Raw genomic sequence first — 57,531 nt, forward strand, 5'->3', positions numbered from 1 at the left:
GCGGCAGGCTCACTGGGCGGACTTCTGTAATGCGGTAACCAACCCGCGGATATCAGCATGATCCACCGTCGAGATTTACTGCTACGTCGCCTTCAGGAAATTCAGATGACATGAGACCCAAAAAGCCGAAAACCGATCCCTATTGACAAGCGGAGTCATATCAACGGTCATCCGCAATTTCACCCTCCAACACGGGGTGGGCGCAAAACCCCGTCTTCAGGCCGGTGGGTATTCGCACCCTTAACTCACGGCTGGCGCAGCCGACATGGCATTGCTGCGGCGTCCTGAGCCCCGCAGTGAAGCGAGCATCGTGGGTGTCTCGTAGTTACGCCTGTACCCCGCGCGGGCTCCAAACCGAAAATGCCGTATGGGACTTGCCATCGGCGGATACTGCCTCGGGGATGAGCTGTTCGCAAGGAGGCTCCCCGACGTACGATGCCAGATCTTTCCGATCTGGTGGAGGGCCGTCACGCATGGAAGATATACGTCGTAGTCCAGAATAATATGGGCGCGAGCTCGACCGCGAGCGGCCCATCAACAGAGTTTGTGGCCTCTGCGATCAAACGGTCAAGTCGACGGCGGCCGTGTATATGCCACTGCATGCTCGCGCGCACGTGCGATCTCCAGGGTCTCCTGGTGAAATCTCCCGAGCGACTGGCGATGCGTGACGCTGACAATCGCCCGGTTCGGCAGTCGTTCGGTGAGCAGGTAATACAGATGCGCTTCGTTCTCACTGTCGAGCGCACTCGTCGCTTCATCGAGGAACACGTAGTCAGGCTTGTGCATCAGCACGCGTGCGGCCGCTAGCCACTGCTGTTCGCCGGGAGAAAGAATGCGCCACCAGGAGTTGGACTCATGCAGTCGATCGACATAGCCCTCAAGCCGACACAGACGCAGCGCCTCGCGGCATGCTTCGTCGCTGAAGCTGGCGCTTGCTGCGGGGTAGGTAAGCACAGTCTTCAAGGTGCCAGCCGGCAGGTAGCTCTGCTGAGGAACGAACATCATGCGCGCGTTCACAGGTGCGTCGATCGAGCCGTTTCCGAATGGCCAGAGACCAGCCAGCGCGCGCAGAAGGGTGCTTTTGCCCGAGCCGGACGGCCCATGCACGAGCCAGCGCGAACCGGGCTTGACAGCAATGTCACGCACACTCGCGAGCGTCTCGCCGTTGGGCAGCGCAAGCGTGAGCTTGTGCGTCGTGAGCTTGCTCTCGTCGACGTAGTGCAGGTTGATGCCACTATGCCCGGTTGCGGGCGACACGGATTCTTTCAGATGAGGTAGCTGCATGACGCGCCTGAACTCGCACAGACGGTTGACCGTTGCGCGCCATTGGGCGAGCGTGTCGTAATTGTTGATGAACCACGAAAGCGATTCGCTAACCGTACTGAATGCATCGGAGATTTGCATCAGTGTGCCGAAACTGAACACACCCGCGAAATAGCGGGGCGATGCCACGACGATCGGAAAGATGTCGGCGATCTGACCGTAGAAGTTGAATACGAAGCTGTAGCGCCGCGTGTACTTCATCACGCGCCACCAGTTGTCACGGATCCGGCCGAACAGGTCCTGGGCGGCCAATTCCTCGGCCTTCATACCGTCGTAGAAAGCAATCTGCTCTGCGTTTTCGCGTACACGGATCAGGCCGAAGCGGAAATCCGCTTCAACGCGCTGCATCTGGTAGTTGATCGACACAAGCGGATGCGCGACCTTGTTTGTCAGAAGTGAGCCGGCAATCGCATAGACGATGGCTGCCCAGAGCATGTAGCCAGGAATCTGAACGGGCGTGCCCCCCATCATGACTGCCAGCGCGCCCCCAGTACTCCACAGGACGGTCGAGAACCAGGCGAGTGTCTCGAGCGTCGAGAGCAGGTCGAGTGTGAGCGTAAGTGTGGTGGTGGCGAATGACTCGAGGTCGACAGCGATCCGCTGATCAGGATTGTCGGTGAGGCGGTCGCGCTCGATGCGATAGAAGGTTTTGCCGCCCAGCCATTCCTGCAGATAGCGCGTGGTCAGCCACTGGCGCCATCGGAAGCCAAGCATCTGGCGCAGATAGCGGTTGTAGACGGAAATCGCGACGAACGCAAAAGTGAGCGCGCTGTATATCAGCATCAACTGCGGAAATTCGTGCACATTTCTGTTTTCCAGAGCGTTGTAGAAGTCGCGGTTCCACGTGTTCAGCCTGGCGTTGATGCCGACCAGAAGCAGGTCCATGGCGATGATCGTGATCAGCAGGCCCCACGCGGTTCTGCGCTCCTCTGAAACCCAGTACGGTCTGATCAGGCTCCAGGCTGAGATACTGTCTGGCTGCCGGGTTGCAGGACCAGAAGATGGATTGTTCATGAGCGCCCCTTGACGCACAGTGAATGCGGACCGGGTGCACGGGTAGTTCCCGGGTTTTGGCGTGCACGGCGCTCCGGCGGCAGCGTTTGCGAGTGCGCTTTCGAACCAGGTCAGGTGGATCCGGCGGACATGAAATGATTGTAGGGCGCGACCAGTCAGACCGCCCGCTCACCGTGCCGATGGGCTGTCCTTGGGCGACTGGCGCCTGAGGCGGCCGTGCGAGACCGCTCTGCAAAGCGCAGGCAGCCGTTTTGCGAAAGGAAAGTCGCACGTGGTGACGAGAAACAGTTCATAGTTTCAAGTCCCGATTTCGGCGGAAGCAGGCGCGTGCCACCGCCGTCCGGGATGCCATCTGTTTTCGTCCGCCATCGTTTCTCTCCAGTCGGGGCACCACGTCCTTATGTCGAGGATGACCAAACATGCGATGAGCCGCCGGCACCTGCTGACCCTGATCGGCAAGAATCTGGGCGCTGCCGCCATGATGCAGGGCATGGGTACGCTCGGGTTCGCCGCTGCTTCGACTTACGCAGGGCAGGTCAGACTTGACGGTGCACCCAAAGGCACCCGAATTCTCGTGCTGGGCGCGGGCATGGCAGGCCTCGTCGCGGCCTTCGAATTGCGGAACGCGGGCTACCAGGTGCAGGTGCTCGAGTACAACAACCGCGCGGGTGGGCGGGCCTGGACTGTGAGGGGCGGTGATCGCTATACAGAACTCGGCGGTGCCACCCAGGACTGTACGTTCGCTGACGGCCTTTATCTGAACCCGGGGCCATGGCGAATTCCGTATCACCACCAGGGCGTACTCGACTATGCAAGACGCCTGAAGGTCCCGCTCGAGCCGTTCATCCAGGTGAACTACAACGCGTACCTGCATTCGACGGAGGCTTTTGGTGGCAAGCCGCAACGATTCCGGGCAGTGCAGACCGACTATCAAGGCTATATCGCTGAATTACTTTCCAGGGCAGTCCGCAAAGACGCACTCGACGACGCGCTGTCAGCCGAAGATGCGCATCTGCTACTCGAGTCCCTGCGCCAATGGGGGGCGCTCGATCGGGATGGTCGCTATCAGGTGGGCCGGCGAAGCAGTGGACGCCGCGGTTTCTCGGCAGCGCCCGGCGGTGGGTTGGCGCCCCGGGCCGTGCCGTCGGATCTGCTCCCGCGCGATGCATTGCTGGCATCGCGCTTGTGGGAATGGCTCTCGACCGGAAACGAGCAGGACTTCCAGAGCACCATTTTCCAGCCCGTCGGCGGCATGGACAGGATTGCCCATGCGCTACATGAGCAGGTGGCGAGCGCCGTCGTGCTCAACGCCAGAGTCACGGCCATCCTGCAGGATGAGCAAGGTGTCACAGTACGCTATACCGATACGACCACCCGGACCGAACGGACCGCTCACGCCGATTGGGTGGTATGCACTATCCCGCTCTCGATTCTGAGTCAGATTGACATTGCGGTCGGCCCGGCCATGCGCGCCGCGATCGATGCGGTGCCCTACGAGACATCGGTGAAAATCGGCTTGCAGTTCGGACGGCGATTCTGGGAGGAAGACGAACAGATCTACGGCGGCATCACCTATACCGACCTGCCAATCTCGACGATCGGCTATCCGGCGACGGGTTACGGGTCAAGCGGTCCTGCGGTGCTGCTTGGCGCCTACATGTGGGGGCCCGCGAGCTACGAGATGGGTGCGCTGTCCCCTGCCGAACGGATCGCGGTGGCATTGAGCCAGGGCAGCCAGATTCATCCGCAGTACGCACGCGAGTACCAGAGCGGCTTCGCGATGAGCTGGAGCCGGTCACCGTTCACGAATGGCTGCTTCGCCGCATGGACGGATGCATTGAGAAAGGCGCATTACACGAATCTCTGCCAGATCGACGGACGGATCGTCCTGGCCGGAGAGCACGCTTCGCATATCCCGGCGTGGCAGGAAGGCGCCGTGCTGTCGTCACTGGATGCGATCACCCGGTTGCATCGGAGAATCGTGAATGGATAGGCCGACGCTGATTCTCAGCGTGATGCTGAGCGCTTTGCTGATGGGCGGTGCGAAGGTGTCGGCTCAGGTCATGGCACAGGACGAGCCACGCGCTTTCACGATCTCGCCGGGTTATCACTTCACCGAAACAGGCGGCGAAGCGCTTTACAACGCCAGCTGCGCGGGATGCCATATGCCGGACGGGAAAGGGGCACAGGGCGCGGGTCACTATCCGGCGCTCGCTGACAACCCGTCACTCGAGGCAGCACCCTACGTCATCGTCAACGTGCTCAACGGCAGAAAGGCGATGCCACCGTTTGGCGACGTGATGAGTGACGATCAGGTTGCCGCTGTCGTCAACTACACGAGAACGCATTTCGGCAATCAGTTTTCCGGAACTGTTACACCGAGCCAGGTGAAAAGTTTGCGCTGAACTGACGTGGCGTGGTTGTCGATGCGCGGCCTCATAGACGCTCGCAGAATCAATGCGCTCTACGCCTTGAATCGCTGAAAATCCAGCAGGCAATCAGCAGCACCCTGTTGCTCAGCCAGCAACCTGCGCACGTTCTTCCGTTGCGCGCACACCTGCTCCCCGACTAGCGATTGGCATGGCTTCTGCTTAATCGGTAAAGAACGAGGCCCGATCACGGGCCACCCATCAAGCCGATACCTGGAGCCCCTATGACCGCATTGAATCTCGCCAGCACGGTGGCCGTTGCGCCCGTTCTCTCTCCCGGTACGGATTACGAGCGTCTCGCTTCACGTTTTCGACCCATCTTCGCCCGCATTGCAGAGGGCGTGCTCGAGCGTGAGCGCGATCGCAGCCTGCCTTATGAGCAGATCGAATGGCTTAAAGCCGCCGGGTTCGGCGCGGTTCGCGTGCCAGTCGAGCACGGCGGGGCGGGGGCTTCGCTGCCGCAACTGATTCAGCTATTGATCGAACTGGCCGAGGCAGATTCGAATCTGCCGCAGGCGCTGCGCGGCCACTTCGCATTCGTCGAGGACCGGCTCAACGCCGAGCCCGGCCCGGCGCGCGACGTCTGGTTCAGGCGATTTGTCGACGGCGAACTGGTCGGCAACGCCTGGACCGAGATCGGCAGCGTGGCGATCGGCGATGTGATCACGCGCGTGTCGCGTGATGGCGCACGCTGGGTCGTCAACGGAGAGAAGTACTACAGCACGGGCAGCATCTTCGCCGACTGGATTGACGTGTTTGCGCGCCGCGACGACACGGGAGAAGACGTGATCGCGGCCGTGCGCGCAAGGCAGCCCGGCGTGACGCATCACGACGACTGGGACGGGTTCGGCCAGCGTACGACGGGCAGCGGTACGACCACGTTTGCGGCCGCCGAGGTGGACGAGATCGACATCATCGATTTTTCGACGCGCTTTAAATACCAGACCGCGTTCTACCAACTGGTGCTGCTGGCCGTGCTCGCGGGCACGGGCCGCGCCGCGCTGCGCGACATCTCGCAGGAGGTGCGTTCGCGCCGGCGCATCTTTAGTCACGGCAATGCGCCTTCGTTCGCGCAGGATCCGCAGGTACAGCAGGTCGTGGGCCAGGTCTCGTCGCTCGTGTTCGCGGCCGAGGCCACAGCCGTGCGCGCGGCGCAGGCTTCGCAGCGCGCGTACGAAGCGCGTTTCGGCGGCGACGCGCAGGCCGAGCACGAGGCGAATGTCGATGCCGAACTCGATTCCGCGCGCGGCCAGAGCGCGATCGCCGATCTCGTGCTGCGTGCGACCACGCTACTGTTCAACGCGCTCGGTGCATCGGGTACGAGCGAGCAGAAACGACTTGATCGCCACTGGCGCAACGCGCGCACGGCAGCCTCGCACAACCCGATCGTGTTCAAGGAGCGTATCGTCGGCGACCGCGAAATCAACGGGACCGAGCCGCCGTATGTCTGGGCGATCGGCGCCGGTCCCGCGCCGGAGCAGAAGGTGGCGTGAGTGCGAAAGTGCGGTGTCGTCGAGCGCACGGCACCGCTATTTGAGGGCTGCGATCTCCTTCGTGCGGATCAGCCGTGCACGCAGCACGTTGCGGCTGATGCCGAGGAGTCTCGCGGCCTGAATCTGGTTTCGGTGGCTGTACTCGAACGCCGTGCGCATGATCATGTCCTCGATCTGTTCGAAGAGATTCTCGTGTTCACCGTTGAACAGTTCGAGCAGCGCGGATTCGAGCGCGTGGTGAGGGCCGCTCGGCGCGGGTGTGCAAGCCACGGCCGTGATGCCGGACGAGAAAAGATGCAGGTCGCTATCCTGCAGGGTGTCGTGGCGGCTCACGAGCAGGGCGTGATGAATCACGTTCTCCAGCTCGCGAATGTTGCCCGGCCAGCTATACGCGAGCAGCTTCTGCTCGGCGCGCGGCGAGATCGTGCCCGGCCCGTAACCGAGCCGGCCGCGATAGTCCTCGATGAAGTAGCGGGCGAGCGGAAGGATGTCGCCGGTGCGCTCGCGCAGCGTCGGAATGGCGAGCTGCACGACGTTGAGCCGGTAGAACAGGTCGCTGCGGAAATGCCCGGCCGCCACCGCGTGCTGCAGGTGGACGTTCGTCGCCGCCACCACGCGCACGTCGATCGGAATACCGTGCCGGGAACCAAGCCGCACGACCTCGCGCTCCTGCAGCACGCGCAGCAGCTTGACCTGCATCGACAGCGGCAGGTCGCCGATCTCGTCGAGGAAGAGCGTGCCGCCGTTGGCCGCCTCGAACCAGCCCGGCTTGGCGTTGAACGCGCCGGTGAAGGCGCCTTTCTCGTGCCCGAACAGCTCGCTTTCGACCAGCGTTTCAGAAAACGCGCCGCAGTTGACCGCGACAAACGGCTTGTCGCGCCGCCCGCTCAGGCTGTGGACGTGGCGCGCGATCAGTTCCTTGCCCGTGCCGGTCTCGCCGATGATCAGGATATTCGCGTCGCTTGGCGCGACCAGCTGGATCCGCTCAAGCAGTTCGATCGAGCGGGGATCAACGAAGACCTGCGCGCGTGCGCGGATCGAGGTGGTCAGCGAATGCCTGTGCGGCAACGTCAGGACGGAGACATCACCGTTGGCTTCGGCATCGTCTGACCATGCATGGGGGAGCGGTTGGTTCATGAGTAGAAGCTCGGCGAAGGATAGGTTCGTTTGAGCGCCCATTCGCCGATTTCGCGGATCTTGTAGGCGAGCGGATCGTGCAGCGTATGGGTGCGCAGGTTGCGCCAGTGGCGGTCGAGCCGGAGTTCTCCGTGGGTCGCGCGGGCGCCGGCGACATCGAACATGCGCGTACAGATGTCGAGGCCCGTTTGCGCGGCCGCCACTTTTGCGCTGGCAATCGCCAGCGCTACCTCGCCGCGTTCGGTTGCCGTGAGACGGGCGTCGCGCGACCATGCACGGTCGAACCCGGCGGCGGCCCGGTCCGCGAGCGCGCGCGCGGCTTCCAGCCCGAGCCAGAACTCGCCGTACTGGCTCAGGATGTACGGATCCTCGCCGGTGCTCGCGACCTTCGCGGCGGGCCAGGGCCGCGCCTCGTTCAGCGTGTAGTGCCGTGCATCCTCAAACGCGGCCTCGGCGATGCCGAGATAGATGTTCGTCAGGATCAGTTGGGCAATGAGCGGCCTCAGGCACGCGAACGGAGACGATAGCGGTCCTGGGTTCGAAAGGATTTCGTGATGCTCGACGCGGACCTTTTCGAACGTCACCGAACCGCTGTCGGTCTGGCGTTGGCCGAAATTATTCCAGTCGTCCGCGATCGCAATGCCGCTTCGCTGGGTTGGCACCGCGGCCACGAGAAACGCGCGCGTGTCGGCGTGGCGCGCGGAGACGATCAGCATTTCCGAGTCGAGCGCGCCAGAGCAGAAGCTCTTTTGCCCGCTGAATTCGAGCCACGCTCCGCGCGGATGCGCCAGCGTGCGTTCGTCGAGCGGATTGAGCGCATTGCCCCAGAACCACCGGTGCCGCGAGGTCTGTTCGAACAGCGCCTGCCATTGCTCACGCGAGCCGAACAGGCGGGCCGTGGCCAGCATCAGGTGATGGAATCCGAACACGTGCGCGAGTGAACTGTCGGCGCGCGCGAGCACGCGCACGACGTCGAGCGTCGTGTGCCAGTCCGCACCGAGCCCGCCATGAACGGTCGGGATGCTCAGTGCGAGCAGGCCGCTCGCACGCAGCGCGTCGCGTTCCGCCTTCGGTGTGCCGCCGCGCGCGTCGCGCTCCGCTGCGGTCCGCGCAAAGCGTTCGGCAAGACGCCGGGCGACGCTCAATGGCGACTCGTCCTGCGGGATCGGCCGGATGTCCTCCGGCGTGTCGGCCAGCGGCAACGATAAGGAAATGGATGCCATTGCAGTGAGATCGGGTGAAGCAGCACTGCACGCGCATGCATGCTGCAGGATCAGCACAGTGTTCAAGGTTTTGGCACTCAAGAGAAGCAAGGATTTCTCATAACCTAATCAGGCTGCTGCGCTGGCAGCATCGAGACGCAAAGCCATGCGTCTTAAGTACTTCCATTCATGTGACGAACCGGCGCTGCTGCGTGGGAAGCAGCGAAGAAGCAGCGTTGTTGCCGGTGCGTCATCACATGTCGGCATATCGATCCGAGCGCCGCCTGGATGTGCTTATCAGGTGCATTTCCCCTTCTGGAAAGCCGCTCGACGACGAAAACTGCTGCTATGTCAGCCGTTCTGCCGTGAGTGGCCAGTTCTCGAGATTTGGCACAGTCCTTGCCTTTAGCTCATGACGGGACCGGTCAGGCACGTCCCGATTCACAAAGGAATCCTCATGAGCAAGAAACACAAGATCGTGGCAGTGTCGGGCAGCTTGCAGCAGCCATCGCGCACGCTGGCTCTGGTGCAGTCGCTGCTGTCCGCGCTGGAGGCCGCGCTGCCTGTTGAAATCCGCGTGATCGATCTGGGCGAGATCGCCGGGCGACTCTCCGGTGCGCTCACGCGTGCGCAGGTGCCCGCGGATATCGAAGAACACATCCGTGCGATCGAGACAGCCGACCTCGTGATCGCGGCCAGTCCGGTGTATCGCGCCTCGTATACGGGCCTCTTCAAGCATCTGTTCGATCTCGTGCATCACGAGGCGCTGATCGACGTTCCGGTGCTGCTGGCCGCCACGGGCGGCAGCGAGCGTCACGCGCTCGTGATCGATCACCAGCTGCGGCCGCTCTTCAGCTTCTTTCAGGCGCACACGCTGCCGATCGGCGTCTACGCATCCGAAGGCGATTTTGATCGCTACGAGATTGCGAGCGAGGCGTTGCGCGCTCGTATCGCACTCGCTGTCGAGCGTGCGGCACCGTACGTCGGTGCACGTACGGAAAACGTTACTGCGGCGCTTGCCGTCTGAATCCAAAGTCATTCAAGGAATCTTCAATGAGCCAGACCTCCCAAACCAGAGACGCCGTCAAGTTCGCCTACTGGGTGCCAAACGTAAGCGGTGGCCTGGTCGTGAGCACGATCGAGCAGCGCACCGACTGGAGCCTCGACTATAACCAGCGTCTTGCGCAGACCGCCGAGCGCGCGGGCTTCGAATACGCGCTGAGCCAGATCCGCTTCACGGCTGGCTACGGCGCGGAGTATCAGCACGAGTCGGTCTCGTTCAGCCAGGCGCTGCTGCAGTCGACCACGAAGCTCAAGGTGCTCGCGGCGATCCTGCCCGGGCCGTGGCATCCGGCAGTGGTCGCCAAGCAGATCGCCACCATCGATCACATCTCGAACGGCCGCATTGCGATCAACGTCGTGAGCGGCTGGTTCAAGGGCGAGTTCACCGCGATCGGCGAACCATGGCTCGAGCACGATGAGCGTTACCGCCGCTCGAACGAGTTCATCCGCGCGCTCAAGGGGATCTGGACCGAGGACAACTTCACGTTCAAGGGCGACTTCTATCGGTTCAACAACTACACGTTGAGTCCGAAGCCGGTGCAGAAGCCCCATCCCGAGATTTTCCAGGGCGGCAGCTCGCGCGCGGCGCGCGACAACGCGGCGAGCGTATCGGACTGGTATTTCACGAACGGCAACACGCCCGAGAATCTCAAGGCCCAGATCGACGATATCCGTGCGAAGGCGGCTCAGAACAATCACCAGGTCCGTATCGGCGTGAATGCCTTCGTGATTGCGCGCGATACTGAAGAGGAAGCGAAGGCCGTGCTCGACGACATCATCAGGCACGCGCACGTCGAGGCCGTGCACGCGTTCGGCGATGCGGTCAAGGAAGCCGGCAAGGCGTCGCCTGAAGGCGAGGGCAACTGGGCCAAATCGACTTTCGAGGACCTCGTTCAGTACAACGACGGCTTCCGCACGAACCTGATTGGCACGCCGCAGCAGATTGCCGAACGCATCGTCGAACTCAAGTCGATCGGGGTCGACCTCGTGCTGACCGGCTTCCTGCATTTCATCGAGGAAGTCGAGTATTTCGGCCAGAAGGTGCTGCCGCTCGTGCGCGAGCTCGAGGCGCAGCGCGAAAAGCAGGCCGCCTGATTCAAGCGGTGGCGGGGCGTGGCCGGGCGCGCAAGCGGACCCGGCCACACACGGAATGGAAAAATGGCACCCCAAGGGGTGAATCAGCATGACGCAAGCCTCGACGGCCCTGCTCGCGCTCGACGGCATTTCCGTGTCGTTCGGGGGCGTCAAGGCCATTACCGATATCAGTTTCGAAGTCGCGGCAGGCGAGATCTGCGCGCTGATCGGCCCGAACGGCGCGGGCAAGAGTTCGCTGCTGAACGTGATCAATGGCGTCTATCGTCCGCAGCACGGCACGCTGCGTTTCGATGGCCATGCGTACCGGCGCATGGACGCGCACGACGCTGCGCATCGCGGCATCGCGCGCACGTTCCAGAACCTCGCGCTGTTCAGGCGCATGAGCGTGTTCGACAACGTGTTGGCCGGGCGCAACCTCCATCGCCGCAGTACGTGGCTCGAGCAGACGCTGCACGTTGGTCGGGCGGCACGGGATGAAGCCATGCAGCGCGAGCGTGCGGAGCGCGTGATCGACGCGCTCGAATTGCAGCCATGGCGCGATAGCGTGGTGGGCACCTTGTCGTACGGGTTACAGAAGCGGGTCGAGCTGGCGCGCGCGCTGGCTGCTGAACCGCGCCTGCTGCTGCTCGATGAGCCCATGGCCGGGATGAATACGGAGGAGAAGCACGCGATGGCCGGGTATGTGCTCGATGCCAATGAGCATCTCGGTGTGACAGTCGTGCTGATCGAGCACGACATCGGCGTGGTGATGGGCTTGTCCGATCACGTGGTGGTGCTCGATTACGGAAAGAAGATCGCCGACGGCAGGCCCGACGAAGTCCGCACGAACCCGGATGTGCTCGCGGCCTATCTCGGCACTCGTCATTGAGAGGGGCGCGCAATGCAATTCTTTATCGAGGTGCTGGTGGGCGGACTGCTCGCCGGCGTGATGTATTCGCTGGTGGCAATCGGCTTCGTGCTGATCTACAAGGCGTCGGGCATCTTCAACTTCGCGCAGGGCTCCCTCGTGCTGTTCGGTGCGCTGACGTACGTGAGCCTCGTTGAACGTGGCTGGAACCCGTGGCTGTCGTTCGGCGCAACGCTCGCCGCGCTCGTGCTGATCGCGATCGCAACGGGCCGCTTCGTGCTGCGGCCGCTTGTCAACCGCGCGCCGATCGTCCTGTTCATGGCCACCCTCGGCCTGAGCCTGATTCTCGAAGGCGCGGCGCAACTGTTCTGGGGCGCGCAGGTGCACGGGCTCGATCTCGGCATCGACGACCGGCCGCTGCACCTGGCCGGCGTGATGGTGAGCCGCTTCGACCTGTTCGCAGCCGCCACCGCTGGCGTGCTGGTCCTCGTGCTGTCGCAGCTCGCAAAGCGCTCGCGCTTTGGCCTGTCGCTGCGCGCCGTGGCCGACGATCCGCTCGCCGCGTTCGCGGTCGGCGTGCGGCTGCCGCGCATCTGGGCAATCGTCTGGGCACTGGCCGGCTTCGTCAGCCTGGTTGCGGGCCTGCTCTGGGGCGCGCGCCTGGGCGTGCAGTTCTCGCTCTCGCTCGTCGTGCTCAAGGCGTTGCCCGTGCTGATCATCGGCGGCTTCTCGTCGATCGGCGGCGCGATCGTCGGCGGGCTGCTCGTCGGCGCGACGGAAAAGCTGGCCGAGGTCTATGTGGGGACGCTGATCGGCGACGGCATCGAGAACTGGTTCCCCTATCTGCTTGCGATGCTGTTCCTGCTCGCGCGCCCGTCCGGCCTGTTCGGCGAGGCGGCCGTCGAGCGCGTTTGAGGAAACCTTGATGGAACTGACCCGTCCCCTCGCCGAACCGCGTCGGCTGAACCTGCGCCAGCTGGCCGTGCCGCTTGCGGGCGCGCTCGTCGCGTTCGCGGGCGTGCCACTCGTGGCGAACGACTACTGGCTGAACGCGATCCTCGTGCCGTTTTTGATCCTGTCCGTGTCCGGACTCGGCCTGAACTTTCTGACCGGCTATGCGGGACAGTTGTCGCTCGGATCAGCCGCGTTCATGTCGATCGGCGCCTATGCGACCTACAACCTGCTCGTGCGCGTGCCCGTGTTGCCGTTGCCGGTCGACCTGCTGCTCGGCGGCCTGGCCAGCGCCGCGGCCGGGGTGCTGTTCGGACTGCCGAGCCTGCGGATCAAGGGCTTCTACCTGATCGTCTCGACGCTGGCCGCCCAGTTCTTCGTGGTCTGGCTGTTCACGCGCGTGGGGTGGTTCTCGAACTACGACACGTCCGGCGTGTTGAGCGCACCGCAGCTCGCGATCGGTCACTGGCGCATCGACACGCCGGTGTCGCGCTACATGTTCGTGCTCGGTGTCGCGACCGTGCTCTTCGCATTTGGCGCGAGCCTCGTGCGCAGCGAACTGGGCCGACGCTGGATGGCTGTACGCGACATGGAAGCCGCCGCGCACGTGATCGGCATCCCGGTGGGGCGCAGCAAGCTGCTGGCCTTCGCGCTGAGTTCCTTCGTGCTCGGCGTCGCCGGCGCGCTGTGGGCTTTCGCGTATCTCGGCACGATCGAGCCGGACGGCTTCAACCTGAATCTTTCGTTCCAGGTGCTGTTCATCATCATCATCGGCGGCATGGGCAGCATCTCGGGCAACTTCCTGGGCGCGGCCTTCATCGTTTTACTGCCGATCCTGCTTTCGAACGCGGCTGGCGCGCTGGCCCACGCAGGCATAGGTGCAGACCAGGTGCAGAACCTGCAGAAGATCGTCTTCGGTACGTTAATCATCGTTTTCCTGATCAAGGAACCGGAAGGCCTCGCCAGACTCGTGCAGATCGTCCGTCAACGTCGGCCGAAGCAATCCTGAGCCGCTAATCTCCTCGCCTTATCGTTTCTCTTATCGTCCAAGGAATATTTTGTTATGCGAAATAATGATATTCGTCCCGTTCGCGCCAAGTGGCGACAGTGGTCCTCGGCTTTCGTGGCCGCGCTTGCGCTCACCGTTGGCGCGTTGCCTCAGGTGCATGCGGCGGGTGAGGAGTATTTTCCGCTGCAAAGCTACCGGGTCGGCCCCTACGCAGCCGGTGGCAGCGGCTTCTTCGGTGGCTTTATCGACTATCTCCAGCTGATCAACGCGCGTGACGGCGGCGTCAACGGGGTCAAGCTCGTATGGAAGGAGTGCGAGACCGAGTACGTGGTGGAGAAGGGCGTCGAGTGCTATGAGCGCCTGAAGAGCGGTGGCCCCGACGGCGCACCGACCGCGGCTACGAACCCGTTATCGGTCGGTATCGCTTACGCGACGCTCGACCGTTCGACGGCCGACAGGATCCCGCTCATCACGATCAACCACGGCCGCACCGATTCGACCGACGGTGCAGTGTTTCCCTATGTGTTCCCGCTGCAGCTGAATCCGTACAGCGAGGTCTCCGCCATCGTCAACTATATCGGGCAGCGCTCGGGCGGTCTCGCCGCGCTCAAGGGCAAGAAGATCGTCGTGCTGTATCACGGTTCGCCGTATGGCCGCGAAACGATTCCGGTGGTCGATCTGCTCGCGAAGAAGTACGGTTTTGACGTGACCCAGATCGAAGTGCCGCACCCTGGCAACGAACAGGGTTCGCAGTGGCTGAAGATTCACCAGATCAATCCCGACTGGGTGATCCTGCGCGGCTGGGGCGTGATGAATCCGGTGGCAATCAAGACCGCGCAGAAGGTCGGCTATCCGGTCGATCACATCATCGGCAATATCTGGAGCAACTCCGAGGAAGACGTGCGTCCGGCGGGCGATGCGGCCAAAGGCTTCATCTCGATCACGACGCACCCGTCGGGCACGGACTACCCGGTGCTGCAGGCGATCAACCAGTACGTGGTGAAGCCTGGCAACGGCAACCTCAAGGATCCGGCGCGCTTTGGCACCGTCTACTACAACCTGGGCGTGGTGAACGGCATTCTGAACGTTGAAGCAGTGCGCGTCGCGCAGCGCAAGTTCGGCAACAAGCCGCTCACGGGCGAGCAGGTGCGCTGGGGCTTTGAGCATCTGGATCTCGACGATGCGCGCCTCAAGCAACTCGGCGCACTCGGCCTCGTCCAGCCGCTCAAGCTGACCTGCGCGGACCACGAAGGCGGCGGTGCCGTGCGTTTCCAGCAATGGGACGGCCAGAAGTGGAACGTGATCAGCAACTGGGTGCAGGCCGACCGCGCGCTGCTGCGTCCGATCATCGAGAAGTCGGCGTTGTCGTACGCGAAGGAAAAGGGCATTGCGCCGCGCGATTGCAGCAAGGACCTCTAACATGGCGAGCCCCCCGATCCTGCAGGTCGATGAGATCGCCGTGACCTACAGCCAGATCATCCCCGCCCTTCGCGGGGTGTCGCTGGCGGTGCCAGAGGGCGCGATCGTCGCGCTTCTCGGTGGCAACGGCGCGGGCAAGACGACCACGCTCAAGGCGATCTCGAACCTCGTACGCGCGGAGCGCGGCGAACTGACGGGTGGTCGCATCACCTATCGCGGCAAAGATGTCGCGCACGTCGAGCCGTGGACGCTGGTTGAGCGCGGACTTGTCCAGGTGCTCGAAGGACGGCGCTGCTTTGCGCATCTGTCAGTCGAGGAAAATCTGCGGATCGGGTCGTTCACCCGGCGGCCTCGACGCGCCGAGATCGAAGCGGATCTCGAGCGGATCTACGGGATCTTTCCGCGTCTGAAGGTCAAGCGCCAGTCGCGGGCGGGATTGACGTCGGGTGGCGAGCAGCAGATGGTGGCGATCGGCAGGGCGCTGATGGCGCGTCCTTCGCTGGTACTGCTCGACGAGCCGTCGATGGGGCTCGCGCCGATGGTCGTCGAGGAAATTTTCGAGATTGTCGCGGCGCTCAACCGCGACGAGGGGGTCAGTTTCCTGCTCGCCGAGCAGAACGCGACGTTGGCGCTGCGTCATGCGCAGCATGGCTATGTACTCGAAGGCGGTCGCGTGGTTGCACACGGAGCGGCCGCCGAACTTGCGCGGCTCGACGTGCTGCACGACGCCTACCTTGGGGGCGCGGCCGTCGACTACACCGCGCGTCGCGCCAACCGTGCGAGTCCGGCTGTGACTGCCTGATGGGCAACAGGTCTCCGCATTGAGCTGCATCGGCCACAGGCGCGGCCGCACGTGTGGTGGCCGCCGTCAAGGTTCATACGAACTGACCGGCGCACTCGATCGCATTGAAACGTTCTACTATCAGAGTCAGGTCCATTTGGGGTAATCGTAGTTATCGTGCAGAAAATGGCGGTAGCAGGACGTCGACTGAGCCATCCGTCAAACCTTCGTTAAGCAGATCGATGGCGACGGATGCGAGTTGCACGCCCGGCCCGGATGGCCGCAGTGCGAGTTCCTCGGGCCGTCCGCTGATCCAGAGCGCGTGGAACGGTGCCAGGGTTATGCCGCGGAGCAGGCTGCTTTCCACGCTCCATTGTCCCGCGAGGCTCACGAGCAACTGAGTGGCGGCAGGCGTCACGCGCAATGAATGCGACGCGACGTTCACCCGCGCGCGGGCCGCGCCGCGTCTGCACATGACGTTCAGGACGCTCACGGGCCGCGCAGGCAGGTTCACCCATACGTGCAGATCGCCGGAGAAACGCACCGGCTGACCGGCGCGCGCCTGCAACAGGCCGTCCTGCGAGTGCAGGTCGATTGCGCCATCGTCGGCGAGCAGCAGTGTGCGGTCGTAGCCCGTGAACTGCGAAAATTTCGCGGGGCCTTCCAGCGTGGCGAGACTCACGCGCCACGCCGCCCCACCGCCTGCCTCAGATCCGCGAGCGATCGTGCGCGTGGTGCCGCCGCCGTTGGCCCACGGTTCGGGCGCGATGCGCTGGCAGTCGATGAACCGTACCGCGGACGTCACCGCCGATGCCGTAGCGAACGATGCAACGGGCGCATGTGCGTTCACGCGTCGGGTCCCGCTTGCTGCACGCGTGCTTCGATCGCGCCGATCACGTCGAACAGGTCGCCGACCAGGCCGACGTCAGCCACTGAAAAAATAGGTGCATCGGAATCCTTATTAACTGCGACGATGACCTTCGAATCCTTCATGCCCGCCAGATGCTGGATCGCACCGGAGATGCCGAACGCGACATAGACGTCCGGCGCGACGCTGCGTCCGGTCTGGCCGACCTGCGCGGCGTTGGCGGCATAGCCGGCGTCCACGGCGGCGCGCGACGCGCCGAGCGCGGCGCCGAGCGTGTCGGCGAGGCGGCCGAGACGCGCCATGTTTGCTTTCGATGCGAGTCCGCGCCCGCCTGACATCACCACACGCGCATTGCCGAGGTCCTGGCCGCCGTGTACGTCACGGTGACGCTCGACGAGGCGCGTGGCGGCAAACGGCGCGATAGGTCGCAGTTCGGTCACCGTTGCCGAGCCCCCATCGGCGGCGGCTGCTGCAAACGAAGAGGGGCGCACCGTCACGAACGTACATGGCGTGTCGCTCACGACGGTCGCGACGACGCTGCCCGCGTAAAGCCCGCGCACGAACTGTTGGCCTTCGCGCCAAGCGATTACGTCGGCGACGAAGGCGCTCTGCGTGAGTGCCGCCGCGCGTGGGAGCGCCGCGCGGCCCAGCGAGCGATGCGCGGCGACGATCGCCGTGTAGTCGCCCGCAAGCTGCTGAAGTTGGAGCGCGACCGTTTCGGGCGAAAGCACGTCGATCGGCCCCGCGGACGCCAGCAGCACGCGTTCGATGCCGCTCACATGCGCGGCCGCGCCAGCCGTCGTCGCGTCGAACACCAGCAGATCGACGGGTTGCCCGAACTGTCGGGCCGCGCCCACAACGCGCAGCGTCCCGTCGGATATGGCGCCGAAATCGCCTTCGGCCAGTACCAGGGTTCTCATGATCACGCTCCCACCATTTCGAATACGCGCTGGCCGGCGAGCGTCTGAAGCAGCGCGTCCACGCTTTTCACCTGGATGCCCCGTTCGCGCCGGGGCGGGTCGCTGAGCGCCACCACGCGGCTTTGCGCCGCGAGCGCGACACCGAGCGCAGCGGCCTCGTGCGTGACGAGCGGCTTTTGCTTCGCCTTCACGATGCTCGGCAGCGTGACGCGGCGCGGTTCCGCAAGGCGCAGATCGGCGCTGATCACCGCCGGGCCGTCGATCTGCCAGTTGGCAATGCCCGCGTCCTCGCCGCAGCTCACGCGCCAGCCGCCGTCCACGACGTCCAGCGCGCCCGCATTGAGCGCCTGCGGCCAGCCGAGCAGTGCGGCGAGCATGGCCGCCACGCCGCCGACGTCGCCGTCGATGGCCTGCTTGCCGCACAGCACGAGCCCGTAATCAGCGTCCTTCATATGCGCCGCGACGAGGCTCGCGATGGCGAATGAATCGAGCGCCGGCGTCGCGGGGCCCGTGTCGATGAGCACGGCGTCGTCCGCGCCCATCGCGAGCGCCGTGCGCAGCACGTCCAGATGGGCGGGCAGCCCGCACGTCAGCACCGTGACGTGCGAGGCGACGCCAGATTCCTTTAACTGCAGTGCCTTTTCGAGCGCGCATTCGTCGAAGGGGTTCAGCGACATTTTCAGGCCCGCCGTGTCGATCGCGCCCGTGGCGCTCACCCGCACGCGCACGTTCGGGTCCACCACACGCTTGACGGGCACCAGAAAGCGAATACTCATCGGTGTTCTCCTGTGGGTCTGTGCAGCAGCCTCACGAGACCGCGCCGAGGCCGTATTTGCCGGTCAGCAGTGCGCCGCTCGCGAAGCGGTCGAGCGCATACGGTTCGAGCGAAACGTCGGTGGGCAGGCCGAGCGCATGTTGCGCGAGCAGCTTGCCGATGCCGGGCGACAGCTTGAATCCATGGCCCGAGAAGCCGAAGCCGACCGTAAGGCCTTCGACGTCGGCGACGCTTCCGAGCACCGGATTCCAGTCGGGCGTCACGTCGTACACCCCGGTCCACGACGAGGCGAGGCCCGCTGTGTCGTAGGCGGGAAAGCGCCCGGCTACCTGGGCGCCCACTTCGGCGACATAGTCGAGTGAAATATCTCCCTGTTCGGTCTCGGGCGCGTTGAGCGTCTCGCCCACGATGCCCTCGGAGACGAGCATCTGGCTGCCGCCGTAGCTGCGGAAATAGAGCATCCCCGGGGAGCCCAGATCTTTGAACGCGGGCATGGCGAACGTATACGGTGCCGCTTCGCATTCGAGTGCGAGCACGGTGTGGCGCTCGGGCTTCACCGGCAGCGGCACGCCGATCCATTGGGCCAGTTCGGGCGTCCAGATGTTCTGGGTGCTGATGAGCGTGCCGCAGCCATGGGTGCCCGCGGTGGTTTCCACACCCACAATGCGCCGGCCTTCGCGGATCAGCCCGGTCACGCGCGCACCCTCGGCGATCTTCACGCCGCGGCGCCGCGCCGAACGCGCGAAGCTCGTGGCGACGAGGTAGGCGTCGGCGAAGCCGGCTTCGGGCTCGAAGCCGATCAGCGCCGCATCGTCAAAAGCGGCGATGGGCATGCATGCCTCGGCTTCCTTGCGATCCAGCAGCTTGACCTCGATGCCCATCTCCTGTTGCGCGCACAGCGCTGCGGCGAGCGGGTCGAGCTTGTCGCCTTCGGGCGAGCAGATCATGTAGCCGCATTTGACGAGGCCGCACGAGGCCTCGGCGTCTTCCAGATAGTCGGCGAAGTTGTTGAACGCCCACCACGACGAGCGTGCGAGCTCGACGTTCTGGCGCACCGAATAATGGGTGCGCAAGAGGCCGGACGACTGCGAGGTCGTGCCGGCGCCGATCGTGCCCTGATCGACGACCAGGACGCGCTTTGCGCCCAGCGCAGCGAGATGATGGGCGACGGACGTGCCGATCACACCCGCGCCGATCACGACAAAGTCATAGTGGCTCATGTAGCCCCCGTAGCTAGAGGATGGATCGGATTTTAGGAATTCGGGCTGCCCCGCTTTTTTGTATTAGGCAAACTTATTGTCAGTGAGCGCAAATGCTCATCCAGTGTGCGCACGGCATCGGGCGCGGCATCATGCATTCCAGTGTGTCGCCGGAGGCTGCAGGGCAAATGCGCTGGCCATCCACGGAGCGATCATGAGACGTACGCAGGCGCCTATCGATCTGAACGCATTGCAGGCCTTTCTGGCCGTGTGTGAAACCGGCTCGATGACGGGTGCGGCAAAGCAGCTGGGTGTCAGCCAGAGCGCAGTGAGTCAGGCGATTGCCGGGCTCGAACGCGACCAGGGCATCACGCTCTTCGACCGCGAGAGCCGGCCGCCGCGCCCGAACGTTGCGGGCCGCGCGCTGCTCGAACTGGCGGCGGCGCTGCTCGAGCACGCGCAGATGGTGAGCACGCGTATCGGCGATGCGTCACATGCGGGCATGCTGCCGGTGCGCCTCGGTTGTGTCGATTCGTTCGCGGCGACCGTTGGCCCCGAGCTCATCCGCGCGGTGGCCAGCTCGGCGCGGCAGATATCGCTCTGGTCGGGACTCACGCCCGGCCTGAGCAAGCAGTTGCACGATCGCGAGCTCGATCTCGCCGTCTGCACGCAGACGGCGCTCAACGATGCGCGCATCGTGGAAATACCGCTCTTTTCGGAGGCGTTCGTCGCGGTCGTCTCGCGCAGCTGGCTTGCGGAGCACCGCAACGCGGACTGGCGAGCGCTCGCGCTGGAGATGCCAATGATCCGCTACACGGCGCGCTCGGTGATTGGCCAGCAGGTGGAGCGCTACGCAAGGCACCTGGGCATCAACAGTCCGCGGCGCTATGAATTCGACGCGACAGATCCGCTTCTGAGCCTCGTCGCGGCACGTCTGGGATTTGCGATATCGACGCCGCTTTGCCTGTGGCAGGCGCGGCACTATCTGCCGGAGATCGCGGTGCTGCCGCTGCCGGCGGGGCGCCTTGGCCGCCGCGATTTCTTCCTGCTGCATCGGCAGGGCGAGTGGGAGGCGTTTGCGCGCGAGATGGTGACGCTGACGCGTCGGGTGCTGGATGGATCGATCCAGCCGGCGTTGGCCCGCGCGTTGCCGCAGATGCCGACCGACGCGCTGCAGTGAGGCGCTGCACAACGGGGCCGCAAGTCGGAGAGAGGACGGATGAACGAACTATTCACGCTGCAGCGCGGCGAGGCGCCGCTGGTGCTCTCGATTCCGCATCTGGGCTCGCACATCCCCGAGGCGCTGCGCCCTGTCTATACGGAAGCGGCGCTCACGCTGGCCGACACCGACTGGCATCTGGACCGTCTCTACGCATTCGCACGCGAGATGGACGCGACGGTGATCGGCGCGCGGGTATCGCGCTACGTTATCGATCTGAACCGCCCGCCCGGCGACGAGAGCCTTTATCCCGGCCAGACGACGACGGGGCTGTGCCCTGGCGAGACTTTTCGCGGCGAGCCGCTCTACCGGCCGGCAAGCGCGCCCGGCGAGGCGCAGCGCGCCGAGCGGGTCGCGCGTTACTGGCGGCCGTATCACGCTGCCCTCGCGGCGGAACTGGCGCGCCTGCGCGCGCGGCACGGCAACGTGCTGCTGTGGGAGGCGCATTCGATTGCGAGCAGGTTGCCCCGGCTTTTCGACGGCAAGCTGCCGGATCTGAATCTCGGGACGCAGGACGGACGTACGTGCGCGAGCACGGTTCAGCAGGCGGCCGTCGAGGCGATGGCGGCGAGCGGCTCGACATGGATTGCGAACGGCCGCTTCAAGGGCGGCTACATCACGCGATGCTTTGGCGCACCGGCCCACGGCATTCACGCGATCCAGCTGGAGATGTGCCAATCCACCTACATGAACGAGACTGCGCCGTTCGAATACGTGCCCGAGCGGGCGCAGGCGATGCAGCCGACGCTCGAACGCATGGTCGGTGGCGCGCTCGAAGCGGTGCAGCGTCTCGCCCCCGTTTTTGCATAAGACATTCTGATGATCCAGCGTAAGCGTGCGTCCCGTTTCAGTGCAGGAGCGCACTAGCGGCAACAACCGCACGCACCGCTAACGAACAACGCGCCGCGCCGCAATTGTGCGGGCGACAAGGGAAACGCCGAGGTGCGCCCGGAGTGTTTATCAGCGGGAACTTTTGATTCACATCGTTAAACATGGCACGAAGGTTGCGTTGAATAATGCGGTCGCCTGGCACTTCAATCGGCGGTGCCGGGCGGATAGATAAAGATGGACAGAAACTGGATGGGCATCTTGATCAACCGCTCGGGGCCGTGAGGGATATCGGCCTGGAAAGTGAGCGTGTCGCCGGGATGAAGGACGTAGGTTTGCTGGCCATGGCGGTATTCGATCACCCCCTTGAGCATATGGATGAATTCGGTGCCGGGGTGTTCGAAGGTCGGGAAGCGTTCCGCCTCGTCCTCCATGGTGATGAGGAAAGGTTCGAAAGCTTTGCGCGGACCCTGGTCGTAAGCGAGCAGATGGTAGGTGTGTCCGCGCTTGGTGCCCTTGCGGACGACCTCCATGCCCGTGCCTTTCTTGACGAGCTGCGCGCCGCCTTGCGGCACGTCGAAGTTGCGAAAGAGCGTGGAAAGGGAGACGCCGAGCGCCTGGGCGATGCGGTGCAGGACGTCGAGTCCGGTCGAGGTCTGCGCGTTCTCGATCTTCGAGAGCATGCCGCGGCTGATGCCGGCTTGTTCGGCCACCTGCGCGATGGTCAGCGCGTGGCGCTGACGCAGGTCGCGAATGGTGGCGCCCAGAAAGCGTTCGAGCGCAATTTTGCTCTCGTCCCCAGTGTGCATGATCGGCCTCGGTAGGAATGCTTGACGCGTAGCTGACCGGCACGCAGCGGCGCGCGCCGGTTGTTTCACTGCATGAAGCATTGTTGCATGGGGGGAAAAGGAGTTCCAGACGGAGCGCGTAACAAGGGATGCCTGACGAGTGCGTAATGGTGGGTGCGCATGAGCGCCCCGAACGATGGTCAGCAAGTCCCCCGAACCGGCCCAGGCGCGATGCGCCCAGCCTCTTTCAACCGCAAACTGAGTTGGTGCAAGGAGTGACGATGAATCTGAACGACGCGAGTAAGCTGCCGCTCAGCGAGCCCGGAAGCGTGCCCCGTTTCGACTCGGCAGAAAACGCGCAAGGCTGGCTGGCTCAGCAGGGCGTGAAATACGTTTTGGCGCAGTTCGTCGACATCCATGGTGTCGCAAAGGCCAAGTCGGTGCCGGTCGCTCATTTGAAGACGGTGCTCAAGGCGGGTGCCGGCTTCGCCGGATTTGCGATCTGGGGTGTCGGCATCGAGCCGAACGGCCCCGATTTCATGGCCGTCGGCGATCTCGCGACGCTCACGCCCGTTCCGTGGCAGCCGGGCCTCGCACGCATCGTCTGCGACGGGCACGTGAACGGCGAAGCGTGGCCATTCGATTCGCGCGTCACACTCAAGCGCCAGGTAGCACGCCTGACCGAGCGCGGCTGGACCCTTTTCACGGGGCTCGAGCCGGAATTCTCGCTGCTGCGCCGCTCCGCTAGCGGAACCCTCGAACCGTGCGACCCCAGCGACACGCTGGCGAAGCCGTGCTACGACTATAAGGGGCTGTCGCGCACGCGAGTGTTCCTCGAGCGGCTCACCGAAGCACTGCGCTCGGTCGGCATCGACGTCTACCAGATCGACCACGAAGACGCCAACGGCCAGTTCGAGATCAACTACACGTACACCGACTGCCTGACGTCGTGCGATCACTACGTGTTCTTCAAGATGGCCGCGTCGGAGATTGCCAACGAGCTAGGCATGATCTGCTCGTTCATGGCGAAGCCGTTCGCGAACCGTCCCGGCAACGGCATGCACATGCACATCTCGATTGGCGACGGCACGCGCAATCTGTTCGCCAACGGCGCCGACCCGCTTGGCATGGGCCTGTCGAAGCTCGGCTACCAGTTCACTGCCGGCATTCTTGCGCATGCCCCCGCGCTCACCGCGCTGTGCAATCCGACCGTCAACTCATACAAGCGCCTCGTGGTGGGCCGCTCGCTCACCGGCGCGACGTGGGCGCCGGCCTATGTGAGCTATGGCGACAACAACCGCTCGACCATGGTGCGCATGCCCGGCGAGCGCATCGAACTGCGTCTGCCGGACGGCTCCTGCAACCCGTACCTCGCAACGGCCGCAGTGATTGCCGCGGGGCTCGACGGGATCGACCGGCAACTCGATCCGGGCGCGCCGGCAAACGAAAACCTTTACGAGTGGTCGTCGGAGCAACTTGCCGGGCACGGCATTGCGGTGTTGCCGCAAAACCTCGAGCAGGCGCTCGACGCGCTCGAGGCGGACACACTGATCTGCGAGGCGCTCGGCCCCGTGGCGGGTGAGTTCCTCAAGCTCAAGCGCATGGAGTGGCTCGAATACATGCGGCACGTGTCCGACTGGGAACTCAAGAGCTACCTCGAATTTTTCTAAGGAGAACACACAATGTGTGGAATCGTAGGGTTGCTGGTGAAGACGCCGGCGCTACGCGAGCGGCTCGGTGAGCTGATGGTGCCGATGCTGATCGGCATGACCGAGCGCGGACCCGATTCGGCGGGGCTTGCGGTGTTCGGCAGGGAGGTGGATGCGAGCCAGCGAAAGTTGAGTCTCTACGCTGGCTTCACGGACGAGGGCGCGCAATTTCCGTGGGTCGCACTCGCCGACGCACTCAATCACGACATGGACGTCACCGCGCGCTTCGACGTGAAGGGCAATCACGCAGTGCTCACGCTTCAGGGCGATGCGGAGCGCGTCAAGGTGTGGTTGCGCGAGCATTATCCGAAGCTCTATCTGCTTTCCACTGGACGCTCGATCGATCTCTACAAGGACATCGGCTCACCGGCCGAAGTGGCCGCACGCTATGACTTCGCGAACCTCAAAGGCTCGCACCTCGTTGGCCACACGCGCATGGCCACGGAATCGGCCGTCACGCCGGACCGCGCGCATCCATTCACGGCGGGAGAGGATTTCTGCCTCGTGCACAACGGATCGCTTTCAAACCCGTATGGCGTGCGCCGCAAGCTCGAGCCGCTCGGCATCCACTTCGATACTGACAACGACACTGAAGCCGCGTGCCGCTTCATCGAATGGCGCCTGCGCGAGGGCGATGCGCTGCCCGAGGCGCTGCAAAAAGGCTTCGAGGAGCTGGACGGCTTTTATACGTTCCTGATGGGCACGACGACCGAACTCGCGCTGATCCGCGATCCGTTCGCGTGCAAGCCGGCCGTGGTCGCGGAGAACGAAGACTACGTAGCGATTGCCTCGGAGTTTCGCTCGCTCGCGCATCTGCCCGATATCCGCAACGCGAAGGTCTTCGAACCCGCTCCCGAGGAGATGTACGTATGGAAAGCCTGAATTTCGACCTCGAGACGCAGACGGTCCGGGACCTGAACCAATACCTGCACGGCGACGCAGCGGCGCTGGCGGGGCAGCGCATCGCCGTCACGTCGCCGAATGGGGCACACAACATCGCCGTGGGCGTAGATGCCGACCTGCATGTGACGATCAAGGGCCACGCGGGCTACTACGCCGGCGGAATGAACCAGCAGGCGACGATCGTGATCGAGGGGAGCGCCGGCACGGGCGTCGCCGAGAACATGATGAGCGGCGAGGTCCATGTGCGCGGCTTCGCCTCGAACGGCGCGGGCGCCTCGGCCCACGGCGGACTGCTCGTGATCGACGGCGATGCGGGCCTGCGCTGCGGAATCTCGCTCAAGGGCGGGGACATCGTGGTGGGTGGCTCCGTGGGCAGCTTCTCGGCCTTCATGGCACAGGCGGGCCGCATGGTGATATGTGGCGACGCGGGCGACGCGCTGGGCGATTCGCTCTATGAAGCGGTGCTCTACGTGCGCGGCGAAGTGAAATCGCTGGGGGCGGACGCGCAGTACGAACCGATGAGCGACGCCGATCTCGACGCAGTGCGCGTGTTGCTCGCGGCTGCCGGGCTGAATCACGATGCGTCGTCCTTCAAGCGAATCGCCTCCGCCCGCACGCTCTATCACTGGAACGCCGACGCGAACCAGGAATATTGAACACACGCTCTCTGAGAAGGTTCCCCATGGATGCCAAACCCGTTCAATTCGTTCGTTTGCAGCACGAAGAGTCGCATGGCTACGACCGCAAGACGATCGACTATATCCACTCGGCCGCACAGCGAGGTCTCTATGAGATTCGCGGTCTCGGCGCGAAGCGCCACGTGCCGCATTTCGACGACTTGCTGTTTCTCGGCGCCTCGCTGTCGCGCTATCCGCTCGAAGGCTATCGCGAGAAGTGCTCGACCCAGACCGTTCTGGGCACGCGCTTCGCAAAGAAACCTGTCGTGCTGGATATGCCGGTCACGATTGCGGGCATGAGCTTCGGCGCACTGTCCGCCAACGTCAAGGAGGCGCTCGGGCAGGCCGCAACGGCGATGGGCACGTCCACGACCACCGGCGACGGCGGCATGACCCAGGAGGAGCGCCGCTCGTCGAAGACGCTGGTTTATCAGTGCCTGCCGTCGCGCTACGGCTTCAATCCGGACGACGTGCGCCGTGCCGACGCGATCGAAATTGTGATCGGCCAGGGCGCAAAGCCGGGCGGGGGCGGGATGCTGCTCGGACAGAAAGTCAATCCGCGCGTGGCGGCGATGCGTACCTTGCCGGCCGGCGTCGACCAGCGCTCGGCGAGCCGTCACCCGGACTGGACCGGTCCTGACGATCTGGCGATCAAGATCCAGGAACTGCGCGAAATTACTGACTGGAACACACCCGTGTATGTGAAGGTCGGGGCGACCCGCACGTTCAATGACGTCAAGCTCGCCGTCCATGCTGGCGCTGACGTGGTCGTGATCGACGGCATGCAGGGGGGCACCGCTGCCACCCAGACCTGCTTCATCGAGAACGTCGGGATTCCGACGCTGGCCGCGGTGCGCCTGGCGGTGGACGCCCTCGAAGACCTGGACATGAAAGGGCAGGTCCAGCTGATCGTGTCGGGCGGCATTCGGACCGGAGCCGACGTAGCCAAGGCGCTGGCGCTTGGTGCAGACGCCGTCGCGATCGGGCAGGGCATGCTGATGGCACTCGGCTGCAATAGCGACAGCTACTTCCAGAACGGCGCACTGCATTCGGCGGCTGCCGACTACGCCGCGCTCGGCACGTCGCCGGGCTTCTGCCACCACTGCCACACCGGCAGATGCCCCGTTGGCGTGACGACCCAGGACGCCGTTCTCGAGCAGCGCGTCCAGCCCGACGAGGGTTCGCGCCGCGTGCGCAATTACCTGAAGACGCTGAACATGGAACTGACGACGATCGCGCGGGCCTGCGGGAAGCAGAACGTGCATCACCTCGAGCCCGAGGATCTGGTCGCCCTGACCGTGGAAGCCGCAGCGATGGCACGCGTGCCGCTCGCGGGCACTTCGTGGATTCCTGGCTGGAGCAATTAATTTTAGTTAGCCGCAATTTTTTGACTCTGGGAAAGTTAAGCACACTCGACGTCGAATCCCCAATCTTTCAGGAGCCCTACATGAGTACGCAAAGCACCACACAGGCAGCGCCGGCATCGTCAACCGGCCTGCGTGCCGGTACTTTAGGTTTTGCCGAGGTGATTGGCCAATCTATCGCCAACGTTTCGCCAACCTTTACGCCCTCGATCAACGTGACCGCGATCGCGGCGCTGGCAGGCGCGGGGACCTGGCTGATTTATGGCCTTTCGACGCTCGGGTTGCTGCTTGTCAGCATGAGCATCATCGCGCTCTCCAGCCGGATTGCCACCGCCGGGTCATTCTTCATCTATATTTCGCGCGCGCTCGGGCCGATGGCAGGGGGCATGGCCGGCTGGGGGTTGATCGCGGCGTATATAGGCACCGCGATGGGGGTAGGCGCCGCAGGTGTGGTATTCGTGCAGAATGCTTTCTCCTCCTGGGGCATCAACGTCCCGTCGTGGGCGATATACACGGTGTTCATCGCTCTCGCATGGTTCTTCTCCGCACGCGACGTGAAGCTTTCCTCGCGCCTCTCACTGGCAATCGAGGCAGCTTCGGTGCTGATCGTGGGCGGCGTGCTGATCTACGTGCTCGCCCTGCATCCCGACCATATCGTCGACCACACGCAGTTGAGCCTGCAGGGCGTGAGCGGCAAGGGCATGGCACAGGCCATGGTGCTGGGCATTTTCTCGTTCGTGGGCTTCGAAAGCGCTGCCTCGCTTGGCCAGGAGACCCGCGACCCGCTACGCATCATCCCGCGCGCCGTGGTCTGGAGCTTGATCCTGTCGGGTGTCTTCTTCATGTTCGTCGCGTATTCGATGACGATCGCCTACCACGACGATGCAGCCAAGCTCGGCGCCGACTCGGCCGTGCTTACCACGTTGCTGACGAGCGTCGGCGCCTCGCCGCTCGGCCCGGTGTTTTATCTGATCGCCTCGGTCAGCGCGTTCTCGTGTGTGCTCGCGTGCATCAACTCGTCGAGCCGCCTGCTGTATTCCATGGGACGCTACCAGTTCGTGCATCGCTCGATGGGGATGGTTCACCGCACGCACCAGACGCCGTATCTCGCCGTGGCATTTTCGTCGATCGTGACCTTCGTCGTGTGCATTGCGATGGTTGGCACCGGTCCGCTCAATACCTTCGGTTACACGAGTACGTTCGCCACCTTTGGCTTTCTGGTTACCTATTTTCTCGTCGCAGTTTCCGCGCCTCTCTATCTGAAGAAGCTGGGCGTGCTCAAGCCGGTCAACGTGCTGTGGAGCGTGCTTGGCGCGCTGGCGATGGTCGGCGCAGTGATTGGCAGCGTCTATCCGGTACCTGACTATCCGTATAACATACTGCCGTATCTGTTCGTGGCGTACATGCTGGTCGGCACGGTCTGGTTGCTCATGCTGAAGAAGCGTTCGCCGCAGGTGCTCGAGAAGATCGAACACGATCTGGAAACCAGCGACGTGATGACTCACGGCAAAAAGTAAATGACTGAACCGCGCTCCGTGGACCACCTTTCCGCACCGGCTGCGGACCGGAGGTCGGTCCATGCAGCCGGGACGGCCATTGCTCCTCGCGAAGCGGATCCTCAGGAAGTCGACTTGCAGTTGCAGCCCGAGCGCGGCGAATGTGCCGCGCTTGAGATCGGCTGCGTCTCCCGCCCGGCGCGTCTGCGTGGGCAAAATCGCGTCAACGAAGACTATTTCGGCGTGATGCTGGGCGACCTTGCTGCGCGCGCCGCGCGTGGCAGTGTGATTGCGCTGGCAGACGGTGTGAGCGGAAGTCAGGGTGGCCGGGTCGCGGCGGAGCTTTCGGTGCGTACCTTCATCGATGCGTATTACGGGCTACCCGAAACGCTCCAGCCCAGCGTGGCCGCTGCGCGTTCGCTAGAGGCGGTGCACGGCTGGCTGCACCACATGGGCCGCGTCGATCCAACGCTCAAGCAGATGGCCGCGTCATTTGCGGCGCTGGTCATACGGCGCGCCACAGCGTATCTGGTAGCGGCCGGAGATGTACGGCTCTATTTGCTGCGCGACGGGCAACTGGTACAAATCGGCGAAGATGACATTGTGCCGGTTGCTTTTGGTTCGTACGTGGCTCACGCCGTTGGCATGAACCCGGCGCTCGTGACCCGCTTCGAAACGTTCGAATTGCGCGATGATGATCGCCTGCTATTGTGCTCGGACGGTCTTTATCGTCATGTGCCAGTGCGGGAACTGCAAACGGTGCTCGCGACGCGCATTGGCGCGCTCGAAACTGCGCGCCGACTCGACGCGCTGGCACTGGCGCGCGGCTCCCAGGACGACGTGACGAGCGCGGTGATCGACGTCGGCAGCCTGCCTTCGCTCGACGTCGGCTACCTGGAGCGAGTGATCGGCATGCTGCCGATTCTCGCCGTGCCCGACGCCGGTGACGTGATCGATGGATATCTGCTCAAGAGCGTGCTCAGCGATGGCTTCTATTCGCGGATCTTCGCCGGCTACGATCTGGCCGATCCGGACACGCCACTGGCGCTCAAGTTTCCTAAACCGCGCGTCGAGCAAGACGAGAACATACGCCAGTCGATCGTGCGTGAGCGGTGGCTCGCAGGCAAGGTCGGCGACGTCGGCGTGCTCGCGCCGCTGCCTGTCGACGCCAATCGGCAAACCCGGCTTTATGTGGTGATGCCGCTCGGCGCGGGAGTCACGCTCGAAAAGTTGCTTTCGGCGCCCGAGCCGATAGGCCTGCCGCGCGCAATCGGAATTGCGCGGCAATTGGGCCGCTCGATCGACGCGCTGAATCGGCGCAATGTCTTCCATCGCGATATCAAGCCGGAGAATGTGCTGGTGATGCAGGACGACAGGACATGCCTGCTCGACCTGGGCTTCGGTTATATGCCCGGTATGGAGCTACCTGGCCCAGCCTCAGCGCCTGGCACACCCGCGTACATGGCGCCTGAGTTGATGAAGGGTGCGCAAGGCGATGCGCGTTCCGAGGTATTTGCGTATGGCGTGACGCTGTACCGGCTGTTCAGCGGTGGCAAATTGCCATACGGCTTCAATGGCCGCGTGCCTCTTTACCAGTATCGGCTTGACGCACCGCACTGGCTTGACCTCGTGCTGGAGAAAGCACTTCAGCCCGATCCCGCACGCAGATATCAGGACGTACTCGCAGTCTGCGCCGATCTGGAGCGCCTTTCGAGCGGTCAAGGCGCGATGGCTCCGGTTCGACGCAAGCCCTTGCTCGAGAGCGAACCGGTGCTGTTCTGGCAGGGGGTCTCCGTTTTGTTGCTGGCGCTGCTGCTGTGGTCGCTGATCCGGCGATGAGCTTTCGCGTTTGCGTGCAGACAGATTGAACCGCGAAAGCCGTCGGTCATTCTGTGCGACCACCAGTGTCTCCCGGTCAGATCGATCTCTCCGATCTAGCCGAAGGTGATCGCGGATTAACGGTGTATATCGTAGTCCAGACTAATTGTGATCGGCCGGCTTTTTTAGGACTTATACTCGCGTCATCGGCAAGATAAGAAGGATTATCTTAATTGGGTCTTCGTGTGCTGATTGCCGATGTGTTCTACATGGTGAGCGTTCAAGTAGGTAGCCCTACTGTTGCGATACGAAGACTTATCCTAATAGTCGCGTGCGCATCGGCATTTTCAAGATTCCGCAAGCGCGATCGACGACTGGATACGCTTCCCTTCGGGGGCAGCTAGCAATTGAGCAAAACCGAAGAGAGCTAAGATCGCGCTGCCGATATTCGACGGTCGGGGGGCATGGCAGCGTTCAAGGAACGTAGCAGGCAATTCTCAGACGCCCGAGACCCCGTGCGCCATCGCTTGCCAAAACGCTTGCATTTCGGACGCCCCGCCATCGTCCGAAATGCAGTACAGTGACTCAGGCAGCAAGCGCGAAAGCTGTGATCATTCACAGGGAGAGCTGCAATGGACGGCTTCGGAATGACTTCAGAAATCAGCGATTTTCTCGTACTGGCCGCCGCCCTTCGGAATGTGGCTGTGGACACCGGATCTATCGATCGGAAGGCTCTGCTCGCCGAAATCACCCGATTTATCGATTTGTTGGAACGCGCTGTTTCAGACAAGCCTGCATGTCGAAACCGTACCTACGAGGCTCGCATACTGCTTGCACAGGATCTTCCTCTCTGCGCATTGGACCAGATCGATGCATTGCTCGTCAGTTGCGTCGCACAGCGGACGCCACAGCCTCTTTTTACTGGCCCCGCTTTTGCGCGCCAGTACAGCTAGTGTCATTAGCGCAGCCGGGCTTCCAGCGAAGATACCCGCACGTTAGCTAGGCAACGGCCAGTAAAGCGTATGTGGAATTGGCCGCATTCGGCGGCATTACGGACGTGGATCGTTGACAATGTCTTCCTGGCCAAAGGCTGCGGTTGGCCGAGACCGTGTAAGAACACGCAGAACACCCTACCGGCGACGCCCGGTTGGGAGCGCGATTGCGCTGAGGCGGCACACGGACAGATAGCGTAATTGCATTTACCGACGAATAGCGTCGGCGCGCGAGTTCAAGGGTTTTGTCGCATGAGCGGCGGGGACGATAGAATGCGCGTCTGACGAATGGCACTGATCCGATGATGAAGAAGGCTCCGAGGCCGCGAACGACCCTTGCCTCAGGAATTGCAAAGGTTCTGAAGCGATTGCACTATCCGCTCGACGTTATCCTGATGTGCGTGCGCTGGTATGTCGCCTATGGCCTGAGCTTGCGAAATCTCTAAAAGATGATGGCCGAGCGGGGCATCGATGTCGATCATTCAACCGTGCACCGGTGGGCAATCAAGCTGTTTCCCGTTCTTGAAAAAGGCGGTCCGACGTCGCAAGCGTGCAGTCGGCAGGAGTTGGCGGGTGGATGAGACGTATATCAAGGTCAAGGGGCAGTGGTAGTATTTGTACCGCGCCGTGGACAAGACGGGGGATACGATCGATTTTCTACTGCGCGCCCACCGTGACAAGGCTGCGGCGAGGCGCTATTTTGAGAAGTTGATCGAGCAGAACGGCGAGCCCGAGGTGGTGACCATCGACAAGAGCGGAGCGAATCTCGCTGCGCTTGAGGCCATCAACGCCGAACGCGAGACACCGATCAAGGTTCGCCAGAACAGGTATCTGAACAACATCATCGAACAGGACCATCGGGCGATCAAGCGCCGAATCCACCCAATGCTTGGGTTCAAGAAATTTCGCTGTGCCCGCATCCTGTTGGGCGGCATCGAAACAATGCATATGATCGTCAAACGGCAAATGGACGATGGTTGCATCGGTCAGACTCCCGCGCACAGCAATTCTATTCATTGGCCATATAAGTAGTCCGTATCATATTGGGATTGGCCGTTTCCTCAGTCTTACCGCGACAGAGCTTGCGTGCAGCGGAAGCGTCTTGCCGACGCATTGGCGGCGTGCTGTTCCTGCAAGGCGGGTGTGTGCGTGCGGTACGCGACGGCCAAGCTCGTACACCATGCGCGTTCCGCCTATCCACGTGCTGGTGAGCGCTTGCGTTTCCATCAGTTGCGCGAGCGCGCGGTACACGCGCGCCAGGCTACATTGCTCCACGTCCTTCGCGATGCGGCGAAACACCTGGTCGGCGCTCAGGTGCTCACGGGGCGCCTCATGAAACACCTTCAGCACGGCCACGCGGCTGGACGTGGGGCACAGGTGCGCTTTCTTCACATCTGGATAGACCGTTCTCAACGCGGAAAAACGTGTCGGCAAAGCCGACAGTTTGCACGAATACGCCGCCGCTTCAACGCGGCGATGCCGGCACGGCCGCCGCGTCGAGCGGCAGTTCCGGCTCTTCGATCACTTCGAGCGACTGCGAGCGCGTTTCTATACCGAACGCGCGCACGATAATGGCCTGCAGCACAAGCAGCGCCGCCACGCTGAATGCCACGTAGCGAATACCGCCCGCCTCGTATAGCAGCACGGTAATACCTGGCGCGCAGAACGACGCAATGCGCCCGAGCACTGCACAAAAACCGTTACCGCGCAGGCGGTAGCGCGTACCGAACAACTCGGGGATATAGCAGGCCACGGCGAGCGCGACGATCGTATACAGGCAGCAAAACAGTAGAAAGCCGATGACGGAAGCCATGAGCGGTGAAGTGGAGAACGCGTAGCTGGCGCCCATGAGGCCGCCCAGCACCGAGGCGATGGCGATGCAGCGGCGCCGCCCGAAGCGGTCCGCGCACAGCACGCCAATGCCCGCGCCCACCGGGCCGCCCAGCGACATCACCATGCTGTAGCCGAGCGAAGACGAAAGGCTCAAGCCCTGCTTGAGCAGAAAGGTGGGCACCCAGGTCACGAAGCTGTAAATCGCGATGCCGATCACGACCGAGATGGTCGTGCCGACCAACGTGCGTGCGCGCACGTCGCGCGAGAACAGGACAGAAAGCGGAGGCGCGGGTTCGCTCGCGAGCGCACTGGCCGCAGTGGTAGTGGTCGCGGCAGCGACCGAAGCGCCGCCAGGCCGGTAGTGCTTGCGGTGCACGGACTCCTCGATTTGCGTGACGATCCGATCGGCCTCCTCCAGCCGGCCCTCGGCCGCGAGCCAACGCGGCGACTCGGGCATTGACTTCCGCGCCACCCAGACGAGCAGCGCGCCCGAGCCCGAAATGAAGAACATCGAGCGCCAGCCCCAAAGCGGAATCAGGAAGAAGCCCACGAGCGACGACACGAACAGCGCGCTGTTGGTCACGAGCGCGAGCAGTGCCGAATAACGCCCGCGATGTTGGGGCGGCGTCATTTCAATGAGCGTGGAGTAGCCCACCACGATTTCCGCGCCGAGGCCGATCCCCATCACGAGCCGCAATGCGATGAGCCACGGCATGGAGGTCGCCAGACCACCCGCCACGGAAGCGAGGCCGAACACGAGCAGGTTCGCCTGATACGTGAAGCGGCGGCCGAACCGGTCGCCGAGCAGCCCCGCCAGCGTTCCGCCAATCGCCATGCCGATGAAGGTGCTCGAAATGAAGTACCCGTTGAGCGTGAGATTCGACATGCCCGTGTGCACGAGCGCGCCGAGCACGGAGCCAGCGAGCGTAATGTCGAAGCTGTCGAAGAACATGCCGGCCGCGATGAGCCAGAGCATGCGGCGGTGAAAGCCGCTGAGTGGCAACGCGTCCAGACGCATGCCGATCGATGCTGTTGATGCCACTGCTGTCTCCAATTTTGTCGTGGTCCGGCAAGGAAAGCCGTCCTTTCTCAGCGTCTGTACGCTTTCAGCCCTCTTCGGCGATAAACCGCGTGCGCAGCGCGTCCCACTCCTGAGCGCCCATGCGGGCGAAGCGCGCCTTCGCGTCGAGGCCGTCGATGGGCGGCGGCGGCACGCCGGATTGCGCGAGCGCCGCCAGTTCGCGCTCGCACGTCTGCATCACGCTAGCCAGCAGGAGGCTCGGCAGGATCGCGAGCCGGTATCCCCAGGCTTCGAGGTCGTACAAGGCGACGTTCGGGCTCTTGCCACCGCGCACGATGTTGAAAAGGCACGGCCCGTTCACGCGGCGCGTGACGGCGGCGATCTCGTCGAGGTCACGCGGCGCTTCGACGAAGGCCAGGTCCGCGCCCGCAGCAAGCGCGGCGTTCGCGCGGGTGACCGCTTCGTCGAATCCCAGCACGGCGTTCGCGTCGGTGCGAGCGATCACCACGAAATCAGGGTCGCACCGTGCCGCAGTCGCCGCCCGGATCTTCGCAACGAATTCGTGCTGCGTCACCAGTTTCTTGCCATCGAGATGGCCGCAGCGCTTGGGCGACACCTGGTCCTCGATGTGGATGCCGGCCACGCCCGCCTGCTCATAGGCGCGCACCGCCCGCGTGACGTTGAGCTCGTTGCCGAAGCCGGTATCCGCATCGGCGATCAGCGGCACGCTTGTGCACGCAACGATGCGCGCGGCGTTCGCCACCATCTCGGTCATCGTGAGCAGACCGTAGTCGGGCAGGCCGTACGAGGCCGAGGTGCCCGCGCCTGTCATATAGAGCGCCTTGAAGCCGGCCTGCTCGGCGAGGCGAGCCGTGACGCCGTCGTAGACGCCGGGCGCCACGAGCAAACCGCCCGCGCTCAGGTACTGGCGCAGGCGGGTCGTGGCGCGTGGGGTGAGTGGGGAAGTCAAGTTCGTGTCTCCCTGGCGCGGCGGGCTGCGCCGCGCCTGAACCGGTTGGCTTCGACGAAGTTCAAAGTGCGGGTGCCGGCACGGCAACCGGCGTCCACTCGCGCAACTGCATGCCCATGTCCGCGGCCTGGCGGCGTTCGTAAGCCTCGAAGGCCGCGCTGCGATGACTGCCGCGCAAACCGCCACGTACCGCGCCCGCGCGCACGTCGCCGAAATACTCGAGCCAGTTCTCGGGCAGCGGCTGCGCGCTGGGCACGGCAAGCCACAGGCGCAGCAAATGGCGCTTGAGGTCGGGCTCCTCGTAGTCCTCGAAACTCGTGCGCGAATGAATCATCACGTAATTGTTGAGCAGTTGCAGGTCGCCGCGCTCAAGCGACATCGAAAAACAGAAGTGCTCGTCGGTCATCAGCGTGTCGAGCAGGTCGAGCGCCTCGACTTGGGCGTCGGTGAGCCGGGGAACGTCGTCGAAATCGCGCTGCGCCGCGATCACGTTCTTGCGGTTCGTGCGCATCGCGAAGCACTGCGGATGATTGCCGATGATCGGGCAGCAATAGTACGGCGGCTGTGCGGGGTCCTGCGCGCCCTGATAGCTGAAGTAGAAGGGCCCGCGCAGCACTTCAGCGAGATCGGGGCGCAGGCGCTGCATTTCTTCATACACCGCCATCGAGCTGACCACCTTGCTCTCTCCGCCGCTGCGCGCCGTGCGGCGGCACAGCAGCGCCACGACATCACAGGAATCCATATGAAAATCGAGTGAGGCGTTGGTGTTGTAGCCGCGGCCATTGGTGACCTTGTAAGTCGAGCCCACGTCGCGCACGTCGTTGAGGATGTCGCTCGCACGGTTCTGGGTGCGTGCCACGCCCATGTGCAGACCAATGCCCCAGTAGGCCAGGCGCGTTTCCTCCTCGGTCCAGCGATCCACCGGGAAACCCTTCACGAGGCACATGCCCCAACGGCCCTGCGTCGTCGCGATGGCGCGCTCGAGTGCATCACGAGCCGCTGCGCTGAGCGGGAAATCCTCCTGCGTCATATCGAGCAGCGGGAGGTTCACGCGCTTCGCATGCGCGAGCGCCGCCTCGACGCCGTCCACTTCCTCCGCGCTCAGGGGCTGGGTCCACGAGGGGTCGTGTGCGGCATCCGCCGCAAGCCACGGAAGGGATTGGAACGTGCTCATCGATGCGTCTCCGTCTTTATGTTTGCTGGGAATGCCGTTGCGACTCGCTTTCTGGATGCGGCCGCCTGCGGCGGCGCCGTTCAGGTTGAAAAAAGTATAGGACTGGAGGATATTGAACAAAAGTGACTTTATTTCAATTCATAGATAAGGATTTTTGATGAAGCTGGAAGCGTTTGCCACGCTCGATGCAGTCATTACCGAAGGCTCATTCGCGGCGGCGGCGGCCGTCATGAATCTCACGCCCAGCGCGGTCAGCATGCAGATGAAGCATCTGGAGCAGTACCTGGGGCAACAATTGTTCAACCGCGCGGGCTTGCAGGTGCGCCCCACTGCCATGGCGCACCAGGTTCGCGACGCGATGCGCGGCAGCCTCCAGCAGATCGACGCCATGCGACGCCGCAACACGGTTGCCGTTGAGGGCACGGTGCGGCTGGGTCTCATCGAATCGATCCAGCCAGTGCTGCTGCCGGGCACGATGCGGCTGTTGCGCGAAGCGCACCCTGCACTTCAGTTGCGTCCGCAACGAGGTCGCAGCGTTGGACTCACCGATGATGTCAAGGCCGGCAAGCTCGACGCGGCGGTCGTCGCGCAGCCGGAGAAAGGACGGCTCGCCGGGCTTACCTGGGCGCCGCTCCTGCAACGCGAGCTTTTGCTGATCGCGCCGCCCGGCGAAACGGGCGCGCACAGCACCGCGAAGGCCATACTCGAACGCTACGAGTGGATCCGCTATGATCGTGGCACCGCGAGCGGCGCGATGGCCGCGCGCTATGTGCGTGGTGTGGCGCCCGACAAGCGCAGCGCGCTCGAACTCGACAGTGTGACGGCAATCGTGGCGATGGTGAGCGCGAGGCTCGGCGTGTCGGTCGTGCAACTCATGGACCCGACGCTCGTGGAGCGCTACCCCGTCAAGGTGATGCGACTCGGCGCGGGCGCACCGACGCTGCAGATCTCCGTGGTCATGCGCAAGGGCGACGAGGACCGCCGCGCGCTCCAGGCCGTGCGCGACGCGATGAAGCGCGTGGTGCAGCGCGCGACCTAGACATCATGTATGGACCTGCCGCACCTCAAGGTACGCGGATTAAGCTTGAGGTCGGTTACTCCGCGGCTCAGAGCCGCATTGAGGGGGCAGGTCATGAACAAGTTTAGCAAGTACGTGGGCCTGGATGTACATCAGGAAACGATTGCTGTGGCGGTCGCCGACATGGGCGGCGAGGTGCGCTATCGGGGCGAGATCGTGAACACGCCCGAGACCATTGCGAAACTCGTTGGACAGCTCAAGCGTGGCACGGGACGACTGACGTTCTGCTACGAAGCCGGACCCTGCGGCTACACCATTTGCCGACAGTTGCGGGAGCTCAGGCAGGACTGCCAGGTCGTAGCGCCGTCGCTGATTCCGAAGAAGCCGGGCGAGCGCGTCAAGACCGACCGGCGCGATGCCCTAAGTTTGGCGCGCCTGCATCGAGCCGGCGAATTGAGCGCCGTATGGATTCCGGATGAGGCACAGGAGGCGCTGCGCGATCTGACCCGAGCGCGTGAGGACATGAAGCATCTGCAACGCCAGGCCAAGCAGCGGCTGCTGTCATTTCTGTCGCGCCATGGCCATCGCTACGCCGGCCGCTCCAGATGGACGAAAGCGCACTGGCGCTGGCTCGAAGGCATCAAGTTCGCCCGGCCGGAGCAACAGATCGTGCTGCAGGAATATATCGACACGGTACAGGCCTGTGGCAGGCGCGTGGCCAGCCTCGACCGCGAAGTCGAGACGGCGGCGCAGGCCAGCGCGCTGTGGCCAGTGATCGAGGCGTTGATGGCGCTGCGCGGCATCAGTCTGCTCACGGCTGTCACGGTGCTCGCGGAACTGGGTAACCTCACACGGTTTGCCGACGCGCCCCAACTGATGGCCTATCTGGGCCTGGTGCCCAGCGAACACTCCAGCGGCAAGCGCGAGCGCCGCGGTGGCATCACCAAGACCGGCAACAGCCATGTCCGCCGGATACTCATCGAGGCAGCATGGACCTTTCGTCATCCCGCACGGAAGACCGCGATCCTGCAGCGGCGCGCAGAGCGTAGCCCCCGAAGTGCAGGAGATCGCCTGGTCGGCGCAAAAGCGGCTCTGCCAGCGCTTTCGAAGCCTGATGGCACACGGCAAGCTCAAGAACCAGGTCTGTACCGCCATTGCGCGAGAGCTCGCCGGCTTTATCTGGGCTATCGGGCAACACGTCGTCCCCCTCAGCCGGGCTTATCGGGCATGAGATGTTAGTTGAGCACGCAACAGGATCTTTGGGCCAGGACTAGGCAACGGTGGGAGAACCCTCGCGCTAACACTAGGAGGCAACTGGAAACAGCACAACCCTCGAAACTAGATTGAGGCAGCTCCCCGACGTTTCGTTTGTCATGGAGACCGCGCCAAAGCGGGGGCGAAAACGGGTTGCAGCGAGTATGGCCGATCGGAGGTCTATAGTGGGTCAATGGACTCCGACCCTTCCGATCTGCCTTCAGTCCTCCAGTTGCGAATCAGTCTGCGCGGCGTCAGCCCGCCGGTCTGGCGGCGAGTGCTGATTCCCGAGCAGGTCACGATTTCGCAACTGCATCGTGTGATGCAACTCGCCATGGGCTGGAACGACGAACACCTGCACCGGTTCATCATCCGCAGCTGGCGTTATGGTGGACATCGTGACGGCGCGTTGCAGTTCTTCGACGGCCCAGACACCCTGTCGCTGGCGGCGTTTGGCCTGCACGAACATGAGCGCTTTGCCTACGTGTACGATTTCAACTCGTGGTGGTTGCATGACGTGCGCGTCGAACGTCGAACGTGCAACCTGCGGTCAAGACCAATACCGCGCTGCGTCGCGGGCGCCGGGGGCTGCCCGCCCGAAGACGCCGGAGGTCCGAAGAGGTACATGAACGCTATGGAGGTTCATGGCGAGCACGAATTTCTCGAGTGGATTGAGACTTTACGCGAAGGCCTGATTGACGTGGACGATCTGCGCATCGAGGCCGACGAATTGTTGATCTGGCTGGATCGGCATTTCGACCGTCGGGCGGCGAATGAACGCCTGCAGACGCTGGCGCGGTAAGCTAACCGCCCGGGCGATGTGCCCAGCGGAGCCCGTCATGCAGATCAGTGTGCAGATTGCGGTTCAGACGGACGTCGACGAGCAGCCGACTATCACTGAGATTGCCCACTGGCCCAACAGCGCCTTTGCCTCATCAAGATGCAAGCCAAGTGAGCCGGGGTTGCCCGGAAGAGCGTGTGTCCGGAGTGCGGCTCGCCTCTGACCGTCAAGGGCCACCATCGCCTGGTCTACCGCTCGGTGTTTGGCCGGCTATCGATCGACAGCCCGCGGTTCTATCAGTGCCGGTGTTCTGGAGCAGGGCGCCGGTCCCTCAGCCCGCTGGCCATTTGCTTGCATGAGCGGACGAGTCCCGAACGGCAGTATTTGCAAGCCAAATTTGCCGCGCTGATGTCCTACGGGCTGACAATCCGGGTACTGGAGGAGGTGTTACCGCTTGAGCATGTGCTTGCGGCCACCACGATCCGCAGACGCGTCGCCGGACTAGGCCGCCGCCTTGAGAGTTCGAAGCCGACGGTCGCCGTCGAGCAACCACTCTGCGTCGATCTGCCTGCTCGCCGATGCGCTATTCCTCAATACAGTTCAGTACGCGCCGTGGGAATTGACGGCGGATATATCCGGCTGGCCGGACACAGCAGCCGGCAGGACGGCTGGTTCGAAGTCATCGTGGGGAAATCGCTGCGCGACGACGGTGGCGGACACAGTTTTGCGTACGTTCATACACTCGAGCACGCGCCCGCCGATCGGATGCTGGCGTTTCTCGCCCAAGAGGGCGTCGGTGCGGACCAGCCGGTAACTTTCCTGTCCGACGGCGGCGACATCGTGCGCCGCGCCCAGCTCAACTTTGGCGACTGTGGCGAGAGAGTACTCGACTGGTTTCACGTCGCCATGCGGGTACAGAATCTCGAACAGGTGATCAAGGGGTTGCCGGACCGCGACATAGGGCCGTCTGTCGGCGCGCTGATTGATGGGCTGCACAGCGCAAAGTGGCACCTCTGGCACGGCTGCCCTTATCCGGCGCTGCAGCGGCTTGAAAGCCTAGGCTGGGAACTCGTCGCGGTTGGCAGTCCAGCGGAGACCAGGCTGCTGGCCAGACTGGAGGAGTTCGTCGGTTACATCGAAAATAACCGGAGCTATATTGTGAACTACGGAGACCGCTACCGTCACGGCGAGCCGATCACCTCGAGCTTTGTCGAATCGGCGGTCAACCAGGTGGTCAGCAAACGCTTTGTGAAGCGGCAGCAGATGGCGTGGCGGCCGGCTCTCGCGCATGCCCTTCTGCAGGTGAGGACGGCGGTCCTGAATGAGCAGTTGCGATCACAGTTCGAGCGATGGTATCCGACGCGCGAGGTCAACAATCACGCTCACAATATCGCGGCATAGTGCCCCCGATTTGGCGCGGTCTCCGTTGTGAGAGCTTCCCTATCCCCGGGAAATGTGGCCTCATATGTGCGGAGCTGGCCAACCATCGGATCGACGGTTTCCGGAGTGCTGACCCCGCTACTGACTCAGTTCACGAGTGTGCAGGCGGAGTACAGACTGAAATCTCGCATTGACCGCAGGCCAAAGTCGAAGCTATTGTTTTGGGGCCTCTAGTTCCTTCCTTGGCGCGGCGATTTCGTTTGCGACGACCCGCCTTGCCAGGCAACTCCTTCGACAAGGGGGGCCGAATGTTGAAACGAGTACTCACGGTTCTTGTGCTGGGTCTGAGTTTCCTGCTTCCCCCTTCGGAGGCACAGCAGGCCGCCAAAATCCCGCGGATCGGATTTCTCGCGCCCCAAGGCCGTTCATTGCCCCTCTTCGACGCATTCCGGAAGGGTCTTGCCAATTTTGGCTACATCGATGGCAAGAACATCGTCATCGAACCCCGATTCGCGGAGGGGCACTATGAGCGTTTTCCTGAAATTATTTCCGAGCTTGTGGGCCGTAAAATCGACGTCCTTGCAGTGACGGGCGCCGTAACGGCACGCGCAGCCAAGAAATCCGTTAGCGACATCCCAATAGTGTTTTCCGTCGTAGTCGATCCGGTAGCAGACAACGTCGTACCCAATCTGGAGCAACCTGGCGGCAATCTCACCGGCGTTACGTCCTTCGATCCGCTTCAAGCTACGAAGCAACTGGAGCTCCTAAAGCAGATTATCCCCGGCCTCAAACGTGTGGCGATCCTGGGGGATCAAGGCGTCTCCGAGGCTTTGATTAACTCAGCCGAGGAACAGGCGCGGACGCTGGGGTTGCAGCCGCAGCGGCTCAGGTTGGCAGGACCTAATCCCGATCTGGAAGGAGCATTCGCAATTTTCAGGCAGCAGCACGCGGATGCTTTGCTGGTACTGGAGGAACCGGTGCTGGGCGTTCACGCGAAGGAAATCGCGGACCTCGCGGCAAAGGATCATCTCCCCACCCTGTTCCCGCCGTCGAGGGTAGCCGCTGGGGGGCTCATTTCGTACGGAACGAGCCAGACCGATGCAATCCAGCACATGGCAGCCTACATTGACAAGGTGCTGAAGGGCGCCAAGCCCGGCGCACTGTCTGTCGAGACGGTGAAGCGCTATGAGCTCGTCGTGAACCTGAAGACGGCGCAGGATATTGGTGTCACGGTTCCGCCTGACGTGATCAAGCTCGCGGACAGGGTTATCCAGTAAAAAGCTGAGCATATCGTCGCAACGAACTGAGATGCCACGACTTGGCCAAACTCGCGAGTCTGAACGGATCCGGGCATCACATTCGCAGTGTCAGGGAGTGCATCAGGGCGACCAAGCGCATGACCGAATTGCAACTTTGGTCTTCGCCAGTTGCACTGCCAGTTGATTGGGCGGACATATGGACGTCAGGGCAACGGTGTGCGCGAGTGAGTCCTCCTGGCCGATCACTGCCGAATGCGGATGTCGCTGCTCGACCCCCGAAGCGGCCGCTTGGTCCGGGGTCAAGTCAACGGCAGCATCCGAGGTCTAACGGCCTTTCACGAGCCGACTGCGCCACCCTCCGTCATCGTGCGGCGGGGTGATTCACCCCGGGCGGGCGCCCAATATCGAATCGACTCTCGGGTGCGACGAGCGCATAGGCCGATGGGCCACCTGCCCGAAGAATGATGCCTGCGCCGAAGGTGTCGAAGGTTCCGTCTTTCAGCAAGTCCTGGCGAATGTGAACAGCCACGACTTCTCCCAGCACGAGCCATGTGGTAATAGGCGTGCCTTTGTGATTGCGAAGCTGGATCACATCGGCGAGTTTGCATTCGAAGTTCACACCACTCTCTGCCACGCGTGGAACGGCGACTTGCCGGGACGGAGCAGGGGTCAGCCCGACCACTTCAAACTCGTCAACTTCGTAAGGCACCATTGCGCACGTTGCATTCATCTTTTCGGCGAGATCGCGTGTGGTGAGGTTCCAGACAAACTCCCTTGTTTCTTGCACGTTGCGTAGACTGTCCTTCGCGTCGATGCTCGAGAAGCCGATGATCGGCGGATGGTAGTTGAAGGCGTTGAAAAAGCTGTATGGCGCGAGATTTAGCATGCCGTTGCTGCCGCGCGTGGAAATCCATCCGACGGGCCTTGGACCGACGATTGAATTAAATGGATCATGCGGCAATCCATGGCCTTGCGACGGTTCGTAGTAGTGGTAGCGTGCATCAGTCATGGTTTTGATCGGAGATTTGGGTAATGGCAAGTCAGGTGGCCGGAGCTGCGCGTCAGGCTGCACGTGCCGCCCGGGTTGTCAGCACGATCTTGCCGATATGCGTGCCCGAGTCCATCAGAGCATGCGCGCCGCGCGCATCGTCGAGATCGAAGGTCCGATAGATCACCGGCTTCACCGCGCCACGCCGGATGTGCGGCCACACCGATCGCCTGAGATCCTCGATCAGCTCCGCCTTTTCCTCGTGCGTGCGCGAGCGCAGCGTCGAGCCGATGTGCATGAGGCGCTTCGCCAGCATCGGGATCAGGTCGAGTGCTTGCGCGGGCCCCTTGATCACGCCGATCTGCACGATACGGCCGTTCATCGCGGCCGCCGCGTAATTCCGCGCGACGTAATCACCGGCAATGATATCGACGACTACGTCGACGCCGCGCCCATCCGTCGCGCGGATGACCTCCTCGACGAAATCCTCGTTGCGGTAGTCAACCGCGACATCGGCACCGAGCGCGAGGCTTGCGGTGCGGTGCGCGTCGGAGCCGACCGTCGAGATGATCTTCGAGGCGCCGAACGCCTTCGCGAGCATCGTCGCCGTGGTGCCGATCCCCGATGCGCCGCCATGGATCAGCACGCTTTCGCCAGCCTTGAACTTGCCGCGCTGGAACAGGTTCAGCCATACCGTCAGAAAGGTTTCGGGGATCGCGGCCGCCTCGACCATCGTGAGACCGTCGGGAACCGCAAGCGTGTTGCTCTCGTTCGCGACGGCGTACTCCGCATAGCCGCCCCCCGGGACCAGCGCGCAGACGAGATCGCCGACCGCGAACCGGGTCACATCGCGCCCGACGGACACGATTTTGCCTGCGACTTCGAGCCCGGGAATGTCCGACGCGTCCGGTGGCGGATCGTACAACCCTTTGCGCTGCAGCACGTCAGGGCCGTTCACACCGGCCGCATGAATGTGGATCAGCACTTCGCCGTCGGCCGGCGCGGGAACAGAACGCTGCACGGGTGCCAGCACGTCCGGGCCGCCCGCCCTCGTAATGTCGATCGCGGTCATCGTCGCGGGTATGCCTTTAGTTTCGTGTGACACAACATCATCCCTTCTAAAATGCCGGATGCGCTGCGGATTCGAGCGACCCGCCGAATCGCCGCATCGGTTGAAAAAGTGTAGTCGCGCAGCCTGCGCTTGACGTGCAGCGAATTGCTGGTCGTATGATGCAAATTTGCATCACGCCGGGGGGCGACATGAACTGGGACGACGCGCGCATCTTCGTCGCGCTTCATCGGGAAAGGACCTTGCGCGCCGCCGCCCGCGCGCTCGACATCGATCAGGCCACGGTGGGCCGCAGGCTTGCGGCGCTCGAGCACGCGCTCGGCGCGACGCTGTTCCTGCGTACGTCGAGCGGCTATGAGCTCACGCCGGTCGGGAGGATCGCGATCCGTGCAGCCGAGGCGATGGAGGAGTCCGCACACGATCTCGTGCGCCACACGCAAGGCGTGGACAAGCGGCTCGCCGGCGAGGTGAAGCTCTCGACGACGGATGCGCTGGCCCACGAGTTCGTGATGCCGGCCCTCGAACGCCTGCATGCGAAGCATCCGGACGTATCGGTGATGCTCGACACGACGACCATGCTCCTCAATCTCGCGAAGCGCGAAGCCGACATCGCGATCCGGACCGTCAAGCCGCGAAATGCGGATCTGCTCGCCCGCCGCCTGGCGCGCTGGGAAGTGGGGCTGTTCGCGTCGCACGACTATGTGCGGCGCCATGGCGAACCGGTGCCGGGCGAGCGGTTCGCCGGGCATGATCTTGTCGTCTACCAGCCGTATTTCGCCAAGGCGCGGGTGCCGGCGTTCGTCGGGGAACCGCTGACGGACGGCCGCATCGTCGCACGGCTGAACACGAACCTGACGTTGCGCGCGGCACTCAAGGCCGGGCTCGGCATCAGCGAGATACCTGTGCCAATGGGCGAACGAGACGGCCTTGTGCGGATCTGGGCGGACCGTACAAACGACGCTTCGTATGAGGTTTGGCTCGTCACGCATCAGGATCTGCGGCACACGGCGCGCATCCGCGTGACGATCGAAGAGATCGTCGTTGCGTTCGGCGGATAGCAGCGAAAACCCCGCTCGTGGCATGGGAGGTTCTAACTTCTTCCCCCTTGAGGTACCGGATAGCGGCAATCAACGCCTACGCCCCAATTGAGTTTATCGGCACAAGGCAGCCCGTTATGCGGGCGGAGCGGACGCACAAATGTCCGTCTCAGTGAAAGGCGGATGTCCGTAGTTGGGCCGACTACTGCCGGATGCGATGGGCCAAATGCGCCCCAGAGGGGAGACTCGATTGCGTGCGGCTTATCGCCATTGAGCTTCGAGGATTTCACGATGTCATGGCCATGGCGCGCAGCACGGCGCCACAGGAGGACGCCGGCACGTTTTCGCGGTAACAGCTTTCTCATGTTTTAGACTCTGGACTGAAAATGCCATTTAAATTAAAACACTGGTATCCATGCCGTAAAGCTATCTGACCATGACCAGATGGGAGATCACTTTGCACTGCCAGCGGTGATGTGAAGCGGTTTGGACCCGCGCGAGGCGTACTTCAATCCCGATAATCGAACGAGGCCCCCGCGCGCGTCTTTCATCAGGGTCCGGGCCATTAGCCCACGATGACCGTTTGTAGTACCGCAGTCCTCCACCTTCTCACGTAACGCAGGCAACGGCAAAGCAACAACAGAAATCCGCGATTGAGCTTGCGCTCAACGGGGAAGCCCTTGTAGTCCTTTTCGTACAGGCCAAACACCACTAGTGGGAGGGTGTCTGGGCCGTCGAAGAACTGGAGCGCACCGCCGCGATGGCCACCGTAACGCATCCGCGGATGATGAACCGGTTCAGGTGTTCGTCGTTCCATCCCATGACGAGTTGCAGCACCTGATGCAGTTGCGCAATCGTGATTTGCTCGGGAATCAACACTCGCCGCCAGACCGGGGGATGACGCCGCGCAGACTGATTCGCAGCAGGAGGATGGACGACGGATCGGAAGTGCCTGAGTCCATCGACCCACTATAAACTTCCTATCGGCCATGTTCGCTGGGACCCGACTTCAGCCCCCGTTTTGGCGCGGTCTCCCGACTCGAAGAAATCTAACGGCAGCGTTTGCGCATCGGGATCGAAGGCCGCCGCGTCATATTTTTCGCAGAAATGCACGATGCGTTTGAATAACTCCGGCGCGTTGCGATCGTTGTCGCGCAGATTGCGGTCCATGTCGCTGGCGCATCGCATGGCCAGAATGAGGAATACGTGGTCTGCACAGGCGGCGGCGCTTACGTCGGTGCTTCCTTTCCTCGGGTGTGGCGCACTTCGCTCGGGTTCTTGCCGGTCCAACGCTTGAAGGCGTGCCGGAAACTCACCGCATCGCTGAAGCTCAGGGCTTGAGCGATATCTTCGATGCTTAGCGTGGTCGTGTCCAGGTAGTCGATCGCAAGCGCCTTGCGCACATTCGTCAGTAGTTCGCTGTACGACGTGCCCGCAGCATCGAGTTTCCGGTGCAGCGTGCGCGCGCTCATGCACATGCCCTCGGCGATCGCCTCGATTTCGGGAAACCGCCCTGGGGTGCGCGTCAGTTCCTCGTAGACGCGCCGCGTGATTGCGGACTGACTGCGGAGTTCTTCGAGCAGCTGTGCGCACTGCGACGATACCTGCGCGGCCGTGATCGGGTGGGCGAGTTGCGGGGCGCGCGACAGCCACGCCGCCGGGTAGCTCAGCACGTTACCCGGCTGGTCGAACGTGACAGGGCACTCGAGGGCCTCGGACAGCAGCGCCGCATGCGCCGGTTGATCTCGAGAGAATTGTGCACGCGCCGGCAAGCACCATCCCCCCATGACGTCCTTGATGACGGTCACGTGTACCGCAAACTGCAGGTCGATCAGGAATTCATGCAGCGACGAGTCGAGTTCCGGCAGCATGACCTCTTCCCGGGAGGGAAAGAACCAGGACGCCGTGTCACCCTGTTTGGCCCAGCGAATGTCGAGCAAGCCGTTCGAGAGCTGATGAAATCTGACCGCCGAATCAAAGGCCTGAGCCATGGTTTCCGAGCATAGCATCGCGTAGCCAAACATCCCGTAGCTTGAGGCGTGCAGCAGACACCCCACCCGCACACCAAGGTCGGAATGGGTATGGAGACGGACTGCGTTTCGCGCTGCCGTCAGGAACTGCTGGGATGACGTGAGTGTGAAGGGATCGGCGATCGCCTGGGAATCCAGGCCCGTGCCGGCCAGTATCCCACTCGCGTCCAGCCCCAATTTCGAAGCAGCCTCGATCAAGGCCGCGAGCTTCGACGGAGAGAAGCGTTTCGCGGACAGCGTGGCGGGCTGCGTGGCGGCTGGTGGCCGGGCGGCGGTGAAACGCGTTGCCGCTGGTTTCAGGGTTGCTTTGCGCTGCATGATGGGTGTCGAGTCCGACTCGATGCTCGCTCCGGGGACGTGATTCTTGCATCCGGTTTATCGCTGCCACCGCAGCCATGCCCGAACGGGGGGCGTGTACGTTACTTCGACCAGGTGCTTGTGCGCCGCAACATTCCCGGACAGATTTTCTGTCTGTTTCGATCATAGGCAAAGCATGGCAGGCGCGTGATAGTTCCCAAAGGAGAGACGGTCTGCGTGGTACGCCAGACACCGTCGTGCCAGCGGCGCGTAGACGATCCGGAAGCGGTTCCCGTGATTCGGGTGAACGGTTCGCGCCAGCCCCCGAAGGATAACTACATGATCAAGAGACACTGGATTGCGTCGTACGGCTCGCTTCCCGCCGAGATCGACGCCGATCGATACCCCTGCGTGAATGGATTGCTGGACGATGCCATGCGTCGGTTCTCCGATAAGCCCGCGTTTCACGCGGCCGGTCAGATGCTGACCTATGGGGATGTCGACCGGCTGGCCTCGGCATTGGCCGCCTGGCTGCAGCAGGTCGCCGGGATTCACAAAGGCGAACGCGTGGCCGTGATGCTGCCCAACGTCCTGGCGTTTCCGATCGCATTCGTCGCCATCTCCCGGATCGGCGCGATCCTGGTCAACGTCAATCCGCTCTATACCGCGCGCGAGCTCGAACATCAGCTCAACGACTCGGACGCCAGGGCGATCGTGGTCTGCAATGGTTCGGCGGCAACGCTCGCGGACGTGATCGATCGGACGCGGGTCGAGACTGTGATCACGGTGGGGCCCGACGATATCGGCGGAGCGGCCGGCAGGGCGAGTGGGCATTGCGCGTTCCCGCTCGAGACGGTCACGCTGACAACTGCAGTCAGGGAAGGCGGGCGGCTCATGCACGATCCAGTCGCGCTGGATGGAAGCGATCTGCTGTTGCTGCAATACACGGGTGGCACGACCGGGCTGTCGAAGGGCGCTGCACTGTCGCACCGCAATCTTGTTGCCAATATCGAGCAGTTTCGGGCGTTCATGCCGGATGTGCAGCGGCCGGGAGAGGAGGTCGTCGTCACCGCGATTCCCCTGTATCACATCTTCGCTTTTATGGCGAATTTCCTGTCGTATTTCGCAATTGGGGCGGAAAACTGGCTCATTGCCAATCCACGACAGATCGACGACTTCATCGACGTGCTGAAGGCCGCGCGGCCTACGGCTTTCTTCGGGGTGAACACGCTGTACGCGGGGCTCGCCAGCCATCCACGGCTGAAGGAGGTGGACTGGTCGCGTCTGAAGCTGTCAGCCGGCGGCGGCGCGGCGATCATCGATGTGGTCTCGGCCCGATGGAAAGCCGTGACAGGCAATTTCATCCGGGAAGGCTATGGTCTTTCGGAAACGTCACCCGTGGTGACGTTCAATCCGCAGTTCATCGACGATTTTACGGGTACTGCGGGCCTGCCCGTTCCGTCCACCGACGTCATCCTGCTCGACGACAACGGCCGTGAAGCCGGCACTGATGAACCCGGAGAAATCTGCGTGAAAGGACCCCAGGTGATGCGCGGCTACTGGGAGAAGCCCGAGGCCAACCAGCAAGCGTTCACGGCGGATGGTTACTTCCGCACGGGTGATATCGGTGTCTTCGACGACAGGGGTTTCTTGAGGATCGTCGACCGAAAGAAGGACATGGTGCTCGTTTCAGGCTTCAACGTCTACCCGAACGAAGTGGAGGCGGTCGTGACGGCGTTCGACGGCGTTGCGGAGTGCGCGTGCGTCGGCGTGCCGGACGCCAGGACGGGCGAAGCGGTCAAGTTGTTCGTCACCAGGGCGCCGGGTGCAGACGTGACCGAAGCAGCACTCATCGGCCATTGCCGCGCCAACATGGCAGCCTACAAGGTGCCGAAGCTCGTGCTGTTCGTGGATGCCTTGCCGAAGTCCAACGTCGGAAAGATTCTCCGGCGAGCGCTGCTGAACACCAATTAGCCGTCGCGGGCTGCAGGACAAAAGACCGGAGAAAACTACCCAGCAGCAGGCGGAATGCGCCGGTTAGATGCGCAAAATATATTCAATAGTCCTGATAATGTGTCTGGGCGAGATTCGCAATAAAAGATGAGAAGAAGCTATCCATAGAATATTGAGGAGTATAAAAGATGGGTTTGGAGAACTACGGCATTGATACCCTGGGCGACTTTATGGGTTGCGAGCTGGGCGTGTCGGACTGGGTGGTCATCGATCAGGCGCGTATCGATGCGTTCGCCGCGTGTACAGGCGACAGGCAATGGATACATGTCGATGTAGAGCGTGCGAAAGGCGAAAGCCCTTTCGGCGGAACCATCGCTCACGGATATCTGACCTTGTCGTTGCTGGCCAGTCTGGCGATCGAAATCGGCATCGTCCCCAGAGATGCAAGGGCTGGATTGAACTACGGCCTCGACAAGGTCCGCTTCATGATGCCGGTGAAAGCGGGGGCGCGCGTGCGTAGCCGCGTCACGCTCGTGTCGGTCGAGCACAAGGGGGGAGACCGGGTCCTCATCAAGACGTCGAACTCGCTGGAAATCGAAGGCGAGGACAAGCCTGCACTGATCGCCGAGACGCTTGCGATGCTGATCGCGTGATTCGTCTCTGCGAAAAAAACGGAAGATATTCTTGAGGAGCGGAAAATGGCAGTAACCAGTGAAACTCCCCGGCAAAGCGACAACACGAAAGCGTTTGCCGCGTCGGTCGAAGAAGTCCTGCCGGGCCCCAATCCGTTCATCGGCTTGCGTCCTTGCGATATCCTCGCAACCGTGCAGCAGATCGGGGCCCAGGCCATGCGGCAACCCGCGCTGGTGATGGAACAGGAAATGGCCCTTGCACGCGAGATGTTCGGCATCCTATCGGGCAAGGCGTCAACCGCGCCGCCTCAGGGTGACAAACGCTTCGCTGATATCGCCTGGCAGGACAACCCGCTGTATCGCATGACGCTGCAAGGCTACCTGGCTTGGCGAGACTCGCTTTCGGGCTTCGTCGAGCGCTCGGGGCTGGACGCGAACACGAGGGAGCGGGCAACGTTCGTGACGTCGCTGATCACGGACGCCGCCTCGCCGACGAACACGTTGCTGGGCAACCCCGCTGCGCTCAAGAAGGTCGTGGATTCGGGCGGCACCAGCTTGCTGGAGGGCTTCAACAATGCCTTGACGGACATGCTCAAGAATCAGGGCATGCCCGCGCAGGTCGACAAGACGGCATTCGAAGTGGGCAAGAACCTCGGCACGTCCAAAGGATCGGTTGTATTTCGCAACGAATTGCTCGAACTGATCCAGTACGCGCCGGTGACGCCGGACGTGTACAGCCGGCCGCAACTGATTGTGCCGCCCCAGATCAACAAGTTCTATATTTTTGATCTGGCCGAGGGCAGGAGCATCGTCGACTATCTGCTCAAGAACGAACTGCAGGTCTTTGTCGTGAGCTGGCGCAATCCGACTGCTGCTCAGGGCCACTGGGATCTCGACACCTACGTCAGCGCGCTGGTCGAGGCTGTCGAGGCTGTGCGTGAAATCACGGGGTGCGACGACATCAACCTGCACGGCGCCTGCTCCGGCGCGATGACGATCTCGGCGCTGCTCGGGCATCTCGCAAGCCGGGGAGAAAAAAAGGTCAACGCCACCACGCTAATGGTGGCCGTGCTTGACAACACCGCGGATTCTCAACTTGGTCTCTTTGCGACGCCGGAAGCCGTGGCGGCCGCCAGGCAGCACAGCATCTCGCGCGGCGTGCTGACGGGTGAAGAGATGGGGCGTGTTTTCGCGTGGATGCGCCCCAATGATCTGGTATGGAACTACTGGGTCAATAACTATCTGCTGGGCAATGCGCCGCCCGCGTTCGACGTGCTTTACTGGAACAATGATACGACCCGGCTTCCGGCCAGGTTTCATGGCCAGCTGCTCGATATTTTCATCGGGAATCTTTTCAGGAAGCCTGGCGCACTGACGGTGCTGGGCACGCCGATCGACCTGTCGAAAGTCACGTGCGACAAGTACGTGGTGGCGGGCATGACGGACCACATTACGCCGTGGAAGGGTGTGTACAACACGGCAAGAGGGTTCGGTGGCCATACCCGTTTTGTCCTGAGCTCGAGCGGCCACATCCAGAGCCTGATCAATCCGCCCGGCAACCCTAAGGCCAAATACTTCCTTAATCCCGCATTGCCCGCGAATGCCGACGCGTGGCTGGACAATGCGCAGGTCGAGAAGGACTCCTGGTGGAGCAACTGGCGGGACTGGCTGGTCGCCCGCTCCGGGGAAAAACGTGTCGCGCCAGCGACGCCTGGCAGCGAACGGCATCCAGGCATCGCATGCGCACCAGGGACTTATGTGCTGGAAGGGTGACTGGGTTCCCAGCCACAAGACGAAGCATTTTTTTGGCAATTCAACAGGAGGTGCATCATGGTAGAAATCAATGGAAACGGCATGTTTGCCGAATACACGAAACTCATCACGCAGTTCAAGCTTCCCGGCGTGGATGTCCGCGCGTTCCTCGCATCGCGTCGTAAAGATGTTGAGGCCCTCGCCGCGGCCAACATGACCATGCTCGCAGGCGTGCAGGAACTCGGCCAAAAGCAGGTGGATATTCTCCGCTCGACGATGAGCGAGCTGCAGTCGCTTGTCTCGCGGCTCACGACGCCGGGCAGTGAACGCGGCCTGGCCGCAGGGGAGGGCGTGAAGGATGCGCTTCAAAGGGCTTTCGTTGACGTGCAGGTTCTTGCTGACATGGCGTATCGCGCCCAGACCGACAGCGTCGCCGTCGTCACGAAGCGCTTCGCCGAGCACGTCGAAGAGCTCAAGGCGCGGATGCAACCGAAGAAGTGACATAGCAGGTTGGTGCGAGCCGCCAGCACAACGCACTGTCCAATCAGGGGACGACCGGATGACCGAAATGCAAACTAGCCCGGAGATTGTCGACGCCATGCAGATCGAGATGATCGATCTGGACGGTCAGTTGCTGCGTGTCGCAGTCCGGCGCGCTCGCGATGCATCGCCGCCGCTGCTGCTTTTCAACGGCATCGGCGCGAATCTCGAACTGGTTGAGCCGTTCGTTGCAGCACTCAAGGATGTCACAGTGATCGCTTTCGACGTCCCTGGCGTGGGTGGCTCGCCCGCTCCTTTGATTCCATATCGATTCTCGACACTCGCCGTTCTGTCCGACAAGCTGCTGACGCGGCTGGGTTACGCGGGGTCCGTTGACGTGCTCGGCGTATCCTGGGGCGGGGCGCTGGCACAGCAGTTCGCGCATCTTTACCCGAGGCGTTGCCGGCGGTTGATCCTGGCGGCGACGTCCCCTGGGGTAATCATGGTGCCCGCCCGGCTGTCGGTGCTTTCGAAGCTGATCGGACCCAGACGCTATACCGACCCAGCCTGGATGAAGCAAATCGGGGCGGAGATCTACGGAGGCGCATACCGGCGCGACGCCTCGCTGCTCGAAGCGCATAGCCGGCATATTCAGGCGCCACGCGGCCGCGGATACTTGTATCAATTGCTGGCCGCATCGGGCTGGACGAGTCTGCCGTGGCTCGGCGGACTCCCGCAAAAGACGCTCGTCATGCACGGCAACGACGACCCGATCGTGCCGCTCACAAACGCAAAGATTCTGGCCGCCCGGATTCGAAACGCGACCCTTCACGTGATTGACGACGGCCACCTGTTCCTGATTACGCGCGCAAAGGAAGTGGCTCCGATCGTCAAGCGGTTTCTCGAGCAGGAGACGATTTGAGCTCGATGGCTGACGAGGACGACAATCTCGTGGGCGCGAAGGCCTGCGCAGTCGGCAGCGACAAGCTCGCTCGGCTGCGGCGCATGCGCGCGACGGCGACCTGCCTGCTTGCGGCGATGATGGTTCTGCTGGTTGTCTGTGTCATCTGGCAGGCGGACTATCCGTGGCTCGCATGGCCGCGTGCGTTTGCGGAAGCGGCTGCGGTAGGTGCGTTTGCGGACTGGTACGCGGTGGTCGCGCTGTTCCGCCATCCTTTGGGGCTTGCGATGCCTCATACGGCCATTATTCCGCAAAACCAGGCGCGCATAGCGGAGAGCCTCGGAAGCTTCATCGAGGAGAATTTTCTGACCCCCGAACTCCTTGTCGGGCGAATGGGCGAGTACAACGCGGCGCAAGCGCTGGCGGGTTGGCTCACGGAGCGGGAAAATAGTTCGGCGATGGCCGACGTCGTGGTCGATTCGCTCCCTCGGCTGCTGGATCGCGTCGACGAGTCGGACGTGGAAAACCTGTTCGATCGGCTGCTGCTCCCTCAGCTGCGCATGCTCGACGTTTCCCGCATCTCCGGCCAGGTCTTGGGTATTCTCACCGAAGGCAATCGTCATCAGCATTTGCTCGATCGCGCTTTGGCCGCCGTGGAGCGCTGGTTGACGGCCAATGTAGCGCTGATCAAGGCGAAGTTCAGCGAGGCATCACGATTCACGCCGGCGCCGCTCGATGCCTATATCGTCAACAGGTTTGTGGAAGGGATCATCGCACTGATACACGAAGTTGCTGCGAATCCCGATCATGAGCTTCGTGGTCAGTTCGATGAGGCCGTGCAGGACCTGACTTTCAATCTGCAAACCGCTGCCGCATACCGGCGGTTTGGCAGACGCGTGCTGCGCGACTGCATTCGGCATGTCAAAGGAGGCGACTACTACCGCGTGCTGCTCGATCGCGTACGGTCGTGCGTCACCGCGGATGCGCAGAGCGAGGCGTCCGTCGTGCAAGGCATGATTGCAAGCGCCTTGATGGCCTTCGGCCGAAGCATTGCAAGTGAGACCTCAATGCAGAGGACGTTGAACGCATGGTGGATTGAGGTGGCGCGGCTGCTGGTGTTGCGCTATCGCCGTCAGCTGTCCGGCCTGATCACTGACGTTGTAAAGGGGTGGAGTGCGCGCGAGGTGAGCGCCAGGATCGAAGCGGAAATAGGCCGCGATCTACAATTCATTCGGATAAATGGTACTCTCGTTGGTGGTCTTGTGGGTCTGCTCATACACACATGTGAGTGTGTTATGACATGCTGAGACAGCGTCAGCCGGAGTCAGCCGGGTCTTTCTGCGTAACCCGCTGAGCTTGCCGAGGCCAGGTGTTCGCTAGCGAGACTGCCCTCGCAGGCACTGTCAGACTAGCCGCCGGGTCGGGTAGAGTCATCAGGTAGCCATACCGATTATGGAATGCGGGAGCCTGTCCGCATTTTTGTGGGCGAGGCGGTTAAAAGAAGGTTACCCGCGCGCCCGCGTGAGATTGACCCGCGAAAACGGACACCTATCCTTTTGATCAGGAGGTGTCGAAATGGGCAGGCATCGTACCCCATACCCTGTTGAATTTCGGGCCCACATGGTCGAGCTGGTGAAAGCTGGACGTACGCCCGAAGAACTCGCTCGCGAGTTCGAACCGACCGAACAGACGATCAACAACTGGGTCGCGCAGGCCGATCGTGATGCGGGCGTGCGTCACGATGGGCTAACCGCGGCCGAGCGGCAGGAACTCACGCGGCTGCGTCGTGAGAACCGGCAGCTGAAGGTGGAGAGGGACATTCTCTCGCAGGCTGCGGCCTGGTTCGCGAGGGAGACGGGAGCCGTTCCACCGAAGGGCGGTACGGATTCATGAGGGCGAACCGGGCCAGGTGGCCCATTGCGACGATGGCGCGGCTGCTCAGGGTCTCCACGAGTGGCTAGTACGCGTGGGCGGTGCGTGAGCCAGCGAAACGCTCGTGTAGCGATGCGCAACTGCTCGAGCGCATCCGTACGCTGCATGCGAGTTCGCGCGGCACGTATGGGGCGCCACGTATCCATGCACAGCTCGCGCGTGAAGGCGTGCACGTGGGACTCAAGAGGGTCGCACGCCTGATGCGCATGGCCGGCCTGCATGGTGCGAGCCGGCGGCGCTGGCCACACACCACGCGGCAACGCACGGGGACACGGCGCGCTCCGGATCTGGTGCGTCGGCACTTCTGCGCCGGGGCGGCGAACGTGCTGTGGGTGGCGGACGCCAGTGTGCCGCAGCAAGCGGCGTAGGAGATGAGGGTATGGCCCCTCGCCATCGGCTTGCAGGAGCAGGTGGCAAACCGCCATGAGCGGCTTGGGTCAAAAGTCCCGACCGTGAGAGTCATGGAAAAGGCGTCGTGAAGACGTCAGGTATGGATCGAGAAAGACGAACAACCGTGAACTGCCGTTCAAGTGTCGAAAGTACTCAGACGACATCAAAACCGGGGAGAGATGTTGCCCCGCGATCAGCCGGGACGATACCTGCTTACGGTCCCGGCGGTGTCCGGCATAGAGGCAGCGTCAGCCCGATCCGGGCTCTTACCTTGAACTGCGGGAACCTTCGGTGGCGATGCCAAGCGAAAGGCTCAAGCCGGATAGGCGAGGCCGAAAGTAGCGATGCGCCACCAAGGGGCGGAGCAGCTCGTAGTAGTGTTGAAGCCAAGTGGGGAGCCGACGACGAAGTCGGGGCGGTCAACTACCTGACCGAGGCCGAAGTATTGCGAGGAGTCGCGGCGGTCCGATCCGGCAAAATTTTCACGCTACAAATTAAGATGTGCAATCCCAAGGGTGATCCGGTCTGGCCGGGACGCTCCCAGCCGCAACGTTTCAACGTGATGGATAAAGGCCACTATCTTTGCGGTAAAGGCCCGCTCTTTCCTGGGCTCGCAGAATATGCGGACGACATGATGATCATGTATCTGCAAGGCTCGACCCAATACGACGCTTTAGGACACGTCTGGTACGACGACAAGCTGTGGAACGGCTACGATGCGAAGTCGACCATTGGCGGACTCGAGAAGGCCAGTGTGCTACCGATCGCGGAGCGCGGCGTGCTGATCGACATGGCGCGCCATTGCGGCAAGGCCGTACTTGATCCGGGTGAAACCTTCACCCATCTCGACCTTCTCGACGCGGCCGAAGCGCAAGGCGTAAGAATCGAGAAGCGCGACATCCTCGTTATTCGGACCGGATGGATCGGCTCATTCTACGAGCGCGACCGGACCGATTTTTATCGAACCTTTGTAGAACCCGGCCTTACCTATAGCCCGGGGCTCGTCGAATGGTTCCCAAAGATGGAGATTCCCAACTTGGTAACCGACACCATCGCGAACGAAGTTACAGTCGACCCGGAATCATGTGTAGCGCTACCGCTGCACAACGCGTTGATGCGCAATCTCGGCGTAACGCTAACGGAAATCGCTCAACTCGCCCCCCTTGCTGCTGACTGTGCTAACGACGCGCAATGGTCGTTTCTCTACACGGCGGCGCCGCTCAAGGTAGTCAACGGTAGCGGTGCACCCGTCAATCCAGTGGTCATCAAATAGCTGGCAGGGTACCCACGCTCGCGCCGCGCAGCCTTGTTGTCGCTGACGTTGCTGCCTTCGCTCATGACGCGCGCACCGGCTACGTGCAGAATTCCGATAGACAGAAGACGCACAGTGTGGCCGAAACGGCTTTCAGGTTTTGTCAGCAGCCTGTTCGTAGGTCGAGAGCGCCAGATGCTCGTGCAATACGGCTATCAGTTCCGCACGCCGGGCCGGGTAGCGCGAGACCTCGACTGCCGAAAGAATCCGATCGGTCCGGAATGTGCGAAAGGCTCCTCGCAGTTCACACCAGGCGGCAAGCACGCGTGCGCTATCCATGAAGCCGATCTGTACGGGCCAGACCACGCGTTGCGAGCGACGCCCGGCTGCATCGGCATAGACAATCTCCAGGCGGCGTTGCGCCCGGATTGCCGCACGCAGACGGTCGAGCTCAACCACATTGTCGGGAAAGGACGCTGCCGACGGCCCAGGCAGGGCCAGCGGCAGATCGAGCGTCACAGCCGCTTCCGGCGGCAACACGGCGCTGATCTTCGCCCTCGCTGCTTTGGCAGCCGTTTTCAGCACATCATCGCCGCGCTGATCGACGTAGCGCAGACCCAGCATGATCGCCTCGAGCTCCTCGCGAGCGAACATCAGTGGCGGCAGGAAATAGCCGGGCTTCAGCAGATAACCGACACCCGCACTGCCTTCGACGGGCACACCCTGCGCCATCAACTCCGCCACATCGCGATAGATCGTCCGTTCCGAAACCGCGAGCTCGTCCGCGAGCCGGGCGGCCGTTACCGGGCG

General features: G+C 62.8%; 50 protein-coding genes and 3 pseudogenes (1 of these 53 only partly in view). 35 read left to right on the top strand and 18 right to left on the bottom strand.

The annotated features are described in order from the left end of the window. Positions 1-567: 567 nt before the first annotated feature. Positions 568-2,337: an ABC transporter ATP-binding protein/permease gene (locus tag AB4Y35_RS37395; RefSeq protein WP_368708396.1), complete on the bottom strand. Its 1,770-nt coding sequence runs from the start codon at positions 2,335-2,337 to the stop codon at positions 568-570. A 400-nt stretch (positions 2,338-2,737) separates the two neighbouring features. On the opposite strand from AB4Y35_RS37395, the gene AB4Y35_RS37400 reads away from it, so the two are divergent. From AB4Y35_RS37400 to AB4Y35_RS37410, 3 genes are all read left to right on the top strand, one after another. Further along, a complete protein-coding gene (locus tag AB4Y35_RS37400; RefSeq protein ID WP_368708397.1) occupies positions 2,738-4,330 on the top strand; it encodes a flavin monoamine oxidase family protein in 1,593 nt (530 codons plus the stop codon). Further along, complete coding sequence (locus tag AB4Y35_RS37405) at positions 4,323-4,742, top strand: cytochrome c (protein WP_368708398.1); 420 nt, start codon at positions 4,323-4,325, stop codon at positions 4,740-4,742. The genes AB4Y35_RS37400 and AB4Y35_RS37405 overlap by 8 nt, the downstream gene beginning before the upstream one ends. Before the next feature lie 248 nt (positions 4,743-4,990). After that, positions 4,991-6,259, top strand: coding sequence for an acyl-CoA dehydrogenase family protein (locus AB4Y35_RS37410; protein WP_368708399.1), 1,269 nt, complete (start codon positions 4,991-4,993; stop codon positions 6,257-6,259). Positions 6,260-6,295: 36 nt separating this feature from the next. Here the strand turns inward: AB4Y35_RS37410 and AB4Y35_RS37415 are convergent, their stop codons facing one another. Together AB4Y35_RS37415 and AB4Y35_RS37420 are read right to left on the bottom strand one after the other, a co-directional pair. Continuing rightward, complete coding sequence (locus tag AB4Y35_RS37415) at positions 6,296-7,396, bottom strand: sigma-54 interaction domain-containing protein (RefSeq protein ID WP_368708400.1); 1,101 nt, start codon at positions 7,394-7,396, stop codon at positions 6,296-6,298. Next, the gene (locus tag AB4Y35_RS37420) at positions 7,393-8,619 is read right to left on the bottom strand and encodes an acyl-CoA dehydrogenase family protein (RefSeq protein ID WP_368708401.1); all 1,227 of its coding nucleotides are present in this window, start codon (positions 8,617-8,619) and stop codon (positions 7,393-7,395) included. The genes AB4Y35_RS37415 and AB4Y35_RS37420 overlap by 4 nt, the downstream gene beginning before the upstream one ends. A gap of 436 nt (positions 8,620-9,055) precedes the next feature. Between AB4Y35_RS37420 and msuE the strand changes: the two genes are divergently transcribed. The 7 genes from msuE to AB4Y35_RS37455 all read left to right on the top strand — a co-directional run bounded on the left by msuE (position 9,056) and on the right by AB4Y35_RS37455 (position 15,783). Next, positions 9,056-9,625, top strand: coding sequence for an FMN reductase (gene msuE, locus AB4Y35_RS37425; protein ID WP_368708402.1), 570 nt, complete (start codon positions 9,056-9,058; stop codon positions 9,623-9,625). A gap of 26 nt (positions 9,626-9,651) precedes the next feature. Continuing rightward, positions 9,652-10,755, top strand: coding sequence for a dimethylsulfone monooxygenase SfnG (gene sfnG, locus AB4Y35_RS37430; protein ID WP_368708403.1), 1,104 nt, complete (start codon positions 9,652-9,654; stop codon positions 10,753-10,755). An 88-nt stretch (positions 10,756-10,843) separates the two neighbouring features. After that, positions 10,844-11,623, top strand: a complete 780-nt coding sequence (locus AB4Y35_RS37435; protein WP_368708404.1) for an ABC transporter ATP-binding protein — start codon at positions 10,844-10,846, stop codon at positions 11,621-11,623. Between the two features lie 12 nt (positions 11,624-11,635). Next, positions 11,636-12,517 (top strand): branched-chain amino acid ABC transporter permease, encoded by an 882-nt coding sequence (locus AB4Y35_RS37440; RefSeq protein WP_368708405.1) that lies wholly within the window; start codon positions 11,636-11,638, stop codon positions 12,515-12,517. Positions 12,518-12,527: 10 nt separating this feature from the next. Continuing rightward, on the top strand, positions 12,528-13,562 hold the full coding sequence (locus AB4Y35_RS37445) for a branched-chain amino acid ABC transporter permease (RefSeq protein ID WP_368708406.1): 1,035 nt from the start codon (positions 12,528-12,530) through the stop codon (positions 13,560-13,562). A 54-nt stretch (positions 13,563-13,616) separates the two neighbouring features. Then, on the top strand, positions 13,617-14,981 hold the full coding sequence (locus tag AB4Y35_RS37450; protein WP_368708407.1) for an ABC transporter substrate-binding protein: 1,365 nt from the start codon (positions 13,617-13,619) through the stop codon (positions 14,979-14,981). Between the two features lies 1 nt (position 14,982). Then, positions 14,983-15,783 carry an ABC transporter ATP-binding protein gene (locus AB4Y35_RS37455; RefSeq protein WP_368708506.1) on the top strand — a complete coding sequence of 267 codons (801 nt, stop codon included), beginning with the start codon at positions 14,983-14,985 and terminating at the stop codon, positions 15,781-15,783. 151 nt (positions 15,784-15,934) lie between these two features. Here the strand turns inward: AB4Y35_RS37455 and AB4Y35_RS37460 are convergent, their stop codons facing one another. From AB4Y35_RS37460 to AB4Y35_RS37475, 4 genes are read right to left on the bottom strand one after another with little or no spacing between them, the layout of a single operon-like run. Then, entirely contained in the window at positions 15,935-16,612 is a 678-nt protein-coding gene (locus AB4Y35_RS37460) for a HutD family protein (RefSeq protein WP_368708408.1), read from the bottom strand. Continuing rightward, positions 16,609-17,550, bottom strand: a complete 942-nt coding sequence (locus AB4Y35_RS37465; RefSeq protein ID WP_368708409.1) for an electron transfer flavoprotein subunit alpha/FixB family protein — start codon at positions 17,548-17,550, stop codon at positions 16,609-16,611. The genes AB4Y35_RS37460 and AB4Y35_RS37465 overlap by 4 nt, the downstream gene beginning before the upstream one ends. Before the next feature lie 2 nt (positions 17,551-17,552). Then, entirely contained in the window at positions 17,553-18,326 is a 774-nt protein-coding gene (locus AB4Y35_RS37470; protein WP_368708410.1) for an electron transfer flavoprotein subunit alpha, read from the bottom strand. Between the two features lie 31 nt (positions 18,327-18,357). Next, positions 18,358-19,545, bottom strand: a complete 1,188-nt coding sequence (locus AB4Y35_RS37475) for an NAD(P)/FAD-dependent oxidoreductase (RefSeq protein ID WP_368708411.1) — start codon at positions 19,543-19,545, stop codon at positions 18,358-18,360. Between the two features lie 193 nt (positions 19,546-19,738). Between AB4Y35_RS37475 and AB4Y35_RS37480 the strand changes: the two genes are divergently transcribed. After that, the gene (locus tag AB4Y35_RS37480; protein WP_368708412.1) at positions 19,739-20,704 is read left to right on the top strand and encodes a LysR family transcriptional regulator; all 966 of its coding nucleotides are present in this window, start codon (positions 19,739-19,741) and stop codon (positions 20,702-20,704) included. Positions 20,705-20,743: 39 nt separating this feature from the next. Then, on the top strand, positions 20,744-21,553 hold the full coding sequence (hutG, locus tag AB4Y35_RS37485; protein ID WP_368708413.1) for an N-formylglutamate deformylase: 810 nt from the start codon (positions 20,744-20,746) through the stop codon (positions 21,551-21,553). A gap of 224 nt (positions 21,554-21,777) precedes the next feature. Here the strand turns inward: hutG and AB4Y35_RS37490 are convergent, their stop codons facing one another. Continuing rightward, complete coding sequence (locus AB4Y35_RS37490; protein WP_368708414.1) at positions 21,778-22,380, bottom strand: helix-turn-helix domain-containing protein; 603 nt, start codon at positions 22,378-22,380, stop codon at positions 21,778-21,780. 260 nt (positions 22,381-22,640) lie between these two features. Here AB4Y35_RS37490 and glnT point away from each other — a divergent pair, with 260 nt between their 5' ends. The 8 genes and pseudogenes from glnT to AB4Y35_RS37530 all read left to right on the top strand — a co-directional run bounded on the left by glnT (position 22,641) and on the right by AB4Y35_RS37530 (position 32,346). Beyond that, positions 22,641-24,029 (top strand): type III glutamate--ammonia ligase, encoded by a 1,389-nt coding sequence (glnT, locus tag AB4Y35_RS37495; RefSeq protein ID WP_368708415.1) that lies wholly within the window; start codon positions 22,641-22,643, stop codon positions 24,027-24,029. A 12-nt stretch (positions 24,030-24,041) separates the two neighbouring features. After that, positions 24,042-24,950, top strand: a complete 909-nt coding sequence (locus tag AB4Y35_RS37500; RefSeq protein ID WP_368708416.1) for a class II glutamine amidotransferase — start codon at positions 24,042-24,044, stop codon at positions 24,948-24,950. Then, positions 24,938-25,627: a protein glxC gene (locus AB4Y35_RS37505; protein ID WP_368708417.1), complete on the top strand. Its 690-nt coding sequence runs from the start codon at positions 24,938-24,940 to the stop codon at positions 25,625-25,627. Before AB4Y35_RS37500 ends, AB4Y35_RS37505 begins: the two co-directional genes overlap by 13 nt. Before the next feature lie 26 nt (positions 25,628-25,653). Beyond that, positions 25,654-27,015 carry an FMN-binding glutamate synthase family protein gene (locus AB4Y35_RS37510; RefSeq protein WP_368708418.1) on the top strand — a complete coding sequence of 454 codons (1,362 nt, stop codon included), beginning with the start codon at positions 25,654-25,656 and terminating at the stop codon, positions 27,013-27,015. 80 nt (positions 27,016-27,095) lie between these two features. Further along, positions 27,096-28,529, top strand: a complete 1,434-nt coding sequence (locus tag AB4Y35_RS37515) for an APC family permease (protein ID WP_368708419.1) — start codon at positions 27,096-27,098, stop codon at positions 28,527-28,529. 114 nt (positions 28,530-28,643) lie between these two features. Next, complete coding sequence (locus tag AB4Y35_RS37520; protein WP_368708420.1) at positions 28,644-30,347, top strand: protein kinase; 1,704 nt, start codon at positions 28,644-28,646, stop codon at positions 30,345-30,347. Between the two features lie 611 nt (positions 30,348-30,958). Further along, entirely contained in the window at positions 30,959-31,279 is a 321-nt protein-coding gene (locus AB4Y35_RS37525) for a hypothetical protein (RefSeq protein WP_368708421.1), read from the top strand. Positions 31,280-31,623: 344 nt separating this feature from the next. Continuing rightward, positions 31,624-32,346, top strand: a pseudogene (locus AB4Y35_RS37530) (IS6 family transposase). Positions 32,347-32,356: 10 nt separating this feature from the next. Here AB4Y35_RS37530 and AB4Y35_RS37535 read toward each other — a convergent pair. The 4 genes from AB4Y35_RS37535 to AB4Y35_RS37550 form a co-directional block, all read right to left on the bottom strand. Then, complete coding sequence (locus AB4Y35_RS37535; RefSeq protein ID WP_368708422.1) at positions 32,357-32,710, bottom strand: transcriptional repressor; 354 nt, start codon at positions 32,708-32,710, stop codon at positions 32,357-32,359. Positions 32,711-32,783: 73 nt separating this feature from the next. Further along, positions 32,784-34,193, bottom strand: a complete 1,410-nt coding sequence (locus AB4Y35_RS37540) for an MFS transporter (protein WP_368708423.1) — start codon at positions 34,191-34,193, stop codon at positions 32,784-32,786. A 64-nt stretch (positions 34,194-34,257) separates the two neighbouring features. Beyond that, positions 34,258-35,142: an oxaloacetate decarboxylase gene (locus AB4Y35_RS37545; protein ID WP_368708424.1), complete on the bottom strand. Its 885-nt coding sequence runs from the start codon at positions 35,140-35,142 to the stop codon at positions 34,258-34,260. A 61-nt stretch (positions 35,143-35,203) separates the two neighbouring features. Next, positions 35,204-36,316 carry a TauD/TfdA family dioxygenase gene (locus AB4Y35_RS37550; protein ID WP_368708425.1) on the bottom strand — a complete coding sequence of 371 codons (1,113 nt, stop codon included), beginning with the start codon at positions 36,314-36,316 and terminating at the stop codon, positions 35,204-35,206. 157 nt (positions 36,317-36,473) lie between these two features. On the opposite strand from AB4Y35_RS37550, the gene AB4Y35_RS37555 reads away from it, so the two are divergent. The 5 genes and pseudogenes from AB4Y35_RS37555 (at position 36,474) to AB4Y35_RS37575 (ending at position 42,026) form a co-directional block, all read left to right on the top strand. Continuing rightward, on the top strand, positions 36,474-37,355 hold the full coding sequence (locus tag AB4Y35_RS37555; RefSeq protein ID WP_368708426.1) for a LysR family transcriptional regulator: 882 nt from the start codon (positions 36,474-36,476) through the stop codon (positions 37,353-37,355). 93 nt (positions 37,356-37,448) lie between these two features. Further along, positions 37,449-38,565, top strand: a pseudogene (locus AB4Y35_RS37560) (IS110 family transposase). A 216-nt stretch (positions 38,566-38,781) separates the two neighbouring features. Continuing rightward, positions 38,782-39,390 carry a plasmid pRiA4b ORF-3 family protein gene (locus AB4Y35_RS37565; protein ID WP_368708427.1) on the top strand — a complete coding sequence of 203 codons (609 nt, stop codon included), beginning with the start codon at positions 38,782-38,784 and terminating at the stop codon, positions 39,388-39,390. Between the two features lie 37 nt (positions 39,391-39,427). Next, positions 39,428-40,770: pseudogene (locus AB4Y35_RS37570) on the top strand (ISKra4 family transposase). Positions 40,771-41,057: 287 nt separating this feature from the next. Beyond that, positions 41,058-42,026: an ABC transporter substrate-binding protein gene (locus tag AB4Y35_RS37575; RefSeq protein ID WP_368708428.1), complete on the top strand. Its 969-nt coding sequence runs from the start codon at positions 41,058-41,060 to the stop codon at positions 42,024-42,026. 343 nt (positions 42,027-42,369) lie between these two features. Here AB4Y35_RS37575 and AB4Y35_RS37580 read toward each other — a convergent pair whose 3' ends face one another. Continuing rightward, the gene (locus tag AB4Y35_RS37580; RefSeq protein ID WP_368708429.1) at positions 42,370-43,017 is read right to left on the bottom strand and encodes a flavin reductase family protein; all 648 of its coding nucleotides are present in this window, start codon (positions 43,015-43,017) and stop codon (positions 42,370-42,372) included. Between the two features lie 52 nt (positions 43,018-43,069). After that, positions 43,070-44,101 carry an NAD(P)H-quinone oxidoreductase gene (locus AB4Y35_RS37585; protein ID WP_368708430.1) on the bottom strand — a complete coding sequence of 344 codons (1,032 nt, stop codon included), beginning with the start codon at positions 44,099-44,101 and terminating at the stop codon, positions 43,070-43,072. 155 nt (positions 44,102-44,256) lie between these two features. On the opposite strand from AB4Y35_RS37585, the gene AB4Y35_RS37590 reads away from it, so the two are divergent. Then, the gene (locus AB4Y35_RS37590) at positions 44,257-45,123 is read left to right on the top strand and encodes a LysR family transcriptional regulator (RefSeq protein ID WP_368708431.1); all 867 of its coding nucleotides are present in this window, start codon (positions 44,257-44,259) and stop codon (positions 45,121-45,123) included. Between the two features lie 690 nt (positions 45,124-45,813). Here AB4Y35_RS37590 and AB4Y35_RS37595 read toward each other — a convergent pair. The 3 genes from AB4Y35_RS37595 to AB4Y35_RS37605 all read right to left on the bottom strand — a co-directional run bounded on the left by AB4Y35_RS37595 (position 45,814) and on the right by AB4Y35_RS37605 (position 47,450). After that, on the bottom strand, positions 45,814-45,981 hold the full coding sequence (locus AB4Y35_RS37595; protein ID WP_368708432.1) for a hypothetical protein: 168 nt from the start codon (positions 45,979-45,981) through the stop codon (positions 45,814-45,816). A 90-nt stretch (positions 45,982-46,071) separates the two neighbouring features. Next, a complete protein-coding gene (locus AB4Y35_RS37600; protein WP_368708433.1) occupies positions 46,072-46,272 on the bottom strand; it encodes a hypothetical protein in 201 nt (66 codons plus the stop codon). A 59-nt stretch (positions 46,273-46,331) separates the two neighbouring features. Beyond that, on the bottom strand, positions 46,332-47,450 hold the full coding sequence (locus tag AB4Y35_RS37605) for an AraC family transcriptional regulator (RefSeq protein ID WP_368708434.1): 1,119 nt from the start codon (positions 47,448-47,450) through the stop codon (positions 46,332-46,334). A 318-nt stretch (positions 47,451-47,768) separates the two neighbouring features. On the opposite strand from AB4Y35_RS37605, the gene AB4Y35_RS37610 reads away from it, so the two are divergent. The 9 genes from AB4Y35_RS37610 to AB4Y35_RS37650 all read left to right on the top strand — a co-directional run bounded on the left by AB4Y35_RS37610 (position 47,769) and on the right by AB4Y35_RS37650 (position 56,742). Further along, positions 47,769-49,403, top strand: coding sequence for an AMP-binding protein (locus AB4Y35_RS37610; RefSeq protein WP_368708435.1), 1,635 nt, complete (start codon positions 47,769-47,771; stop codon positions 49,401-49,403). A gap of 167 nt (positions 49,404-49,570) precedes the next feature. After that, entirely contained in the window at positions 49,571-50,035 is a 465-nt protein-coding gene (locus AB4Y35_RS37615) for a MaoC family dehydratase (protein ID WP_368708436.1), read from the top strand. A 45-nt stretch (positions 50,036-50,080) separates the two neighbouring features. After that, positions 50,081-51,787, top strand: a complete 1,707-nt coding sequence (locus tag AB4Y35_RS37620; protein ID WP_368708437.1) for an alpha/beta fold hydrolase — start codon at positions 50,081-50,083, stop codon at positions 51,785-51,787. Between the two features lie 57 nt (positions 51,788-51,844). Further along, positions 51,845-52,267: a phasin family protein gene (locus AB4Y35_RS37625; protein WP_368708438.1), complete on the top strand. Its 423-nt coding sequence runs from the start codon at positions 51,845-51,847 to the stop codon at positions 52,265-52,267. Positions 52,268-52,334: 67 nt separating this feature from the next. Next, positions 52,335-53,168 (top strand): poly(3-hydroxyalkanoate) depolymerase, encoded by an 834-nt coding sequence (gene phaZ / locus AB4Y35_RS37630; RefSeq protein WP_368708507.1) that lies wholly within the window; start codon positions 52,335-52,337, stop codon positions 53,166-53,168. Positions 53,169-53,173: 5 nt separating this feature from the next. Beyond that, on the top strand, positions 53,174-54,454 hold the full coding sequence (locus AB4Y35_RS37635; RefSeq protein ID WP_368708439.1) for a DUF445 domain-containing protein: 1,281 nt from the start codon (positions 53,174-53,176) through the stop codon (positions 54,452-54,454). 268 nt (positions 54,455-54,722) lie between these two features. Then, positions 54,723-55,040, top strand: coding sequence for a transposase (locus AB4Y35_RS37640; protein WP_368708440.1), 318 nt, complete (start codon positions 54,723-54,725; stop codon positions 55,038-55,040). Between the two features lie 80 nt (positions 55,041-55,120). Beyond that, entirely contained in the window at positions 55,121-55,447 is a 327-nt protein-coding gene (locus AB4Y35_RS37645; RefSeq protein ID WP_368708441.1) for an IS3 family transposase, read from the top strand. A gap of 293 nt (positions 55,448-55,740) precedes the next feature. Further along, the gene (locus AB4Y35_RS37650) at positions 55,741-56,742 is read left to right on the top strand and encodes a cyclase family protein (RefSeq protein WP_368708442.1); all 1,002 of its coding nucleotides are present in this window, start codon (positions 55,741-55,743) and stop codon (positions 56,740-56,742) included. 132 nt (positions 56,743-56,874) lie between these two features. Here the strand turns inward: AB4Y35_RS37650 and AB4Y35_RS37655 are convergent, their stop codons facing one another. Further along, a protein-coding gene (locus tag AB4Y35_RS37655) for a helix-turn-helix transcriptional regulator (RefSeq protein WP_368708443.1) crosses the window boundary here: on the bottom strand, positions 56,875-57,531 show its 3' portion. 54 nt of this gene lie beyond the right edge of the window; only the last 657 of its 711 coding nucleotides appear in the window; the start codon falls outside the window, past its right edge; it ends in the stop codon at positions 56,875-56,877.

Origin of the sequence: Paraburkholderia sp. EG286A (genome assembly GCF_040965375.1) — a bacterium.
Lineage (GTDB): Bacteria > Pseudomonadota > Gammaproteobacteria > Burkholderiales > Burkholderiaceae > Paraburkholderia.

What these genes read in the sequence shown, in the direction of transcription:
- AB4Y35_RS37565 (WP_368708427.1), top strand. Translation starts at nt 38,782, where the DNA reads ATGGACTCCGACCCTTCCGATCTGCCTTCAGTCCTCCAGTTGCGAATC.
- glnT (WP_368708415.1), top strand. Translation starts at nt 22,641, where the DNA reads ATGAATCTGAACGACGCGAGTAAGCTGCCGCTCAGCGAGCCCGGAAGC.
- AB4Y35_RS37470 (WP_368708410.1), bottom strand. Translation starts at nt 18,326, where the DNA reads ATGAGTATTCGCTTTCTGGTGCCCGTCAAGCGTGTGGTGGACCCGAAC.
- AB4Y35_RS37475 (WP_368708411.1), bottom strand. Translation starts at nt 19,545, where the DNA reads ATGAGCCACTATGACTTTGTCGTGATCGGCGCGGGTGTGATCGGCACG.
- AB4Y35_RS37635 (WP_368708439.1), top strand. Translation starts at nt 53,174, where the DNA reads ATGGCTGACGAGGACGACAATCTCGTGGGCGCGAAGGCCTGCGCAGTC.
- AB4Y35_RS37515 (WP_368708419.1), top strand. Translation starts at nt 27,096, where the DNA reads ATGAGTACGCAAAGCACCACACAGGCAGCGCCGGCATCGTCAACCGGC.
- AB4Y35_RS37450 (WP_368708407.1), top strand. Translation starts at nt 13,617, where the DNA reads ATGCGAAATAATGATATTCGTCCCGTTCGCGCCAAGTGGCGACAGTGG.
- AB4Y35_RS37400 (WP_368708397.1), top strand. Translation starts at nt 2,738, where the DNA reads ATGTCGAGGATGACCAAACATGCGATGAGCCGCCGGCACCTGCTGACC.
- AB4Y35_RS37405 (WP_368708398.1), top strand. Translation starts at nt 4,323, where the DNA reads ATGGATAGGCCGACGCTGATTCTCAGCGTGATGCTGAGCGCTTTGCTG.
- AB4Y35_RS37615 (WP_368708436.1), top strand. Translation starts at nt 49,571, where the DNA reads ATGGGTTTGGAGAACTACGGCATTGATACCCTGGGCGACTTTATGGGT.
- AB4Y35_RS37575 (WP_368708428.1), top strand. Translation starts at nt 41,058, where the DNA reads ATGTTGAAACGAGTACTCACGGTTCTTGTGCTGGGTCTGAGTTTCCTG.
- AB4Y35_RS37555 (WP_368708426.1), top strand. Translation starts at nt 36,474, where the DNA reads ATGAAGCTGGAAGCGTTTGCCACGCTCGATGCAGTCATTACCGAAGGC.
- AB4Y35_RS37605 (WP_368708434.1), bottom strand. Translation starts at nt 47,450, where the DNA reads ATGCAGCGCAAAGCAACCCTGAAACCAGCGGCAACGCGTTTCACCGCC.
- AB4Y35_RS37580 (WP_368708429.1), bottom strand. Translation starts at nt 43,017, where the DNA reads ATGACTGATGCACGCTACCACTACTACGAACCGTCGCAAGGCCATGGA.
- AB4Y35_RS37490 (WP_368708414.1), bottom strand. Translation starts at nt 22,380, where the DNA reads ATGCACACTGGGGACGAGAGCAAAATTGCGCTCGAACGCTTTCTGGGC.
- AB4Y35_RS37465 (WP_368708409.1), bottom strand. Translation starts at nt 17,550, where the DNA reads ATGAGAACCCTGGTACTGGCCGAAGGCGATTTCGGCGCCATATCCGAC.
- AB4Y35_RS37640 (WP_368708440.1), top strand. Translation starts at nt 54,723, where the DNA reads ATGGGCAGGCATCGTACCCCATACCCTGTTGAATTTCGGGCCCACATG.
- AB4Y35_RS37395 (WP_368708396.1), bottom strand. Translation starts at nt 2,337, where the DNA reads ATGAACAATCCATCTTCTGGTCCTGCAACCCGGCAGCCAGACAGTATC.
- AB4Y35_RS37620 (WP_368708437.1), top strand. Translation starts at nt 50,081, where the DNA reads ATGGCAGTAACCAGTGAAACTCCCCGGCAAAGCGACAACACGAAAGCG.
- AB4Y35_RS37455 (WP_368708506.1), top strand. Translation starts at nt 14,983, where the DNA reads ATGGCGAGCCCCCCGATCCTGCAGGTCGATGAGATCGCCGTGACCTAC.
- AB4Y35_RS37480 (WP_368708412.1), top strand. Translation starts at nt 19,739, where the DNA reads ATGAGACGTACGCAGGCGCCTATCGATCTGAACGCATTGCAGGCCTTT.
- AB4Y35_RS37415 (WP_368708400.1), bottom strand. Translation starts at nt 7,396, where the DNA reads ATGAACCAACCGCTCCCCCATGCATGGTCAGACGATGCCGAAGCCAAC.
- AB4Y35_RS37590 (WP_368708431.1), top strand. Translation starts at nt 44,257, where the DNA reads ATGAACTGGGACGACGCGCGCATCTTCGTCGCGCTTCATCGGGAAAGG.
- AB4Y35_RS37505 (WP_368708417.1), top strand. Translation starts at nt 24,938, where the DNA reads ATGGAAAGCCTGAATTTCGACCTCGAGACGCAGACGGTCCGGGACCTG.
- AB4Y35_RS37410 (WP_368708399.1), top strand. Translation starts at nt 4,991, where the DNA reads ATGACCGCATTGAATCTCGCCAGCACGGTGGCCGTTGCGCCCGTTCTC.
- AB4Y35_RS37610 (WP_368708435.1), top strand. Translation starts at nt 47,769, where the DNA reads ATGATCAAGAGACACTGGATTGCGTCGTACGGCTCGCTTCCCGCCGAG.
- AB4Y35_RS37435 (WP_368708404.1), top strand. Translation starts at nt 10,844, where the DNA reads ATGACGCAAGCCTCGACGGCCCTGCTCGCGCTCGACGGCATTTCCGTG.
- AB4Y35_RS37625 (WP_368708438.1), top strand. Translation starts at nt 51,845, where the DNA reads ATGGTAGAAATCAATGGAAACGGCATGTTTGCCGAATACACGAAACTC.
- AB4Y35_RS37500 (WP_368708416.1), top strand. Translation starts at nt 24,042, where the DNA reads ATGTGTGGAATCGTAGGGTTGCTGGTGAAGACGCCGGCGCTACGCGAG.
- msuE (WP_368708402.1), top strand. Translation starts at nt 9,056, where the DNA reads ATGAGCAAGAAACACAAGATCGTGGCAGTGTCGGGCAGCTTGCAGCAG.
- phaZ (WP_368708507.1), top strand. Translation starts at nt 52,335, where the DNA reads ATGCAAACTAGCCCGGAGATTGTCGACGCCATGCAGATCGAGATGATC.
- AB4Y35_RS37525 (WP_368708421.1), top strand. Translation starts at nt 30,959, where the DNA reads ATGGACGGCTTCGGAATGACTTCAGAAATCAGCGATTTTCTCGTACTG.
- AB4Y35_RS37600 (WP_368708433.1), bottom strand. Translation starts at nt 46,272, where the DNA reads ATGGACCGCAATCTGCGCGACAACGATCGCAACGCGCCGGAGTTATTC.
- AB4Y35_RS37420 (WP_368708401.1), bottom strand. Translation starts at nt 8,619, where the DNA reads ATGGCATCCATTTCCTTATCGTTGCCGCTGGCCGACACGCCGGAGGAC.
- AB4Y35_RS37550 (WP_368708425.1), bottom strand. Translation starts at nt 36,316, where the DNA reads ATGAGCACGTTCCAATCCCTTCCGTGGCTTGCGGCGGATGCCGCACAC.
- hutG (WP_368708413.1), top strand. Translation starts at nt 20,744, where the DNA reads ATGAACGAACTATTCACGCTGCAGCGCGGCGAGGCGCCGCTGGTGCTC.
- sfnG (WP_368708403.1), top strand. Translation starts at nt 9,652, where the DNA reads ATGAGCCAGACCTCCCAAACCAGAGACGCCGTCAAGTTCGCCTACTGG.
- AB4Y35_RS37510 (WP_368708418.1), top strand. Translation starts at nt 25,654, where the DNA reads ATGGATGCCAAACCCGTTCAATTCGTTCGTTTGCAGCACGAAGAGTCG.
- AB4Y35_RS37445 (WP_368708406.1), top strand. Translation starts at nt 12,528, where the DNA reads ATGGAACTGACCCGTCCCCTCGCCGAACCGCGTCGGCTGAACCTGCGC.
- AB4Y35_RS37440 (WP_368708405.1), top strand. Translation starts at nt 11,636, where the DNA reads ATGCAATTCTTTATCGAGGTGCTGGTGGGCGGACTGCTCGCCGGCGTG.